The sequence below is a fragment of the Streptomyces viridifaciens genome (assembly GCF_001888885.2).
In the GTDB taxonomy this organism is placed as follows: Bacteria; Actinomycetota; Actinomycetes; order Streptomycetales; family Streptomycetaceae; genus Kitasatospora; species Kitasatospora aureofaciens.
Genome location: NZ_CP090841.1, coordinates 681,035 through 736,383 on the forward strand (window position 1 = coordinate 681,035; position 55,349 = coordinate 736,383).

The 55,349-nt window shown below is 73.8% G+C and carries 53 protein-coding genes and 1 pseudogene (2 of these 54 running past the window's edge); 31 read left to right on the forward strand and 23 right to left on the reverse strand.

The window, feature by feature from the left end:
• Together BOQ63_RS10450 and BOQ63_RS10455 are read right to left on the reverse strand one after the other, a co-directional pair.
• Positions 1–129, reverse strand: the beginning of a protein-coding gene (locus BOQ63_RS10450) for an IS256 family transposase (protein WP_072654127.1). It extends 1,143 nt beyond the left edge of the window; 129 of the gene's 1,272 nt are visible here — the first part of the coding sequence; the start codon lies at positions 127–129; its stop codon lies beyond the left edge, outside the window.
• Positions 130–208: 79 nt separating this feature from the next.
• Positions 209–1,723, reverse strand: coding sequence for a purine-cytosine permease family protein (locus BOQ63_RS10455; protein ID WP_150475800.1), 1,515 nt, complete (start codon positions 1,721–1,723; stop codon positions 209–211).
• A 71-nt stretch (positions 1,724–1,794) separates the two neighbouring features.
• Here BOQ63_RS10455 and BOQ63_RS10460 point away from each other — a divergent pair, with 71 nt between their 5' ends.
• The 3 genes from BOQ63_RS10460 to BOQ63_RS10470 all read left to right on the forward strand — a co-directional run bounded on the left by BOQ63_RS10460 (position 1,795) and on the right by BOQ63_RS10470 (position 5,854).
• On the forward strand, positions 1,795–2,427 hold the full coding sequence (locus tag BOQ63_RS10460; protein WP_072654129.1) for a TetR/AcrR family transcriptional regulator: 633 nt from the start codon (positions 1,795–1,797) through the stop codon (positions 2,425–2,427).
• A 73-nt stretch (positions 2,428–2,500) separates the two neighbouring features.
• Positions 2,501–4,150 (forward strand): amidohydrolase, encoded by a 1,650-nt coding sequence (locus BOQ63_RS10465; RefSeq protein WP_150475801.1) that lies wholly within the window; start codon positions 2,501–2,503, stop codon positions 4,148–4,150.
• A gap of 279 nt (positions 4,151–4,429) precedes the next feature.
• Positions 4,430–5,854 (forward strand): erythromycin esterase family protein, encoded by a 1,425-nt coding sequence (locus BOQ63_RS10470; RefSeq protein ID WP_078939041.1) that lies wholly within the window; start codon positions 4,430–4,432, stop codon positions 5,852–5,854.
• Positions 5,855–5,971: 117 nt separating this feature from the next.
• Here BOQ63_RS10470 and fabV read toward each other — a convergent pair.
• Positions 5,972–7,179: pseudogene (gene fabV / locus BOQ63_RS10475) on the reverse strand (enoyl-[acyl-carrier-protein] reductase FabV).
• Positions 7,180–7,458: 279 nt separating this feature from the next.
• On the opposite strand from fabV, the gene BOQ63_RS10480 reads away from it, so the two are divergent.
• Both BOQ63_RS10480 and BOQ63_RS10485 read left to right on the forward strand, forming a co-directional pair.
• The gene (locus BOQ63_RS10480) at positions 7,459–7,794 is read left to right on the forward strand and encodes a hypothetical protein (protein ID WP_167395724.1); all 336 of its coding nucleotides are present in this window, start codon (positions 7,459–7,461) and stop codon (positions 7,792–7,794) included.
• Between the two features lie 74 nt (positions 7,795–7,868).
• On the forward strand, positions 7,869–8,993 hold the full coding sequence (locus BOQ63_RS10485; RefSeq protein ID WP_046386602.1) for an MFS transporter: 1,125 nt from the start codon (positions 7,869–7,871) through the stop codon (positions 8,991–8,993).
• Positions 8,994–9,022: 29 nt separating this feature from the next.
• Here the strand turns inward: BOQ63_RS10485 and BOQ63_RS10490 are convergent, their stop codons facing one another.
• Positions 9,023–9,973: an alpha/beta hydrolase gene (locus tag BOQ63_RS10490; protein WP_030283252.1), complete on the reverse strand. Its 951-nt coding sequence runs from the start codon at positions 9,971–9,973 to the stop codon at positions 9,023–9,025.
• Positions 9,974–10,016: 43 nt separating this feature from the next.
• Between BOQ63_RS10490 and BOQ63_RS10495 the strand changes: the two genes are divergently transcribed.
• Positions 10,017–10,511 (forward strand): MarR family winged helix-turn-helix transcriptional regulator, encoded by a 495-nt coding sequence (locus tag BOQ63_RS10495; RefSeq protein WP_046386601.1) that lies wholly within the window; start codon positions 10,017–10,019, stop codon positions 10,509–10,511.
• 103 nt (positions 10,512–10,614) lie between these two features.
• The gene (locus BOQ63_RS10500; protein ID WP_030283247.1) at positions 10,615–11,073 is read left to right on the forward strand and encodes a MarR family winged helix-turn-helix transcriptional regulator; all 459 of its coding nucleotides are present in this window, start codon (positions 10,615–10,617) and stop codon (positions 11,071–11,073) included.
• Between the two features lie 143 nt (positions 11,074–11,216).
• On the opposite strand, the gene BOQ63_RS10505 is transcribed toward BOQ63_RS10500, so the two are convergent.
• Positions 11,217–11,939 carry a maleylpyruvate isomerase family mycothiol-dependent enzyme gene (locus BOQ63_RS10505; protein ID WP_150475802.1) on the reverse strand — a complete coding sequence of 241 codons (723 nt, stop codon included), beginning with the start codon at positions 11,937–11,939 and terminating at the stop codon, positions 11,217–11,219.
• A 7-nt stretch (positions 11,940–11,946) separates the two neighbouring features.
• Positions 11,947–12,477, reverse strand: a complete 531-nt coding sequence (locus BOQ63_RS10510) for an SRPBCC family protein (RefSeq protein ID WP_072654132.1) — start codon at positions 12,475–12,477, stop codon at positions 11,947–11,949.
• 246 nt (positions 12,478–12,723) lie between these two features.
• Between BOQ63_RS10510 and BOQ63_RS10515 the strand changes: the two genes are divergently transcribed.
• Entirely contained in the window at positions 12,724–13,647 is a 924-nt protein-coding gene (locus tag BOQ63_RS10515; protein ID WP_030283241.1) for a LysR family transcriptional regulator, read from the forward strand.
• A gap of 153 nt (positions 13,648–13,800) precedes the next feature.
• On the opposite strand, the gene BOQ63_RS10520 is transcribed toward BOQ63_RS10515, so the two are convergent.
• Positions 13,801–14,571, reverse strand: a complete 771-nt coding sequence (locus tag BOQ63_RS10520) for a GNAT family N-acetyltransferase (protein ID WP_030283238.1) — start codon at positions 14,569–14,571, stop codon at positions 13,801–13,803.
• 274 nt (positions 14,572–14,845) lie between these two features.
• Positions 14,846–15,817 (reverse strand): helix-turn-helix transcriptional regulator, encoded by a 972-nt coding sequence (locus BOQ63_RS10525; protein WP_030283236.1) that lies wholly within the window; start codon positions 15,815–15,817, stop codon positions 14,846–14,848.
• 99 nt (positions 15,818–15,916) lie between these two features.
• Here BOQ63_RS10525 and BOQ63_RS10530 point away from each other — a divergent pair, with 99 nt between their 5' ends.
• Positions 15,917–16,471, forward strand: coding sequence for a DinB family protein (locus BOQ63_RS10530; protein ID WP_030283234.1), 555 nt, complete (start codon positions 15,917–15,919; stop codon positions 16,469–16,471).
• Between the two features lie 56 nt (positions 16,472–16,527).
• Here BOQ63_RS10530 and BOQ63_RS10535 read toward each other — a convergent pair whose 3' ends face one another.
• Positions 16,528–16,743 (reverse strand): heavy-metal-associated domain-containing protein, encoded by a 216-nt coding sequence (locus BOQ63_RS10535; RefSeq protein WP_030283232.1) that lies wholly within the window; start codon positions 16,741–16,743, stop codon positions 16,528–16,530.
• A gap of 409 nt (positions 16,744–17,152) precedes the next feature.
• Here BOQ63_RS10535 and BOQ63_RS10540 point away from each other — a divergent pair, with 409 nt between their 5' ends.
• A complete protein-coding gene (locus BOQ63_RS10540; RefSeq protein WP_072654134.1) occupies positions 17,153–17,830 on the forward strand; it encodes a DUF3152 domain-containing protein in 678 nt (225 codons plus the stop codon).
• Between the two features lie 156 nt (positions 17,831–17,986).
• On the forward strand, positions 17,987–18,907 hold the full coding sequence (locus BOQ63_RS10545; RefSeq protein ID WP_030283228.1) for a glutaminase: 921 nt from the start codon (positions 17,987–17,989) through the stop codon (positions 18,905–18,907).
• 63 nt (positions 18,908–18,970) lie between these two features.
• On the opposite strand, the gene glmS is transcribed toward BOQ63_RS10545, so the two are convergent.
• Entirely contained in the window at positions 18,971–20,797 is a 1,827-nt protein-coding gene (glmS, locus tag BOQ63_RS10550; protein WP_030283226.1) for a glutamine--fructose-6-phosphate transaminase (isomerizing), read from the reverse strand.
• A gap of 109 nt (positions 20,798–20,906) precedes the next feature.
• The gene (locus tag BOQ63_RS10555) at positions 20,907–21,182 is read right to left on the reverse strand and encodes a hypothetical protein (RefSeq protein ID WP_030283224.1); all 276 of its coding nucleotides are present in this window, start codon (positions 21,180–21,182) and stop codon (positions 20,907–20,909) included.
• Between the two features lie 192 nt (positions 21,183–21,374).
• Between BOQ63_RS10555 and asnB the strand changes: the two genes are divergently transcribed.
• The 4 genes from asnB (at position 21,375) to BOQ63_RS10575 (ending at position 26,726) form a co-directional block, all read left to right on the forward strand.
• The gene (gene asnB / locus BOQ63_RS10560) at positions 21,375–23,225 is read left to right on the forward strand and encodes an asparagine synthase (glutamine-hydrolyzing) (protein ID WP_072654135.1); all 1,851 of its coding nucleotides are present in this window, start codon (positions 21,375–21,377) and stop codon (positions 23,223–23,225) included.
• Positions 23,226–23,495: 270 nt separating this feature from the next.
• On the forward strand, positions 23,496–24,611 hold the full coding sequence (locus BOQ63_RS10565) for a hypothetical protein (protein WP_030283219.1): 1,116 nt from the start codon (positions 23,496–23,498) through the stop codon (positions 24,609–24,611).
• 187 nt (positions 24,612–24,798) lie between these two features.
• Positions 24,799–26,223, forward strand: coding sequence for a pyridoxal phosphate-dependent decarboxylase family protein (locus tag BOQ63_RS10570; protein ID WP_150475803.1), 1,425 nt, complete (start codon positions 24,799–24,801; stop codon positions 26,221–26,223).
• A 77-nt stretch (positions 26,224–26,300) separates the two neighbouring features.
• Complete coding sequence (locus BOQ63_RS10575; RefSeq protein ID WP_030554464.1) at positions 26,301–26,726, forward strand: hypothetical protein; 426 nt, start codon at positions 26,301–26,303, stop codon at positions 26,724–26,726.
• A 12-nt stretch (positions 26,727–26,738) separates the two neighbouring features.
• Here the strand turns inward: BOQ63_RS10575 and BOQ63_RS10580 are convergent, their stop codons facing one another.
• The 3 genes from BOQ63_RS10580 to BOQ63_RS10590 all read right to left on the reverse strand — a co-directional run bounded on the left by BOQ63_RS10580 (position 26,739) and on the right by BOQ63_RS10590 (position 28,153).
• Positions 26,739–27,416 (reverse strand): hypothetical protein, encoded by a 678-nt coding sequence (locus BOQ63_RS10580; RefSeq protein WP_143174693.1) that lies wholly within the window; start codon positions 27,414–27,416, stop codon positions 26,739–26,741.
• 149 nt (positions 27,417–27,565) lie between these two features.
• Positions 27,566–27,811 carry a hypothetical protein gene (locus tag BOQ63_RS10585; protein ID WP_030283213.1) on the reverse strand — a complete coding sequence of 82 codons (246 nt, stop codon included), beginning with the start codon at positions 27,809–27,811 and terminating at the stop codon, positions 27,566–27,568.
• Positions 27,812–27,940: 129 nt separating this feature from the next.
• The gene (locus BOQ63_RS10590) at positions 27,941–28,153 is read right to left on the reverse strand and encodes a hypothetical protein (RefSeq protein WP_030283211.1); all 213 of its coding nucleotides are present in this window, start codon (positions 28,151–28,153) and stop codon (positions 27,941–27,943) included.
• Positions 28,154–28,302: 149 nt separating this feature from the next.
• On the opposite strand from BOQ63_RS10590, the gene BOQ63_RS10595 reads away from it, so the two are divergent.
• The 7 genes from BOQ63_RS10595 to BOQ63_RS10625 all read left to right on the forward strand — a co-directional run bounded on the left by BOQ63_RS10595 (position 28,303) and on the right by BOQ63_RS10625 (position 35,330).
• A complete protein-coding gene (locus BOQ63_RS10595; protein WP_030283210.1) occupies positions 28,303–28,998 on the forward strand; it encodes a GNAT family N-acetyltransferase in 696 nt (231 codons plus the stop codon).
• Positions 28,999–29,260: 262 nt separating this feature from the next.
• Positions 29,261–30,523, forward strand: a complete 1,263-nt coding sequence (locus BOQ63_RS10600) for a MurT ligase domain-containing protein (RefSeq protein ID WP_030283208.1) — start codon at positions 29,261–29,263, stop codon at positions 30,521–30,523.
• 46 nt (positions 30,524–30,569) lie between these two features.
• Positions 30,570–31,298 carry a type 1 glutamine amidotransferase gene (locus BOQ63_RS10605; RefSeq protein WP_030283205.1) on the forward strand — a complete coding sequence of 243 codons (729 nt, stop codon included), beginning with the start codon at positions 30,570–30,572 and terminating at the stop codon, positions 31,296–31,298.
• 397 nt (positions 31,299–31,695) lie between these two features.
• Positions 31,696–32,721: a 6-phosphofructokinase gene (locus tag BOQ63_RS10610; protein ID WP_030283203.1), complete on the forward strand. Its 1,026-nt coding sequence runs from the start codon at positions 31,696–31,698 to the stop codon at positions 32,719–32,721.
• A gap of 148 nt (positions 32,722–32,869) precedes the next feature.
• Positions 32,870–33,064 (forward strand): hypothetical protein, encoded by a 195-nt coding sequence (locus BOQ63_RS10615; protein WP_030283201.1) that lies wholly within the window; start codon positions 32,870–32,872, stop codon positions 33,062–33,064.
• 97 nt (positions 33,065–33,161) lie between these two features.
• Positions 33,162–34,925, forward strand: a complete 1,764-nt coding sequence (locus tag BOQ63_RS10620) for a YcaO-like family protein (protein WP_150475804.1) — start codon at positions 33,162–33,164, stop codon at positions 34,923–34,925.
• A gap of 198 nt (positions 34,926–35,123) precedes the next feature.
• A complete protein-coding gene (locus BOQ63_RS10625; RefSeq protein ID WP_030283197.1) occupies positions 35,124–35,330 on the forward strand; it encodes a hypothetical protein in 207 nt (68 codons plus the stop codon).
• 82 nt (positions 35,331–35,412) lie between these two features.
• Here BOQ63_RS10625 and BOQ63_RS10630 read toward each other — a convergent pair whose 3' ends face one another.
• Entirely contained in the window at positions 35,413–38,373 is a 2,961-nt protein-coding gene (locus BOQ63_RS10630; protein ID WP_223885894.1) for an AfsR/SARP family transcriptional regulator, read from the reverse strand.
• Positions 38,374–38,529: 156 nt separating this feature from the next.
• On the opposite strand from BOQ63_RS10630, the gene BOQ63_RS10635 reads away from it, so the two are divergent.
• A complete protein-coding gene (locus tag BOQ63_RS10635; RefSeq protein ID WP_030554476.1) occupies positions 38,530–39,033 on the forward strand; it encodes a DinB family protein in 504 nt (167 codons plus the stop codon).
• A 9-nt stretch (positions 39,034–39,042) separates the two neighbouring features.
• Here BOQ63_RS10635 and BOQ63_RS10640 read toward each other — a convergent pair whose 3' ends face one another.
• The 3 genes from BOQ63_RS10640 to BOQ63_RS10650 form a co-directional block, all read right to left on the reverse strand.
• On the reverse strand, positions 39,043–39,945 hold the full coding sequence (locus BOQ63_RS10640) for a UTP--glucose-1-phosphate uridylyltransferase (RefSeq protein ID WP_030554479.1): 903 nt from the start codon (positions 39,943–39,945) through the stop codon (positions 39,043–39,045).
• A gap of 138 nt (positions 39,946–40,083) precedes the next feature.
• Positions 40,084–40,827 carry a 3-oxoacyl-ACP reductase family protein gene (locus BOQ63_RS10645; protein ID WP_030283188.1) on the reverse strand — a complete coding sequence of 248 codons (744 nt, stop codon included), beginning with the start codon at positions 40,825–40,827 and terminating at the stop codon, positions 40,084–40,086.
• 70 nt (positions 40,828–40,897) lie between these two features.
• Positions 40,898–42,436, reverse strand: a complete 1,539-nt coding sequence (locus BOQ63_RS10650; protein ID WP_046386992.1) for an MFS transporter — start codon at positions 42,434–42,436, stop codon at positions 40,898–40,900.
• Between the two features lie 210 nt (positions 42,437–42,646).
• Between BOQ63_RS10650 and BOQ63_RS10655 the strand changes: the two genes are divergently transcribed.
• Both BOQ63_RS10655 and BOQ63_RS10660 read left to right on the forward strand, forming a co-directional pair.
• Entirely contained in the window at positions 42,647–43,018 is a 372-nt protein-coding gene (locus tag BOQ63_RS10655; RefSeq protein WP_030283185.1) for a YciI family protein, read from the forward strand.
• Positions 43,015–44,232, forward strand: coding sequence for an RNA polymerase sigma factor (locus tag BOQ63_RS10660; RefSeq protein WP_030554483.1), 1,218 nt, complete (start codon positions 43,015–43,017; stop codon positions 44,230–44,232). Before BOQ63_RS10655 ends, BOQ63_RS10660 begins: the two co-directional genes overlap by 4 nt.
• Positions 44,233–44,332: 100 nt before the next feature.
• Here BOQ63_RS10660 and BOQ63_RS10665 read toward each other — a convergent pair whose 3' ends face one another.
• Positions 44,333–45,139 (reverse strand): NAD-dependent epimerase/dehydratase family protein, encoded by an 807-nt coding sequence (locus BOQ63_RS10665; RefSeq protein ID WP_223885895.1) that lies wholly within the window; start codon positions 45,137–45,139, stop codon positions 44,333–44,335.
• A gap of 177 nt (positions 45,140–45,316) precedes the next feature.
• On the opposite strand from BOQ63_RS10665, the gene BOQ63_RS10670 reads away from it, so the two are divergent.
• Together BOQ63_RS10670 and BOQ63_RS10675 are read left to right on the forward strand one after the other, a co-directional pair.
• A complete protein-coding gene (locus tag BOQ63_RS10670) occupies positions 45,317–46,333 on the forward strand; it encodes a cytochrome c oxidase assembly protein (protein ID WP_078958700.1) in 1,017 nt (338 codons plus the stop codon).
• A gap of 148 nt (positions 46,334–46,481) precedes the next feature.
• Positions 46,482–47,120 (forward strand): YdcF family protein, encoded by a 639-nt coding sequence (locus tag BOQ63_RS10675; protein WP_050366399.1) that lies wholly within the window; start codon positions 46,482–46,484, stop codon positions 47,118–47,120.
• A gap of 126 nt (positions 47,121–47,246) precedes the next feature.
• Here the strand turns inward: BOQ63_RS10675 and BOQ63_RS10680 are convergent, their stop codons facing one another.
• Entirely contained in the window at positions 47,247–49,466 is a 2,220-nt protein-coding gene (locus BOQ63_RS10680) for an NADP-dependent isocitrate dehydrogenase (protein WP_030283175.1), read from the reverse strand.
• A 403-nt stretch (positions 49,467–49,869) separates the two neighbouring features.
• Here BOQ63_RS10680 and BOQ63_RS10685 point away from each other — a divergent pair, with 403 nt between their 5' ends.
• On the forward strand, positions 49,870–50,187 hold the full coding sequence (locus tag BOQ63_RS10685) for an SAV_915 family protein (protein ID WP_050366400.1): 318 nt from the start codon (positions 49,870–49,872) through the stop codon (positions 50,185–50,187).
• Positions 50,184–50,513: a hypothetical protein gene (locus BOQ63_RS10690; RefSeq protein ID WP_030287671.1), complete on the forward strand. Its 330-nt coding sequence runs from the start codon at positions 50,184–50,186 to the stop codon at positions 50,511–50,513. Before BOQ63_RS10685 ends, BOQ63_RS10690 begins: the two co-directional genes overlap by 4 nt.
• A gap of 131 nt (positions 50,514–50,644) precedes the next feature.
• Here the strand turns inward: BOQ63_RS10690 and BOQ63_RS10695 are convergent, their stop codons facing one another.
• On the reverse strand, positions 50,645–50,896 hold the full coding sequence (locus BOQ63_RS10695; protein ID WP_030287673.1) for a hypothetical protein: 252 nt from the start codon (positions 50,894–50,896) through the stop codon (positions 50,645–50,647).
• A gap of 281 nt (positions 50,897–51,177) precedes the next feature.
• Positions 51,178–52,035 carry a DMT family transporter gene (locus BOQ63_RS10700; protein WP_030287675.1) on the reverse strand — a complete coding sequence of 286 codons (858 nt, stop codon included), beginning with the start codon at positions 52,033–52,035 and terminating at the stop codon, positions 51,178–51,180.
• Between the two features lie 253 nt (positions 52,036–52,288).
• On the opposite strand from BOQ63_RS10700, the gene BOQ63_RS10705 reads away from it, so the two are divergent.
• A complete protein-coding gene (locus BOQ63_RS10705; protein WP_030287677.1) occupies positions 52,289–53,209 on the forward strand; it encodes a serine/threonine dehydratase in 921 nt (306 codons plus the stop codon).
• Between the two features lie 322 nt (positions 53,210–53,531).
• Positions 53,532–55,190, forward strand: a complete 1,659-nt coding sequence (locus BOQ63_RS10710) for an APC family permease (RefSeq protein WP_030287679.1) — start codon at positions 53,532–53,534, stop codon at positions 55,188–55,190.
• Positions 55,191–55,290: 100 nt separating this feature from the next.
• Here BOQ63_RS10710 and BOQ63_RS10715 read toward each other — a convergent pair whose 3' ends face one another.
• Positions 55,291–55,349 carry the 3' portion of an FAD-dependent oxidoreductase gene (locus BOQ63_RS10715; RefSeq protein WP_030287681.1) on the reverse strand. Its footprint extends 1,567 nt past the window's final position, so 59 of the gene's 1,626 nt are visible here — the last part of the coding sequence; its start codon lies off the right edge, out of view; it ends in the stop codon at positions 55,291–55,293.

Below are 55,349 nucleotides of genomic sequence, written 5' to 3' on the forward strand. Positions count from 1 at the left end.
GGTCAGCAGCCCGCCCTCGCCCAGCAGGGCCGCACCCGAGGCGTCGGCACGGTCCATCAACCGCTCGACGACCTCGTCCACCAACCGCTCATCGACCGGCTCGACGACCGGCCCTTCCTTCTCGCCCATGTCCTGTCCGTTCCGGCCGGCCCGAGCCCTCAGCCGGGCCCAGACCAGCCTCCCAGATCACGGACTTGCACGAACTTTCTCACGCACCCGTCCGCCGCATCAGCAGGGCGTACACCGCTGCCGCCACCACGATCCCCACCGGTAGGGCCAGGTCCACGCCGGTCAGGGCGGCTACCGGGCCGGTGTAGAGGGTGTCGACGCAGAGGGCGGAGGTGACTACGCCTGCGGCCAGGGCGAGGGCGCCGGCCGGGTTGATGCCAGAGCGGTACCAGAAAGGGCTGCTGCCCGGGGTTTCGTCGGTGAGGGCCCGGCCGTCGTAGTGGTTGCGGCGGAGCAGGATGTCGGTGGCGTAGATGGCGGTGCTGGGGCCGAGGAGGACGACGGTCAGCTGGAGCACGTTGCTGACGGTGTCGAGGAAGTTGGAGACCAGCAGGGCGTAGAGGGTCAGCGCGACGGCGACCGTGCCGTCCACGAGGACGCTGAGCGTGCGGCGGATGCGGATGCCGACGGCCTGCAGGGCGAGGCCCGCGCTGTAGGCGGTGAGGGCGTTGACGGCGATGGTTCCGATGACCAGGGAGAGCAGGAACACCGGGTTGAACCAGCCGGGCAGGATCTTCTGGAGCGCGGCCTGCGGGTCGGCCATGTCGACGGCGCTGGCCCCGAGCACGCCGAGGCCACCGACCACGACGCTGGGCAGGAACCCGCCGAGGGCGGTCCATCCGAGGACGGCGCGCGGGGAGGTGGTGGCCGGCAGGTAGCGGGAGAAGTCGGCGCTGGTGGTGTACGAGAGCGGACCGGAGGCGATCAGAGTGATGCCCGCCAGGACGGCTGCCCACAGCCCGCCGCCGGTGAGCGGCTCGGGCTGGCTCCAGCCGAAGTCGGCGTGCCGCAGGATCGCGTACCCGACGACGGCGAAGGCGGCGGCGAGGGCCAGGGTGATCGGGAGGTAGAGCCGCACGATCATGGCGTGTCCGTAGACGCTGATGGTGAGGGTGACCACCACGATCGCGATGACGATCACGATCTTGATCGGGGTGTTCGGCGTGATCCCGACCTGCTCGGCGAGGGAGAACGCCGCCACGGCCGCCGCCGCGAGGTTCAGCGCGAAGTAGCAGACGGAGATCATCCACCCGGTGACGGCGTTGTTCACCCGGTTGCCCCGGACGCCGTACATGGCGCGGGTGATCACCTCGCTGGGCGCCCCGGCGGCCGGGCCGGATACGGCGAGCAGCCCGGTGCTCAGCCAGAACAGGTTGCCGGCCACGACCACCGCGAAGGCCTGCCAGAGGCTGAGCCCGGTCAGGACGAGGGCGCCGCCGACGACGAGGTTCAGGTAGTTGACGTTGGCCGCTGCCCAGACCGAGAAGAGTTCGCGGGCGCGGCCTCGCCGTTCGCCCTCCGGGATGTGGTCGATGCCGTGGACCTCGACCCGGCCGCTCCGATCCTGCTCCGACGGGGAAACCGAGGACGGCGAGGACGGCGAGGACGGCGAGGACGGCGAGGACGGCGAGAACGGCGGGGCCTGCTGGGCCTGCTGGGCCGGTGGTCCGGCGGGGGAGTCGGACTGGGGATGGTCCGGGAGTGTGGACGCCATTGGGGGCCCTCCGTGGGGGTGTCGTGCCCACCTGCTTGCTTATTGGTCGCACACTCAATAGCATCCGGCACATGACGTCAAGCGTTCAGCGCAAACGGATCCGGAAGTCCCCCGACGACCGCCGGGCGGAGATCGTCGAGGCCGCCGCCACCGTCGCACTCACCGAGGGCCTGGAGTGCATCACGCTGCGCCGGATCGCCGAGCAGCTGGACGTCAGACCCGGCCTGATCAGCCACTACTTCCCGGCCGTGGAGGACCTGGTCGCCGAGGCCTTCGGCAGCGCCGCCACCGCCGAACTGGAGACGCTGCTGCCCGCCGACCCGCCGGACGGGTCCCCGCTGAACCACCTCGCCCGGTTCTTCGCCCGCACCACCGGCCCGGCCTACGACGACATGAGCCGGCTCTGGCTCAACGCCCGCCACCTCAGCCGCTACCGCCCGGTCCTGCGCGAGCGGGTCCTCGGCCAGGAGTCGCTGTGGCGGGGCCGCCTCACCGCCGTCGTGCAGGCGGGCGTCGACCAGGGCCAGTTCCGCACCGAGGACGCGCAGCTGGCGGCCGTCCTGATCCTGGTCGTGATCGACGGCCTCGCCTCCCACGCCAACACCGGTCTGGGCAACCACCCGCCGTCCGTCACCCGGCTGGCCGCCGCCACCGCCGAACGCGAACTCGGCCTGCCGGACGGCGCCCTCGCCCCAACCTCCTGACCCGCTCCCAGCCCCACCTCCCCAGCCCCCACCTCCCGGCCCCCACCTCCCCCGCACCACCGCTGGAGCCGAAGTGCGCACCTCCCTCGTCCTCCTCTCCGCCCGCCTGCTCGACCCCGCGTCCGGCGGCTTCCTCCCCCAGACGGCACTCGCCGTGGTGGACGGCCGGATCGCCGCCCTCGGCGACGACCGAGCGATCCGCGAACTCGCCGGCGCCGCAACGACGGTGATCGACCTCAAGGGCGCCGTGGTCACCCCGGGCCTGGTCGACGGTCATCTGCACCCGGTCACCGGCGCCGAGCTCACCCATGGTCTGGACCTCTCCGGATGCACCGACCTGCCGTCCGTCCGCGACGCCCTCGCCGCAGAGGTCGGCACCCTCGCCCGGGGCGCCTGGCTGCACGCCTGGGGCCTGGACCCGAACGTCTTCGGCGACCGCCCGGTCGAGGCCGCCGCCCTCTCCCCCGTGCTGGACGGCGTCCCGGCGCTGCTCCAGCTCTTCGACGCCCACTCCATGCTCGCCAGCCCGCGCGCCCTGGAACTGGCCGGCGTCGACGGCCCACGCGCCTTCGCCCAGGCCGCCGAGGTGGTCTGCGACGCCGACGGCCGCCCGACCGGCCTGCTGCTGGAGGACGCGGCCTGCGAGCTGGTGGAACGCGCCGCCCCGCAGCCCACCCGCGCCGAGCGCCGCGAGCGCCTGGCCGCCGCCCTGCGCGCGATGGCCGCGAGCGGCCTCACCGGCGGCCACGCGATGGACGCGGGCGGCGACAGCCTCGACGTCTACACCGAGCTCGACCGGGCCGGCGAACTGCCGCTGCGGCTGCGGGTCGCCCCCTGGTGCCAGCCCGGCGCGGACCGGGACGGGCTGCGCGAACTGGTCGAACTGCAGGGCCGAGGCGGCGAGTTGTGGCGGGTGGACGGTGTCAAGCTGTTCATGGACGGCACGATCGACAACGGCACCGCCTGGCTGGAGCGGCCGGACTGCCACGGCGAGTCCACCCACGCCTTCTGGCCCGACCCGGCGCACTACACCCAGGTGATCGAGGAGCTGCACCGGGCCGGGGTGCCGACCGCCACCCACGCGATCGGCGACGCGGCCGTCCGCCACGCCCTGGACGCCATCGCCAAGGCGACCGCGAACGGGGCCGCCAACGAGACGAACAGCACGCCAAGCCCCGTCCGCCACCGGATCGAGCACATCGAGACCGTCCCGGACGACGTGGTGCGCCGCTTCGCCGGGCTGGGCGTGATCGCCTCCATGCAGCCGACCCACTGCTGCGACTTCACCCGCGCCGACCACACCGACAACTGGTCCCGCCGCCTGGGCGAGGAGCGCGCCGACCGCGCCTGGCGCTGCCGTGACCTGTGGGACGCGGGTGCCACCGTCGTCCTCGGTTCCGACTGGCCGATCGCCCCCTACCCCCCGCTGGGCGTCATGGCGGGTGCCCGCCACCGCCGCCCCACCCGCGACCTCTCCCAGCCCCCGCACAACCCCGGCCAGGCGCTCACCGCCCTGGAGGCGCTGCGCGCGATGACCGTCAACGCGGCCTTCGCGGCGGGCGAGGAGCAGCTGGCGGGCCGGATCGCCGTCGGTCACCACGCCGACCTCACCGTCCTCGCGGCCGACCCGCTCTCCACTCCCGCCACCGAACTCGCCGAGGTCCCGGTCCTGCTCACCGTCCTGGACGGCCGCCCCACCCACCGCGCCGACCGGCTCTCCTGACGCGGAACACCGGGAACACCGGGAACACCGGGAACACCGGGAACACCGGCCCCCGGAGCACCCGGACAACGCGCGGCCCGGTACCAGCATTTCGCCCAACCGTCCAGGTGGCCCCAGGGGAACCGCCCCGGTGCCCCCAGGGGCCCGGGGCGAGTGGGGAAGCCCCCCGGGAAACCGGGCGGCCCGCCCCAGCGCGCGCCACCCCCTCCTCGGCAGAGGATTCTCTCACCGGCCCACTCAGCCGGACGAGTTGAACCGACGAGCCGAGGAGTACCCGTCATGGCCGTGACCCGGAAGCCCACCCACCGGCGGACCCTGCTGGTCGCCACCGCCGGCAGCGCCGTCGCCGCGACCGCCGCCCTGCTCACCCCGGCCACCACGGCGGCGGCCGCCGGCGCCACACCGGGCCGGCAGGTCGCACCGGGCCCGCAGACCGTACCCGGCCCCCGGACGGTCCCACCGACCGTCACGGTGACCGAGGAACTGGACCGGATCGCCCACTCCCTGCGGTCCACCGAGCCCGACGCCCCGGCCGGCGGCCTGCGGGCGCTGGGCGCGATGATCGGCGACGCCCGGGTGGTCGGACTCGGCGAGGCCACCCACGGGTCGCACGAGTTCTTCACCATGAAGCAGCGGGTGTTCCGTTACCTGGTCGAGGAGAAGGGTTTCACCACCTTCGCCCTGGAGGCCAGTTGGTCGGCCGGCCTGCTGATCGACGCGTACGTCCAGGGCGAGGCCGAGGGCGACGGCGACGCCCGTCGGCTGGTCCGCCGCACCCTGGCCGGATCGCCCTGGCAGCGGCGGGAGTTCGCCGATCTCATCGAGTGGATGCGCGCCTACAACCGGAGCCACCCGCAGCGCCCGGTCCATTTCGTGGGCACCGACCTCGGCTTCCCCGGGATCGGCGAGCAGCCCTTCGCCGAGGTCACCGCCTACGTGCGGAAGGCCGCGCCCGCCTCGCTGTCGAGCGTCGAGCAGCTGTACGCCGGCCTGCGGCCGTTCGACGACGCCATCGGCTACCTGACCCGGGTCCCGCTGCCCCAGCGGCAGCGCAACGCGGACCTCGCACAGCAGGCGCTGGACCTGGTCACCGCCGCCGGGAAGGACGGCGACGCGCAGTACGAGTGGGCCGTCCAGCACGCCCGGAACATCGCCCGGACCTTCGCCTTCTCCACCATGCGGGCCGACGACGCCCCCTCCGTCACCGCCGCGCAGCTGCTCCGCGACCGGGCGATGGCCGACAACACCCTGTGGTGGCAGCGCCGCCTCGGCGGCAAGGTCCTGCTCTCCGCGCACAACGGCCACATCGGCTACCGGTCGAGCGCCCCGGCGCTGTACCCCACCACCCAGGGTTCCCACCTGCGCGACGCGCTCGGCGACGGCTACGTCTCCATCGGCTTCACCTTCGGCGGCGGCTCCTTCCTCACCGGGACCGACCCGTTCGCCGGCAACTGGCAGAGCACCACGGTGCCCCCGGCCACCCTCGGCATGAACGAGTACCTCCTGGACCGGGTCCGCCCCCGCGACTACTACCTCGACCTGCGCCAGGCTCCGCCCGCCGCCCGCACCTGGCTGGACACTGCCCACCCGACCTACGACGCCGGGACCACCTTCAGTCGCGACCCGCTGCCCACCCTCGCCCTGGGCGCCGGCTACGACGTGCTCATCCACCTCCACCGGGTCCGGGCAGCCGAGAAGCTCTGACGAGTGCCGCTCCCGCCACCCGCCACCCGCCACCCGCCACCCGCCACCCGCCAGAGCTACGCCCTGCGCGGCTTCGGCTTCACTGTTGCACGGACCCCTGACGTCTCACCGCCGCGATCAACGACCGGGCCAGGGAACGTCGGTCGCCACCGCGGCGGAGTAGTCGACCCCCGGCACGGAGAACCCGTACAGCCGCCGCACCTCCGCACGGAACCAGTCGAGGTCGGCGAGACCGGCGACGGTCCCGGTCGTGGCGGCCTCCCAGCGCTCGGCGACGGCCGCCTGGACGTCATCGGCGAGTTCCCAGCCGTCCAGCCGGATCCGACTCTCCTCGTCCGGGACGAGCGGGGCAGGCCGGTGAGCTGGTCCCACAGGGAGGCGAACTGACGCACCGGTGGGACCATGTCCTCGCCCAGGACGCCGCGCAGCAGCCCGGTGTACAGCGCGATCCCGGGGACGGCGGTGGAGGACTGGGTGACGGCCGCGCCGTTGACGGAGGTCACGGCCCGCCCGCCCACCGTCCTGCCCAGCCGCTCGTTCAGCGTTCGGGCGGTGGCCTCCAGGTGGAGCTTGGCCGCACCGATGGTGCCCTGCCGGTAGATCGCCGCGGTCAGCGGCGAACCGATGTACGACAGCGCGGCGGTGGCGAAGCCCTCGCCGAGCAGTCCCCGTCCGGCCAGGTGGTCGATCCAGCGCTCCCAGTCCGCACCGCCCATCACGGCCACGGTCTGCTCGACGTCGTCGCCCTCCGCCGGCCCGGTCTCCACCTCCCGCACCTCGGGAACGCCCTGTTCGTCGAAGACCAGCGTCCTGGTGCGGTTCGCCCGGCCGATCGGCTTGAGGACGGAGGCGTACGTGGTGCCGGTGTCCGGATCGGTGCGCCGGGGCGCGGCCACCGAGTGGATCAGGTAGTCCAGCCGGCCGCCGAACCGCTGCTCGATGAGTTCGGCGACCTGGTCCTTCATCAGGTCGGAGAACGCGTCACCGTTGAGGAAGACCAGGTCACGACCGGCGGCACGGGCGAGGTCCGCGGTGGCCGCGGTGCGGTACCAGCCGGCCGTCGCGGTGCGCCGCCCGGAAGGGGCCTTCTCGTAGGAGACCGCTATGCCGCGGATTCCGGCCCGCTTGAGCCCGGCCACGGTGGCCGCCAGCCCGTACCCGGCCGAGGAGCCGATGATCAGGGCCACCGGCCCCTCCCCCTCCGGGAGTTCGGCGGCGCCGGGGCACGCCTGCCACATGTCCGCCACCAGCCGCGCGCAGCCAGCCGGGTGGGAGTCGAGGAAGAGGAAGCCCCGGTGACGGGAGGTGAGAACGCGCTCGCTCACGATGGCAGTCCTTGGATCTGGAACTGGATCTGGGTCCGGGCCGAAGTCGCGGCCGACGCACGGGCCGCGCCACTCTGGAAGTCTGTGCCAGGACGGCCGCGGCCCGTGGCCCCCGCAAGGGACAACGATCAAGAGCCGATCTTGGCGCGTTCCACCACTTCCACCGCGACGGGCAGGCGGCTACGTCCGGCGGCGGACGCAGACCGGCGGCGGACACACGCCCAGCCCGACCGGCGGCGGGCGCGCACTCAGCCCGACCGTCGGCTCCGGTGGCCGACCGTGACGTGCCCGGTCAGCCGCTCCCAGTTGCCGGACCCGACGGCCGTCTTCCCCGCCTCCGTGAAGGGCGCGTTCTCCAGGAACAACCGGGCGACGCCGCCGCTGGTGTCCAGGCACGGGAAGTCGCCGTGCCGGCTCTACGCCCTGATGTACGGCGAGCCCCACCGCTGCACCGACTCGGCCGCCTTCCACGCGGGCATGCGGGACGGCGGCGGTGACGGCCGCGGTGACGGCGACCGGGCTGCCGGCCGCGCCGACCCTGGTACGGCCGGTCGGCGCAGCGCTCGCCCGCGTGCCGCGGTGCGGCCGGACGGCGCACCTATCGTGGGCTGGTGACCGATCATCGGACTACTCAGCCCGCCCTCGCCCGAACGGGCTACCTCCTCGCCGCCTTCACCTTCGCCGTCTGCATGGCCGGCACCACCCTGCCCACCCCGCTGTACGGGCTGTACCGGGAGCGGATCGGCTTCTCCGAGCTGACGGTGACGGTCGTGTTCGCCGTCTACGCCTTCGCCGTCATCGGCGTCCTGCTGCTGGTCGGGAACATCTCCGACGCGGTCGGACGCCGTCCCGTCCTGCTCGGCGGGCTGGTCTGCGCGGCCTGCAGCGCCGTGGTCTTCCTGGCTGCGGACAGCGTGCCGCTGCTCTGCCTCGGCCGGCTGCTGTCCGGCCTGTCGGCGGGCCTGTTCACCGGCACCGCGACCGCGTACGTCCTGGAGCTCGCCCCACGGGACAAGCGCGGGCGCGCCAGCTTCGCCGCGACCGCCGCCAACATGGGCGGCCTCGGTTGCGGACCGCTGCTGTCCGGCCTGCTCTCCCAGTACGCGCCATATCCCCTGCTGCTGCCGTTCGCGGCCCATCTGGTGCTGCTCGCCGTGTCGTTCGGGCTGCTCCTACTGCTGCCGGAGACGGTCGCCGAGGCCCGTCCGCTGCGCACCGCCCGCCCCGACCGGCCCGAACTGCCGCCGGAGGTGCGCCAGGTGTTCCTGCCGGCCGGGATCGCCGCCTTCGCCGGGTTCTCCCTGCTGGGCCTGTTCACCTCGGTCAGCCCGGCCTTCCTCGCCGAGGGCCTGGACGTCCACAACCGCGCGGTCGTCGGCCTCGTCGTGTTCACGACCTTCTTCGCCTCCACCATCGGCCAGCTGCTCGTCCCCCGGCTGGGCAGCGCCCGGGCGATCCCGCTGGGCTGCCTGGTGCTGATCGCCGGACTGGCGCTGCTGGCGGGCTCGCTCGCCTGGGCCGTTCTGGCGCTCCTGGTGCTCGCCGCGCTGGTGGGCGGTGCCGGTCAGGGCATGGGGCTGCGCGGCGCGGTGGGCGAGGTCGCCGACGCGAGCCCGGCGGAGCATCGCGGCGGCGTCCTCTCGGCGCTGTTCGTGGTCGCCTACTTCGGCATCTCGATCCCCGTCATCGGCGTCGGTCTGCTCACCGGCCCGCTCGGCCTGGCCCACGCCGGCCTGGTCTTCGCCGCTTGCATGGCCCTGCTCGCCGCCGCCTCCGGCGCCTACCTGCTGCGCCGGACGAGCACCGAGTCCTGAACCCCGCGGCGGACGCGGCCTCGTCCCCCCTATGCGGCCGACGCCCGCGCGGCACCCCCGGCCCGGATCCGCTGACGCAGAAACAGGGCGGCCCGGTCCAGTGCCTCGTCCGCCTCGTCGAGGACGCCGGCGAAGGCCTGGAACACGTGCGGCACATCGGCGGTGACGTCCAGGATGACGTCCACGCCCGCGGCCCTCGCCCGCGCGGCCAGGCGGGTGGAGTCGTCCAGCAGCATCTCGTTGGCACCGACCTGGATCAGCATCGGGGGGAAGCCGGTGAGGTCGGCGTGGACGGCCGGGCTGAGCAGCGGCTGGCGCGGGTCGGCTCCGGCGAGGTACATGGCCCCGGTGTGTTCGAGGGCCGCGCGGGTGAAGATCGGGTCGACGCCCTCCTTGGTCCTCATGCTCTCGCCGGTCCTGGTCGCGTCGAGCCCCGGGGAGAAGGCCAGGACGGCGGCGGGCATCGGAAGGCCCGCGTCCCGGGCGGCGAGGCAGAGGGTGACGGCCAGGCCGCCGCCTGCCGAGTCCCCCGCGAGGACGACGGCGGAGGGGTCCTCACCGCTGTCGAGCAGGTCACGGTAGGCGCTCAGGCTGTCCTCGATCGCGGCCGGGAAGGGGTGCTCGGGGGCCAGCCGGTAGTCCACCGAGTAGGCGCCGAGGCCGGTCCTGGCCACCAGGTTGCCGGTCAGCGAGAGGGCGGTCCAGGGTGAGCCGAAGACCCAGCCGCCACCGTGGAAGTAGAGGATCGTCCCGGCACCCGAGCCGCTCTCGACGCCTTCGGCGGGTCCGGACTTCGGCTCGACGCGCAGGGCGGGCCGGCCGCCGAGGGTCGTGGAGGCGGTCCGGATACGACCGTGGGGCACGATCATCCCGGCCATCAGCTCCCGGAATCCGGCCCGGATCTCCTCGACCGTCCTGGGTCCGTCCGGTTCCGGCCTGCGTAGCATTCCGTCGATCCGGATGCGCTGCTCCCTGCTCATAGGCACACTCCTGCCACAAGTAGCTTCCCGTACACTATATGCCATGGAAGATACATTGGACGGGGGCCGTCCCGCAGCCGGGCCCACCGGCCTGTTCAGCGAGCTGTTCGCCGACCTGGTCAGGTGCGAGACCCGGCTGTACAACGCCCTCAACGACCGCCTCCGCGAACGGCACGGGATCGTCACCTCGCAGTACGAGTTCCTCGACTACCTGCGCCGCCACCCCGGGTGCCGGGTCGCGGACATCGCCGCCGAGTTCGCCATCGGCGTCGGGGCGACCAGCAAGGGCATCGACCGCCTGGAGAAGCAGGGGTGGGCCGCCCGCCGGCCGAACCCCGCGGACCGCCGGTCCTCGCTGCTGGCCCTGACCACCGCCGGGACCCGGCTCGTCGAGGAGGCGCAGCGGACCTTCACCGACACCCTGGCCGAACTCCTCACGGGCACCCTCGACGCCGCCTCGCTCTCGGCGGCCGCCCGGACCTTCGCGACCCTGCGCGCAGCCCTCGAACGCGACCGGATCGGCACACCCACCGGCTGAGCCGCACCCCGCCCGGACTCGATGGCCGAGCTTGACCTCAAGTGGACTTCAACTTCTAGGGTCGGTGGCACCGAAGTGATCGACGGGGAGGGGCGGGTCGGCCGTGGAGTACTCGCACAGTGATGACGAACTGGTCAAGCAGCCGATCGGCTACTGGAGTTGGGCCGCCTACAAGGCCGTCGTCAGCCGCACCCGGGGCGCGCTGGCCGAGCTCGGCACCACCCAGCCGCAGTGGTGGGTACTCGCCCAGCTCGCCCGGGCCGAGGCGCCGAGGACCCGCGACGACGTCTGCGCCGTGCTGCGCGACTACCTCGACACCGGGCAGGACACCGTGGAGACCGAGATCGACGCGACCGTCGAGCGCGGCTGGGTCACCGAGTCCGCCGGCGGCCGGCTCCAACTGACCGCCGGGGGCCGGACGTTCTTCGACAAGGTGGCCGCCGTCCAGGGCGAGCTGTGGGCCGAACGCCACGCGGGCATCTCGGACGAGGAGTACCTGACCACGCTGAAGGTCCTGCAGCGGTTCGTCCACAACACCGGAGGCACGGCCTGGCACCACTGACCGCCGGTCCGGCCGCCGCCCCGCCCGCACTGCCGGGCAGCCCCCAGGCCGACGGCGCCCTTACGGCCACCCCGGCACCGGCCGTACGACCGACCGGCGCGCCCTTACGACCACCGCCCGCCGGCCCGTACCGACCGGCGCCCTTACGACCAGCCCGGCACCGGCGGCAGCGGCCAGCCCGGCAGCAACGGCAGCGGCCCGTCCGCGCGCAGGCCCGCCACCGGGCCGCGCCCGGCGAACCAGGCGAGCAGCTCGTGCCCGGGACCGCTCACCACCGGTCCCGACCCGCCGACCGCCCAGCCCTGGCCGAGGTCCTCCGCCTCGACCCGGGCCACCGGCACCCCGCGCGCCGCCAGCGCCGCGGCCGTCTCCGCGAGGGCCGTCCGCACGAAGCCGTCCGGCCAACCGGCCGAGTCGCGACCGGTTTTCAGGTCGACGTGGTGCACCTCCAGCTCCCGCCAGGCCCGCCACAGCAGGTACCAGGCCGGGTGCCGCCAGCCCGCCAGCGCCGGGACCAGCACCGTCCTGCGCTCGACGGGCAGCTCCGCCGCGTCCCGCAGCAGCCCGTCCAGGCTCCCCCGCAGGTCCGCGGCCAGCGCGGCGGCGCTCCGCCCCGCGCCCTCGCCCAACTGCCGCTCCAGCTCGGCCGCGTCGGCCCGCGGCCCCGGTGCGGTGCCGGTACGGGCCAGGGCGAGCATCCACCGGTACGCGTCGGTGCTGCGGGCGAGATGGGTCAGCACATGGCCCCGGCTCCAGCCGGGGAGCCGGGACGGCTCGCGGGCCTGCCGGTCGATCAGCGAGTCCGCATCCGCCCCGAGGCGCGCCGCCGACGCCCGAACCTCCCGGAACAGCTCGTCGAACTCCACCGGACGATCAACCCCCGGACTCGGCGAGCGACTTGATGCCCTCCAGGGTCGCCGCCATTCCGGTCCGCAGCTCCCCCAGCCGAAAGGCGACGATCTTCTCCTCGGCCTCCGGCCGGGACTCGATCGCCAGTACCACACCGCTGCGACCCGGTCCGATGACCGCCGAGTGGCGTACGCGGGTGCCGCCTCCCTCGGGGACCAGGTCGAAGCGCCACCGCGCCAGCGCGCCGGCCACCTCCGAAACCGGGTCGCCGAACCGGCCGTCGGCGTCCATGACGGCCCAGGCGAAGACGCGGTGCTCGGCCAGTTCCACCACCTCGGAGACCGTCCGCCAGTCGCGCATGCTCGGCCGGCTGTTGTGCCCCTCGAACCGCGCGCCGACGGCGGGGCCGGCCGCGCCGTCCAGCCAGGCGACCCGCTGGAGTTCCGGACTGAGCCGGGCGGGCAGCTCGATGTCGGTCACCAGCGCCCAGACCCGCTCCACCGGCGCCTGGACGAACACCTCGCACTGCGCGCCCGGACCATCGGCGTACCGCATACCGCTCCCCCTCCACTGCCTGACGTACTCGCCCTCACGGGTCGACACCCGCCGTACCCCCGCCTGAGCGTCCGGAACGCGCGAAGGCAGCGGGCGGGTTGCCGCCCTTCTCTCGGGCCCTGCCACCGATGATCGATCCTGGCGAAGTTCCAAGTCAATCCACTGATTTCCTGGGAAACCCCCAAGCTCGGCCTTGGGTCTTTCCCCCCGACCGCGGGCCCGGGCCCGGCGGTACCCTGGGCGCTCGTGACCCTTGACGACCTCCGCGTCTTCGCCGCCGTCTGCCGGGCCGGCTCGCTCAGCGCCGTCGCCCGCGAACTGGCCTGCAGCCAGTCCGCCGTCAGCCAGCACGTGAAACGGCTGGAACGCGAGCTGGGGCTCGCCCTGATCGAGCGCCATCCGCGCGGCGTGGTGCCCACCAACGCCGGACGCCATCTGCAGACCGCCGTGGCCAACGGCCTGGGCGGCATCGACCACGCCCTGCGGACCATCGCCGAACTCGCCCGGGGCGAGGGCGGGTCGGTGCGGATCACCACCGGCGCCACCAGCATCCGGCATTTCATGTCCGCGGCCGTGGTGGACTTCCGCGAGCGCTACCCGCAGGTCAACCTGGAGTTCCAGACCGGTGTCTCCAGCCGCAACTGCCTGGAGGCGCTCACCGCCGGCCAGGTCGACCTGGCCTGGATCACCCTCGGCACCCCGGTCCGCGGCATCGAACAGCGGCCGGTCGCCGACCTGCCCTGGGTCCTCGCCGTGGCGGCCGGCGACCCGCTCGCCGCCCGGGCCCGCATCGAACCCGCCGACCTGCAGGACGCCCGGCTCATCGGGCTGCCGCAGAACTCGGTATCCCGATCCCAACTCGACGACTGGCTGGGCAAGTCGGGCATCCGGCCGGTCTTCGACACCAGCGTCACGGACTGGGACACCGCGATCCTGCTCGCCGAACTCGGCCTCGGCCACGCCGTCGTACCCGCACTCCCCGAGTGGCAGGGCCCCGGGCATCCCCGCCTGCGGCTGGTCCCGCTGCCCGACCTGCCCGGCCTCACCGTCGGCTGGGCCGCCCGGGAATGGGAGACCCTCGGCCCGCTCGCCCGCGCCTTCGCGGACACCGTCGCCACCCACTGCGCGACGCCGCTCCCCGTCGGCCCCGCGCCCGCCGCCACCTCCTGACCGGGGTCACCCCGCCCAACGCCGGCGGGTCCCTGCCGCGAAGTCCGCCGACGGGACGACCAGCAGGCCCGGCACCCGCCCGCCTCGGAGCCGCCAGGACGGTTGCCGTGCGAGCGGGCAGCGCGTTCGCCCGTACCCGCGCCGGGTCCCCGGTCAGTTCGTGTGGAAGGAGTGGCTGCGCCCGATCCCGGTGAAGCCCCGGCGCGCGTACCACTCGCGCGGCCAGCCGTCCGCGTCCGCGAGGAGGAAGAGCTGCGGGATCCCGGCAGCTGCCGCCAGCGCCAGGCCGCTGCCGAGCAGGGTGTCTCCGTGGCCCGCGCGGCGGTGCGGAGCGGCGGTGACCAGGTCCTCCACCTGGGCCAGCCCGGCAGCCGGTTCGAGGTAGAGATCGACCCAGGCCGCGACCCCGCCGTCCGCCGACCGGGCGGCCAGGAAGTGTACCTGCTCGGCGCCTCGGAGCCGGGTCGGCCGGCGATCGGTGAGCTGCCGGATCAGCTCCTCGCCCTCGTACCACTCCGACTGCTGCCGCAGCACGGCCTCCCGCAGATCGGCGAACTCCGTGGGCAGAGCGGCCGGTTCGGGCAACTCACAGCCCGCCGTGTCCCGGACCATGACCACAGCGGTGCCCCGCTCGTACCCGGCCTCCGCCAGCACCGGCGTGACCCGCTCCCCCCACTCCTCGTCCAGCACGGTGATCGCGTACTGCCTGCGCTGCCCGAGCCAGCGGGCCGCCAGACCGGGCAGCGCCGCCGGATCGGTGCCCGGCCCGGTGACGATCAGCTGGTTGTGCTCATGGGAGAGGACGTAGTCCGCATTCCGGACCGCGAAGACCCCGGGGTACTCGGGCAGTTCGACGATCTCTCCCGCGTCGCGGCGGGCGAAGGAGGCACGGAAGGCGCTCACGCGCTCAAGCAGGTCGGGCATCCTGCCATGGTCGCCCGACCTCCCCCTCCCGCCAAGCGAATTTCAGGCGGAGACCAACGGACCCGGGCGGCCCCGGGGCACGGGCGGTGGGACCGCGAGACCCTCGTCGATCGGCAGGTTGATCACCCGGGCGACGGCCCGCACGTTCTCCGGCCCCTTCCGCATCGACCGCGCCCGGTACGGCGACACCCACAGGCCCCCGATGCCATGACCACCACCAACGACGAACCGGCCCCGCGACGGCGCCGCGCGGAAAGTCGGCCGGGCCGACTTCCTACTCCGCCGGCCGCTCGACCGCGCGGGCGAAGCGGGTTGACCAGTCGGCGATGAGGGTGCGGAGTTCGGGTGGGTGGATGATCTGGAAGTCGGCGGCCAGGGAGCCGAGGGCCATGGCGGGCCAGTCCAGGGAGTCGGCGGTCATTCGGAGGCGGCAGCGGGTGGCGTCGACCTCCTCGACCTCGCCCCAGCGGCCGACGTGGGCGCGGACGTGGTCGGCCGGGGCTTCGACCAGGGCCTCGACGCGGTTCGACCGGGGCGTGGCGTTGAGGCCCGCGCGGACGTACTCGGCGGCGTCGGCGGCCGGGAGGGTGCGCGGGGCGAAGCGGGCGCCGGTTCCCTCGGCGGCGGTGAGGCGGTCGAGGCGGAAGGTGCGCCAGTCGCCGCGGTCGAGGTCGTACGCGACCAGGTACCAGCGCCGACCGAGGCAGACCAGCCGGTGCGGTTCGACGTGCCGGTCGCTGCGGTTCGCCGTGGCGGCGGTGTACGAGAAGCGGAGCCGTTCGCTGTCGCGGCAGGCGAGGGCGACGGCCGTGAGGGCGTCGGCGTCGACGCCGGAGCCGGCGGAGGCGCCCCAGTCGACGGGGACGGTGACCGCGCGCAGCGCCTCGACCCGGCGGCGCAGCCGGGCGGGCATCACCTGCACGACCTTCGCCAGTACCCGTACCGAGGCCTCGGCGACGCCCTCGACCGGGCTTTCGGCGGCCGCCTGGAGCCCCACCGCGAGGGCGACCGCCTCCTCGTCGTCGATGACCAGCGGCGGCAGTGCGGCCCCCGCCGCCAGCTGGTAGCCGCCGTCGACCCCGCGCTGGGCCTCGACGGGGTAGCCGAGTTCGCGCAGCCGGTCGACGTCGCGACGCAGGGTCCGGACGGAGACGCCGAGCCGGTCGGCGAGTTCCTCGCCGGGCCAGTAGCGGTGGGTCTGGAGCAGGGAGAGCAGTCGCAGCGTTCGGGTGCTGGTGTTCGCCATGTCCCGATTCTGTCCTGAATTCAGGACAGGAAGTGGCCGCAATGGTCCGTAACGTTGTTCTTGTCCGAGGGAGCAGGAACCGAACGGAAGGCCAGAGCCATGACCACCACCCCCGCAACCCCCACCACCCCCGCCGCCACCCCTGTCACCGGCGAGCGGGCCGACCTCCTGGTGGCGCTGGAGAAGCAGCGGCACTTCCTTCGTTTCACCACCCGCGACCTCACCGACGAGCAGGCGGGCCTGCGGACCACCGCGAGCGAGCTGTGTCTGGGCGGCCTGGTCAAGCACGTGAGCTCGGTCGAGCGGTTGTGGGCGGACTTCATCGTGGAGGGCGCGTCCGCGATGCCCGACTTCTCCGCCATGACGGAGGTTGACTTCGCCCGCCGGGCCGACGAGTTCCGGATGCTGCCCGGCGAGACGCTGGCCGGTGTCCTCGCCGAGTACGCCGAGGTCGCCCGCCGCACCGACGAGCTGGTGGCCACGCTGCCCGACCTGAACGCGACCCAGGCGCTGCCGAAGGCCCCCTGGTTCGAGGCGGACGCCGAGTGGTCGGCCCGCCGGGTGCTGCTGCACATCGTCGCCGAGACGGCCCAGCACGCGGGCCACGCCGACATCATCCGCGAGGCCCTGGACGGCGCGAAGAGCATGGGCTGAGCCGAGCGGGGGCTGCCTGCCGCGCCCGGCCGGGCAGCCCCCACCACGATCCGGGTTCAGGCCTCGCCGACGAGGGTGAACCCGGCCCCGTCCACCGCGCTGCGCACCGCCGCCGTCTCCAGCGGCCCGGCGGAGGCGACAGTGACCCGGCCGCTCGGCGCATCCGCGACGACGTCGATGACGCCGGGGATGGCGGCCAGCCCGGCGCTGACGGTGCGCTCGCAGTGGCCGCAGCTCATGCCGTCGACGGCGAGGACGGTGGTGATGGACATGGCGGTGCCTCCAATGGCGTGTCAGGGATGATCGGCCTGTCAGGGACGATCGGCCCGTCAGGAACGATCGGCCCGTCAGGGATGATCGGCAGGGCCCGGACGACCGGCGCGCCGGGGTGGTCTGCGGGCCGACCTGCACCACCACAGCGGAATCCGGCCGCCGCGCCCAGGGACACGCCGCCGGAAGGGCACCATCGAGTGGTTCCGGGAACCAGCCGGGCCGCGCGCCCGACGGAGGCCGTCGGGGGCTGCCGAACCGGGGCAGGGCCGGTCCGAGGTGCACGGGGTTGTCCGCCCGCACTCGCCACCGCACCAGCCACCGCACTCACCCCGCCTGAACCGCCCCCGCCCACCTGCCCGTTCCTCCTGACGAACCCTTTCGCCCCATCGCAGGAGCTGTTCTCCCACCATGAAGCGTTGGAAGCCCTGGCACGGCGCCCTCGCCCTGGCGCTGGTCGCGACGGTGACCGCCGGACTGCTCTGGTGGCAGCCCTGGCACGACGAACCCGCGCCGCTGGCCTTCACCACCGCGCCCGGCGGTTCCGCCCGCTTCGGCACCGGGGAGCACCTCTACCGCTACAAGGTGCGGGTGGAGGACGGCATCCGGGAGAGCCCCGAGCAGTTCGCCGCCGAGGTGGACGCGATCCTCGGCGACACCCGGCGCGGCTGGGCGGCGGGGAACACCGCGTCCTTCCAGCGGATGCCCGCCGACCCGGTGGACTTCACGGTCTACCTGGCGACCCCCTCGTCCACCGACCGGATCTGCGGCCAGTACGGGCTGGACACCGGTGGCTGGGTCAACTGCGGCGTCCAGCACCAGGTGGTGATCAACCTCGAGCGGTGGACGGAGCTGTCCGAGTTCTACCAGGGCAGGCCCGAGCTGTACCACGCGCTCGCGGTCAACCACGAGGTCGGCCACATCCTCGGCAACGGCCACGTCGACTGCCCGGGCCCGGGCGCGCCGGCGCCGGTGATGATGCAGCAGATCAAAGGCCTGCACGGCTGCGTTCCCAACGGCTGGCCCTACTCGGACGCCGGCACCCTGCTCACCGGCCCGCCCGTCCAGGCACCGAGCAACGCACCGTAGGCCGGGCCGGTGCGGGCGCCCGGGCGGGAGCACTTCTCCGGAGCACGGATAATCACTGGTCGGACCGGGTGTCGCCGAACGACGGCCCCCGTCCCGATCGTGTCCGTACCCGTCCGTCCGCGCGTGGAGTGAAGAACCTTGAACGAGGTGGAGAACCTGGACTACCCGGTCCTGCTGGAGGCCGCCGAGGCTGCCGCCCGGGCGACCACGGGCCGGGGCCACGTCGCCGACTACATCCCGGCCCTCGCCGAAGCCGACCCGGAGGCCTTCGGCATGGCCGTGGCCACCGTCGACGGCGAGCTGTACGGCGTCGGGGACTGGGAGCAGCCGTTCTCCGTCCAGAGCGTCTCCAAGCTCTTCTCGCTCGCCCTCGCCCTGGCCTACAGCAGCGACGGCGGCGAGGAGCTCTGGCGGGGCGTGGGCCGCGAGCCCTCCGGCAACCCCTTCAACTCGCTGGTGCAGTTGGAGACCGAGCACGGCATCCCCCGCAACCCCTTCATCAACGCGGGCGCCCTGGTGGTCACCGACCGCCTCCAGTCGCTGACCGGCGACGCCTCCGGCGCGGTACGGGAGTTCCTGCGCCGCGAGTCCGGCAACCCGCTGCTGGACACCGACCCGGTGGTCGCCGCCTCCGAGGCGGCACACGGCCACCGCAACGCCGCGCTGGCCCACTTCATCGCCAGCCACGGCAACCTGCAGAACCCGGTCGAGACCGTGCTGGAGCACTACTACGCCCACTGCGCCATCGCCACCAGCTGCCGCGACCTCGTGCTGGCCGGTGCCTTCCTCGCCCGCTACGGCGTGCGGACCGACGGCACCCGCCTGATGACCCGCAGCGAGGCCAAGCGGATCAACGCCGTCCTGCTCACCTGCGGCACCTACGACGCCGCCGGCGAGTTCGCCTTCCGGGTCGGCCTGCCCGGCAAGAGCGGCGTCGGCGGCGGCGTCCTGGCCATACTCCCCGGCCGCGCCGCAATCTGCGCCTGGGGCCCCCGCCTCGACCAGGCCGGCAACTCCGTCGCCGCCGTGACCGCCCTGGACACCCTCACCACCCTCTCGGGCTGCTCGGTCTTCTGACAGCCGGAAGGCCCGGTCGAGAACGTCGCGACCGGGCCGAAACGGCCTTGCAAAGAAACGGACTTACTCCACCGTCACGCTCTTCGCCAGGTTCCGCGGCTTGTCCACGTCCCGGCCGAGGGCGACCGCGGCGTGGTAGGCGAGCAGCTGGAGCGGGATGTTGAGGAGCAGCGGGTCGAGTTCGGGCTCGCTCTTGGGCACCAGGATGCAGTCGTCGACGAGCTTGTCCTCCGGACGCCGGTGGGCGACGGCGATGACGCGGCCGGAGCGGGCCTTGATCTCGCCGAGGGTGGTGAGGTTCTTGTCGAGCAGCTCGTCGTCCGGGACCAGGGCCACGGTAGGCAGTTCGGGGCTGATCAGGGCCAGCGGGCCGTGCTTGAGCTCGCTCGCCGGGTAGGCCTCGGCGTGGACGTAGGAGATCTCCTTGAGCTTCTGCGCGCCCTCCCGGGCCACCGGGTAGCCGCGGACCCGGCCGATGAACATCATGCCGGTGGAGTCGGCGTACTCGGCGGCCAGCTTCGCGATCGCCTCGCTCTGGTCGAGCACCTCGCGGATCTGGTCGGGCAGCGCCTGGAGGGCGGCGACGATCCGGCGGCCGTCGGCGGGCGAGAGGTCGTGGATGCGGCCGAAGTGCAGGGCGAGCAGGGCGAAGGCGACCACGGTGGAGGTGAACGCCTTGGTGGAGGCGACGGAGACCTCGGGCCCGGCGTGCAGGTAGATACCGCCGTCGCACTCCCGGGCGATCGCGCTGCCCACGGTGTTGACGACGCCGAGCACCCGGCCGCCCTTGCGCTTGATCTCCTGGACGGCGGCGAGCGTGTCGTAGGTCTCGCCGGACTGGCTGACCGCGACGTACAGGGTGTCGGCCTCGATCACCGGGTTGCGGTAGCGGAACTCCGAGGCGGGCTCGCTGTGCGCGGGGATCCGGGCCAGCTCCTCGATCAGCTGGGCGCCCATCTCGCCCGCGTAGTAGGCGGATCCGCAGCCGAGGATCTTCACCCGGCGGATCTCGCGCAGTTCCCGGGCGTCCAGGTTGAGGCCGCCGAGGTGGGCGGTGCTGAAGCGCTCGTCGAGCCGGCCGCTGAGGGTGCGCTCGACCGAGCCGGGCTGCTCGTGGATCTCCTTGAGCAGGTAGTGCTCGTAGCCGCCGGTGTCGAAGGAGTCGATCTCCCAGTCGACGGTGGACGGCTGGCGGTGGGTGGTGCGGGCGTCGGCGGTGAAGGTGCGGAAGCCGTCGGCCCGGACGGTGGCGAGCTCGCCGTCCTCCAGGTGCACGACCTGGCGGGTGTAGCGGACCAGCGCGGAGACGTCGGAGGCGGCGAACATCTCCTTCTCGCCGATGCCGAGGACGATCGGGCTGCCGTTGCGGGCGACCACGATCCGGTCCGGCTGCTCGGAGTCCAGCACTGCGATGCCGTAGGTGCCGACGACCCGGCCGAGTGCGGCGCGCACCGCGTCCTCCAGCTCGACGCCCTCGGCGGCGTGGGCGGCGATCAGGTGGGAGAGCACCTCGGTGTCGGTCTCGGAGCGGAACACGGCGCCGTCGGCGGTCAGCTTGACGCGCAGCTCGTCGGCGTTCTCGATGATGCCGTTGTGGACGACGGCGATCCGCTCGGCGTTGTCCAGGTGCGGGTGGGCGTTGGCGTCGCTGGGGACGCCGTGGGTGGCCCAGCGGGTGTGGCCGATGCCGGTGCCGCCCTTGAAGCGGGCCGGTACGGCGGCGGCGAGGTCGGCGACCCGGCCCTTGACCTTGCGGAGCTTCAGCCCGCCGGTGCGCCCGGCGACGGCGACGCCGGCCGAGTCGTAGCCGCGGTACTCCAGCCGGGCCAGCCCCTCCAGCAGGAAGGGGGTCGCGTCCTTGGGGCCGATGTAGGCCACGATTCCGCACATACGTGGACTCCTCCAGAGATAGGGGATGGACCGGGCTCAGCCGCGACCGGGCCGGCTGCCGGGCCCGGCTGTCGCGCTCAGCCCTCACTGCACTCAGCCGAAACCGGGCTCAGCCGTACACGATCCGGCGCAGCTGGCGGGCCGAGAGTTCCGGCGCCGCGACGCGGCGGGCGGGCAGTTCCTCGGCGAGCCGGGCGAAGATCCGTTCGTTGGTGAGGCCTCGTGCCTGCAGCTCGCCGTGGCGGCGACGGACGTACTCCTCGGTGGTCTCGGAGAAGTACGCCAGCACCTCCGCCACGACCCTCGCCGCCTCCCGGGGCCCGAGCGGGCTGGTCCGGGCGAGGTGGGCGAGGAGGTCTTCGTGAGGGTGGGGTGAGCTCGGCACGAGTGAAGACTCTAGGCCGCGTCACTCCTCGAAGCCAAAGATCCTGCCCGGAATCGGGCAGACTTCGCGACTTTCGGTCCAGGTAACCCCTCGGACCCCCTCCTGCCACCTTCCCGGCGGTCTCTTGATGCCGCGCCGACTCCGCCCTTAGCGTGATCTCCGGCACACCGCCGAAGACCGGAGGGCTTGCTGATGTGCGGGATCACCGGATGGATCGCCTACGACCGCGACCTGACCGCCGAACGGAACGTCCTCGACGCCATGACGGCCACCCAGGTCTGCCGCGGCCCCGACGCCGGCGGCGTCCACCTGGAGCCGCACGCCGCGCTCGGCCACCGCCGCCTCGCGGTGATCGACATCGAGGGCGGCGTCCAGCCGATGACCGTCGACCACGACGGCCGCCCGCTGGCCGTGCTCAGCTACAGCGGCGAGGTGTACAACCACCGCGAGCTGCGTGCGGAACTGGAGGCGGCCGGGCACCGGTTCCGCACCCGCAGCGACACCGAGGTCGTGCTGCGCGCCTACCTGGAGTGGGGCGAGCGCCTGGCCGAACGGCTGAACGGCATGTTCGCCCTCGCGGTCTGGGACTCCCGGCGCGAGGAGCTGCTGCTGGTCCGCGACCGGATGGGCGTCAAGCCGCTCTACTACCACCCCACCCCCGACGGCGTGGTGTTCGGCTCAGAGATGAAGGCGGTCCTGGCCCACCCCTGGGTCCGCGCCGTGGTCGACCTGGACGGGCTGCGCGAGCTGCTCGCCCACACCCGCACCCCCGGCCTCACCCCGTACCGGGACGTCCTGGAGGTCCGGCCCGGGCACGTGGTGCGGGTGCGCCGCGGCGGCGTCTCGGTGCGCCGCTACTGGGCCCTGGAGGCGCGTGAGCACGCCGACAGCCTGGAGGCGACGATCGCCACCGTCCGGGCGCTGCTGGACGACATCGTCCACCGCCAGCTGGAGTCGGACGTGCCGCTCTGCTCGCTGCTCTCCGGCGGCCTGGACTCCAGCGCCGTCACCGCCCTCGCCGCCAGGACGCTGGCCGCCGCCGGCGCCGGCCCGGTGCGCTCCTTCGCGGTGGACTTCGCGGGGCGACCGCAGGACTTCCACGCCGACCCGGTCCGGCAGTCCCAGGACGGCCCGTTCGCCCGGCTGCTCGCCGACCACGTCGGCGCCGACCACAGCGTGATCGAGCTGGACGCCGCCGAGCTCGCCGACCCGGCCCTGCGCTCCGCGGCCGTGCGCGCCCGCGACCTGCCGAACGGCGTCGGCGACATGGACGTCTCGCTGCTGCTGCTCTTCCGGGACGTGCGCCGCCACTCCACCGTCGCGCTGTCCGGCGAGTCCGCGGACGAACTCTTCGGCGGCTACCGCTGGTTCCACGACCCGGAGGCCGTGGCCACCGACGACTTCCCGTGGGCCGCCAGCGTCGCCGCCATCGCCGGCACCGGCTCCGCCCCGCGCGAGCGGCTGCTCGACGCCGACCTGCTCCGCAAGCTCGACCTGGAGGGCTACCGCCGGGCCCGCTACCGCGAGGCGCTCGCCGAGGTCCCGCACCTGGACGGCGCCGACCCGCTCGAGCGGCGGATGCGCGAGATCTCGTACCTCAACCTGACCCGCTTCGTCTGCATCCTGCTCGACCGCAAGGACCGGATGAGCATGGCCAACGGCCTGGAGGTGCGGGTGCCGTTCTGCGACCACCGGCTGGTCCAGTACGTCTTCAACACGCCGTGGGCGATGAAATCCTTCGACGGCCGGGAGAAGAGCCTGCTGCGCGCCGCCGTCCGGGACGTGCTGCCGGCCGAGGTCGCCGACCGGGCGAAGAGCCCGTACCCGGTGTCGATGGACCCGCGCTACCCGGCGCAACTGCGCACCGAGCTCGCCCGGCTGGCCGCCGGGCGGAAGTCCCCGGCCCTCGACCTGCTCGACCGGCGGCGCCTCGCCGACGCGCTCGCCCCCGACACCGACCCCCAGTCCGTGCGACTGGCCGTCGACCTCGCGCTGGACCTCGACGCCTGGCTGACGGAGTACCCGGTGACCCTGGAGCTCTGACGCCCCGCCCGGACGGTGCGGCGGCCCCCTCGGGCGGGCCGCTGAGCCGTTCGGGTGAGCGGGCGGCACCGTGGCTCCCGGCGGGCGGTTGGTCACCCGTACCGCCGCTGACGCATGATCACCCGGAACGGTCCCTGCGCGTCGGGCTGCACGAGCGATGCGGTAGCGTCGCCGACACCTCCCGAATGGCGGGCGAAAACGCGGACTCCCGCCCCCGTGCCGTCAGGATGGGAGCGAACCGTTCACCTCGATCCGCCGGGGGATCCCGTCATGCAGCCGCGATTCTTCGCGATTCTCACCGCCCTGCTCCTGGGCGTCCTGGGCCTGGGCTCGGTGGCCGTGACCGACTGGTCGCCCGCGGCGGCCACGTCCCCGGCCGCCACGACCGCGCCGGGAGGCGGTGCGGGCGCCCGGCCGGCCGCGGTCGGCGGGGCGAGCGCCACCCCGACCGGCGACCCGGCGGTGTGGACCCGCTCGACGCTGCGCAACAAGATGATGGCCGAGATGGACGCCACCGACCCGGGCGTCGCCCTCGCCGACCTCGACAAGATCACCAAGGAGAAGCCGTACACCGTGCGCTTCTGCCACCCGATCGCGCACGAGCTCGGCCACGCGGCGGTCAAGCGCTACCACGAGGACTTCCAGAAGGTCATCTCCTTCCCGCACGAGACCTGCGCGGCCGGCTACCTGCACGGCGCGGTCGAGGAGATGCTCAACGCCTCCACCCAGCCGGAGGTGGACCTGCTCAAGCTGTGCGCCCCCCAGAACACCGGCCCCTGCATCCACGGCGTCGGCCACGGCACGATGTTCGTCGCCAAGCAGGACGTCGCCAAGGCCCGCGACCTGTGCAACAAGTTCACCTCCGACCAGAACCGGATCCGCTGCTCCGAGGGCCTGTTCATGCAGCTCTTCGGTCCGGACGAGGAGGACGAGCAGGCCAAGGCCAACCTGCCCGCCGACAAGCTCGCCCAGGACCCGCTGTACCCGTGCAAGGACCAGCCGTCGCTGTTCCAGTCGGCCTGCTTCTTCTACGCCCCGACCTTCTATCTGTCCTCGCACGACTACCCGAACCACCCCGAGGTCTACGCCGAGGCACTCAAGTGGTGCCTCAACGGCAAGGCCAGCGGCGGAGCCGCGGACTGCAGCCGCGGCGTCGGCTCCCGGACCATGAAGTACAACCTGGACCGCGAGGACTGGGCCGCCCAGCAGTGCGCCACCGCCGCCGACGGCTGGCAGCGCAAGGCCTGCGCGGAGGGGCTGGTCAGCTACTACACGGTCAACTACACCGACGGCGGCGCGGCCGGGCGGCTCTGCGCGAAGATCACCAACAAGGAGATGCAGGGCTACTGCCGTTCGGCGGGCGGACTGTCCCGCTCCCTGGACTGACCGCCGGACTGACCGCCGGACCGGTCGAGGGACCGGTCAGCGAACCGGTCGTCCCCGTCCCACCTGCTGGGCCCGCGCCGCACGGCGCGGGCCCGTTTGCGTAGGATCACCCGACCATCGCCTGATCAGGGTGCGCCGAGGACGCCGCGCCTGGCCCGGTCCCACCACGGCCTCCCTGGAGCACGCCATGACCACCGAGGACTTCCGCAGCGCCGCCCGCGCCACCGCCGACCTGGTCTCCGACTACCTCGCCGAACTGCCCGCGCGCCCGGTCTGGCAGCCGATGGGCGACACCGCCCGGAAGACCCTGCTCGACGCCCCGCTGCCCGCCGAGGGCCGCCCGCTCGGGGAACTGCTGGCCGCCATCGAGCGGGACGTCCTCCCGCACCCCATGGGCAACGGCAGCCCCCGCTTCTTCGGCTGGGTCAACTCCGCCCCCGCCCCCGCCGGGGTGCTCGCCACCCTCGCCGCCGCCGCGATGAACCCCAGCTCGGCCGGTGGCGACCACGCCGACATCCACCTCGAACGCGCCGTCGTCCGCTGGATAGCCGAACTGGTCGACTTCCCGCATCCGCCCGGCGGCGGGCTGCTCACCTCCGGCGCCTCGATGGCGACCATCGTGTGCCTCGCCGCCGCCCGCAACCGCGCCGCCCGCCGGGCCGGGCACGACGTCCGCGAGGAGGGCCTGGCCGGGCTGCCGCCGCTGATCGGCTACGTCACCGGCGAGACCCACTCCTGCGTGCGCAAGGCCGCCGAGCTCCTCGGCCTCGGCAGCAGGCACCTGCGCACCGTCGCCACCGGGCCGGACGGGCGCTTCGACCCCGTCGAGCTCGGGGCGGCCGTCGAGCGCGACCGCGCGGCCGGGCTGCTGCCCTTCCTGGTGGTCGCCTCGGCCGGCACCGTCGGCACCGGCGCGGTGGACGAGTTCGGCCCGATCGCCGACCTCTGCGAGGAGCAGGGCCTGTGGCTGCACGTGGACGGCGCGTACGGCGCCTTCGGCCGCCTCGACCCCGCGATCGCCCACCGCTACGCCGGCCTGGAGCGCGCCGACTCGCTCGCCCTCGACCCGCACAAGTGGCTCGGCGTCCCGGTCGACTGCGGCTGCGCCCTGGTGCGCGACACCGACGAACTGCGCGCCACCTTCAGCCTCGTCCCGTCCTACCTGCGCGACGAGGCGGCCGGGGCGCTCGGCTGGTTCTCCGAGTACGGCACCGAGCAGACCCGCCCGTTCCGCGCCCTCAAGGTCTGGGCCACCATCGCCCACCGCGGCCGCACCGGCCTCGCCCGGGACATCGCCCACTGCACCGCCCTCGCCCGTCGGCTCGGTGAACTGGTCGAGGCGGACGACGAGTTGGAGCTGCTGGCCGAGGTGCAGACCTCCATCGTCGCGTTCCGCCACCGGACCACCGGACTGGACGGGACGGAGCTGAACGCCCTCAACCGCGACCTGCCGGTCGCCGTCCAGCGGCGCGGCCGGGTCTTCGTCACCGGCGCCCGGTTCGGCGGGCAGGAGATGCTCCGCGCCTGCCTGCTGAACGCCGCGACCACCGAGGAGGACCTCCACCTCCTGCTCGCCGAGGTGAAGGCCGCCGCCCGGACGCTGCTGCCGTAACACACCGTCGCAGACCTTTACCACCAGGTCACGGCCGCTTCGCGATCAGGAAACACCGGTCGGGCACGGTGGAGGCCATGGAGCACTCGAAGACTTCCCTGCACCGCGCCCGCCGCTGGCGCCGCGACACCGTCGAGCTCGCCGCCGCCTTCCTCTCCGTCACCGCGGCCGACCTGATCGCGAAGGTCGTCCTCCACGGTTCCGACGGCCCGATCGTCCTCGCCACCTCCGCCCTCGCACTGCTCACCGCGGCCCTGCTGCACGCCTGGTGGTCCCCGCACGCCCCTCCCCCGACCGTCCTGTGGCGGGTGCGCACCACCGCGCTGGCGCACACCCACACCACGCTCGCCGACCACCAGATCACGCTGCTCTCGCTCCACCCCCACCCCACCACCGACGAACTCTTCCTCCGCACCCCGCACACCCTCACCCCCGCCGCCCTGAGCACCCTCCTCACCACGAGCGGCCACACCCTCCAGGACACCCCGACCCGGATCGCCTGACCGGAACGGGCCTCAGACCTCGACCTCGACGGCCGTGCGGATCTCCAGTGCGCGCTTGGCCAGGTCGTCCGGGCGGGTCTCGCCGGTCCCGTCGATGACGGCGCCGACGGTCGTGCCGTCCGCCCAGATGCAGATGGTCCGGGAGGTGGCGGAATCGCCCAGGACGGCGCAGTCGAGCGCGCCGCCGAGCGGGCCGGCCGGGTGGTCCTGGCGCTCCCGGATGGGCTCGTTGTCGGGCCAGCGGGAGACGTCGGAGCCCCAGCCCGCGCCGAACTGCCGGTCCAGTTCCCCGCGGGCGTCCGGGAAGCTCCCCGTCATCCCGGCCACCAGCAGGCTCCTCCGGCCCGAGCCGGCGGGGCCGTAGCCCGCCACGGACACGTCCCGGTAGGGCCTCAACGCGGTCAGGGCCCGGTGGAGGCGGGCGCGTTCGGTCGTGACCACCTCGTCGTCCGGCGTCCGCTCCTGGTCGCCGATCCGGTCCGCCAGGACGATCCGGTGCGAAGGTGGGGCCCCGGCACCGGTCACCGCGGCCACGGTCAGGGCCGCGAACAGGGCGACGACCACCCCGCCCGCGATCCAGGCCTTGCGGGGAACCGTGCGGTACCGGGGCAGCGGGGCCACCGGTTCCAGGGTGTTGGCCCAGATCGCCTGCAGGCCGGTGGGTCTCTCGGACGGCTGCTCGTTCTCCACGCCCGGCATGTCATCCCATTCGTGCAAACAAGCGTTCAACAGATCGCCGGATGACACGTCAGCACGCGAATGGTCCGCGCCGGTATTCAAAGCCGACGGACCGACGGCGGGCGCCCCAGCACCCGCCGCCGGTCCGGTCGGTTTTCCGCTCAACCCTTGGTCGCCGGCTGCACCGTGCACAGCGTGTTGCCCAGCATGGCGCCGAAGCCGCCGAGCAGCGAGTTGACCACGCTCCGGCAGGCGGCCGCCTCCTGCGGGGTCTTGGGGCCGTTGTTGCCGGTGTTGCTGGTGCTGTTGATGCTGGTGTTGGCGGCGGCCGACTGGGCGAGGGCGAGCGGCGCGGCCAATAGCAGGGCGCAACAGGCCGCGGCGAGGGCGGAGTTCTTCACGGGCATCGGGGAGCCCCTTCGGATCGGGATGGGTTCGGTGGGGAAGCCGAGCCATCCCTATCCGAAGGGGCTCCCCGCGGTCACGGATCCTGGGCCATCCGTGAGTGTGTCCGGTCAAAAGTCGTCAATGCCCCGTCAGGTCGCCATCCGCGCCACCGCCCGTACGGCGGCGGCGCGGCCCAGCACCCCGTGCGGCTTCAGCACCCCGTAGTGGTCCCCGGCCAGGCGGCCGGTGCTGCCGAAGGTGTGGAGGACGTGGGCCGTCGAGGCCTCCCCGAAGGTGACGATCGCGGTGCCGGACGGGCCGGCGCGGCCGGCGGGTCGCGCAGGTGCCGGGCACGCCACCACCGTCGGCCGCCCGTTGTCCCGGCCGCATGAGGCACCGGTCCGGACCCGTGCCCGCGGGCGTCCCGGTGGGACACCCGCGCACCTGCGGGCATTCGTGCGTTCACGATCACGTAACCGGACGGAAGCGAGCCGTCGGTAGCGTCGGCCCCATGACGGCATCCCGCACTCGCCTCGAACGGCTCTGGCACCGGCCCTTCCACAGGTCGAAGCACAGGTGCGCGGTCCCCGGCGCCCAGGACACCCGGCTGCCCGGGCTCGCCGCCTCCCCGGCCCGGCCGACCCGTCCGCACCCGGTGCCGGCCGCCCGGGCCGGGGAGGCGGTGTCCCGGCTGTCCCTGCCGGACGGGACCGGGCTGGTGCTGCGCCCCGCCGGACCGGCCGACAAGGCGGCGGCCCTGGCGATGCACGGCCGCTGCTCCCCCGCCGCGCTGCGGCTGCGCTACCACGGGCCGGTCCGGGACGCCGCCCGCTACCTGGACCACCTGCTGGACCCGCGGCACGGCCGCAGCCTGGTCGCGGCCGCCCCGGACGGGCGGATCCTCGCACTCGGGCACCTGATGTGGGACGACGAGGAGGCGGAGCTGGCCGTGCTGGTCGAGGACGCCTGGCAGCGGCGCGGGCTGGGCCTGGCCCTGCTGCGGCGGCTGACCGCGGCCGCCAGGACGGCCGGGATCGGCACGGTGTACGCGGTGACCCAGGCCGCCAACACCGGGCTGATCGCCGCGATGCGCCGGCTGGCGGCGCCGCTGGACTTCCGCGCCGAGGACGGCACCCTGGTGATCACCGCCACCCTGGCCGCCGGAGCCGCTGCCGCCCCGGCGCCCGCACCCGCGCCGGGGCGCTGACCATTTTCTTCACCACATCCTCACCGGATGCCCGGGGAACCCGGGACCGGCGGCGGAGCGTCCCCGGGGAAACGAAGGTCCCTCCGTACACCGCCCTCCTTGACGGGCCGTCAGCGGCCCCCGGGGCCGCGTCGCAGCAGGCGGCGCGGGGTCCGGTTCGTCCGGTCGGGCGACGGAGTCGGTAGGCTGACCCCGTCCCCGCCGCCCGACGGCCCGTTATCCGGCCACCGGGCGGTGCCGCAGCAAGGAGGAACCACTGAGCATGGCAGGCACCGAATCGGAGCCCACAGGCGCACGCGACGCCTCGCTGCCGGCCCGCGCCAAGATCGCGGTCACGGCCGGCAAGGTCGCCGCCGCCGTGTCCCGTAAGGCCGGTCGCGGAAGCGGCTCGGTGATCGGCGGCAAGGTCGCCCTCAGGCTCGACCCCGATCTGCTCGCCACCCTCGCCGACCACCTCGACGTCGTCCTGGTCAGCGCCACCAACGGCAAGACCACCACCACCCGCCTGATCGCCGAGGCGCTGCGCGCCGCCGGCCCGGTGGTCTCCAACGCCCTGGGCGCCAACATGCCGGCCGGCATCACCTCCGCGCTGGCCGGTGGCACGGACGCCCGCTTCGGCGTGATCGAGGTCGACGAGAAGTACCTGGCGACGGTCGCGCGCGACACCCACCCCAAGGCGATCGCCCTGCTCAACCTCTCCCGCGACCAGCTCGACCGCGCCGCCGAGACCCGCATGATGGCGGAGAAGTGGCGCGAGGGCCTGCAGGACACCGAGGCCGTGGTCATCGCCAACGCCGACGACCCGCTGGTGACCTGGGCCGCCTCCTCCTGCAAGAAGGTCGTCTGGGTGGCCGCCGGACAGGCCTGGAAGGAGGACGCCTGGTCCTGCCCCGCCTGCGGCGGTGTGATGCAGCGCCCGGGCGACGACTGGTTCTGCCAGGAGTGCGGCTTCCGGCGCCCCAACCCGCACTGGGCGCTCCAGGGCACCCACGTGATCGACCCGCAGCGCGGCGCCTGGCCGATCCAGCTGCAGCTGCCCGGCCGGGCCAACCTGGCCAACGCCACCAGCTCGGCCGCCGTCGCCGCCGTGTTCGGCGTCTCCCCACAGGTCGCGCTGGAGCGGATGCGCTCGGTGAGCGCGGTGGCCGGCCGCTACGACGTGGTCCAGTACCAGGGCCGGGACATCCGACTGCTGCTCGCGAAGAACCCGGCCGGCTGGCTGGAGACCTTCTCGCTGATCGACGGCCCGCCGGCGCCGGTCCTGCTCTCGGTCAACGCCCTCGACGCCGACGGCACCGACACCTCCTGGCTGTGGGACGTCGACTACGAGCGCCTCGCCGGGCACCCGATCTTCGTGATGGGCCAGCGCAAGCTGGACCTGGCCGTCCGCCTGGAGGTCGCCGGGCTGCAGTTCCACGTGGTGGACACCCTGGAACAGGCCGTCCGGATGGCCCCGCCCGGCCGGATCGAGGCGATCGCCAACTACACCGCCTTCCAGCAGCTGCGGAAGGTCGTGGCCGGCTGATGCCGCGCCCGCACACCAGTCTTTTCGTGACGGAAGGCCTTCGAGGATGAGTGAGAGCAGCCTGCGCGTGGTCTGGGTCTACCCGGACCTGCTCAGCACCTACGGCGACCGGGGCAACGCCCTGGTCGTGGAGCGCCGGGCCCGCCAGCGCCACCTCAACGTGACCCGGATCGACGTCCGGTCCGACCAGGCGATCCCCACCAGCGGGGACATCTACCTGATCGGCGGCGGCGAGGACCGCCCGCAGCGGCTGGCCGCCGAGCGGCTGCGCGCCGACAGCGGCCTGGTGCGCGCCGCCGAGAACGGCGCGATCATCTTCGGCGTCTGCGCCGGTTTCCAGATCATGGGCCACGAGTTCGTCAACGACCTCGGCGAGCGCGAGCAGGGCCTGGGCCTGCTGGACGTCTGGACCACCCGCGGCGAGGGCGCCCGCTGCGTCGGCGACGTGCTGGCCGACATCGACCCGCGACTCGGCCTGCCGCAGCTGACGGGCTTCGAGAACCACCAGGGCGTCACCCACCTCGGCCAGGGCGTCCAGCCGTTCGCGACCGTCACCGTCGGCCGGGGCAACGGCACCGGCGACGGCACCGAGGGCGCCTGGCGGGACACCGTCTTCGGCACCTACATGCACGGCCCGGTGCTGGCCCGCAACCCCGCCGTCGCCGACATGCTGATCCGGCTGGCGCTGGACGTCAACGCCCTGCCGCCGGCCGACACCACCTGGTACGACGCACTGCGCGCCGAGCGCATCGCCGCCACGACGCGCCCCGCGTAGTACCGGGCAGTAGTACTCAGTAGTACCCAACGACGCACCCCACGTCGTACGTCCGGACGCCCGCCCGGGTGCCCGCGATGCGGTCACCCGGCCCGCGGGCGGCCCCGGACGTACGACAATGGGGCTGCCGGCTGCACACCCTCCTCGGCAGCAGGCTGCAATTCCGCGCGGGGGCGCCGACGGCGCCGCTCCCGCGTCGGCTCCTGCCCGGCCGGACCAGGGGCCGTATGCTCGACTTCACGGCCGTTCCCGGACCTCCTGTCCGGACCGGCCGGTCCTTCACCCCGCGGCCACCTCCCCGCCATCCCGGTGCGGGAGCGCCTCGTCACGGTGTCGGCTCGTCGTCCCAGCCTGTAGTCCGGCCGTTCCTCGGTTCTGCTCGGGAGTTGCAAAGCTAATGCGTATCGGAGTGCTGACCAGCGGCGGTGACTGCCCCGGCCTGAACGCGGTGATCCGTTCCGTGGTGCACCGTGGGGTGGTCGACCACGGCGACGAGATCATCGGGTTCGAGGACGGTTGGCGCGGTTTCCTGGAAGGGCACCACCGCCCCCTGACCCTGGACTCGGTGAGCGGCATCCTCGCCCAGGGCGGCACCATCCTCGGTTCCTCCCGGGTGCAGCCGAGCCACCTGCGGGACGGCGTCGAGCGGGCCAGGCAGTACTGCTCGGACCTCGGCCTGGACGCGGTGATCCCGATCGGCGGCGAGGGCACCCTGAAGGCCGCCAAGCTGATGAGCGACGCGGGCCTGCCGATCGTCGGCGTGCCGAAGACCATCGACAACGACATCGCCGCCACCGACGTGACCTTCGGCTTCGACACCGCCGTGTCCGTCGCCACCGAGGCCCTGGACCGGCTGAAGACCACCGCCGAGTCCCACCAGCGGGTGATGGTCGTCGAGGTCATGGGCCGGCACACCGGCTGGATCGCGCTGAACGCGGGCATGGCGGCCGGTGCCCACGCCATCGTCGTCCCGGAGCGCCCGTTCCACATCGAGAAGCTCACCGCCGTCGTCCGCGAGCGCTTCGACCGGCAGAAGAAGTTCGCCATCGTGGTCTGCGCCGAGGGTGCCAAGCCCGAGCCCGGCACCATGCACTGGGAGGAGGGCACCAAGGACATCTACGGCCACGAGCGCTTCACCGGCATCGCCACCCAGCTCTCCCGCGAGCTCGAGCACCGCCTCGGCAAGGAGGCCCGCCCGGTCATCCTCGGCCACACCCAGCGCGGCGGCACCCCGACCGCCTACGACCGGGTGCTCGCCACCCGCTTCGGCTGGCACGCCGTCGAGGCCGTCCACAAGGGCGCCTTCGGGCACATCACCGCGCTGCAGGGCACCAAGATCAACCTGGTGCCGCTGGCCGAGGCGGTCGCCGAGCTGAAGACCGTCCCGCAGGAGCGCTACCAGGAGGCCGAGACGGTCCTCTGACCGCCTCCACACCCGTGCGGGAGCCCCCGGTCGCCCGGCCGGGGGCTCCGGCACACCCGGCGGGCGGTGCCCCGCACCCGCCGGTTAGCGTGGGCCGGGGCGCGTCCGCCCCGCCCCGGGAGCCCACCCACCGGAGGGACGACGGCCCGTGGAGACCCTGGCCTACGGAGTGCAGGCCGACGAACGGCCACTGCTGGAACGGGCCTTCGCGGGCCGGCACGGGCTGCGCTGCCTGGACGTCACCCGCACCGCCGTCGGCCAGATCATCGACGCCACCGCCCGCAACATCGACGACTTCGCCGCCGGCCGGCGCAGCGAGAACACCCTGGGGCCGAAGGACTGAGCGGACCCGGTACCCGGGCTGCGTATATCGGCTGTAGATCAGTGCCTGTGAAGGTCTTCCTGTCGGACCCGACGGACCCAGGAGGACGACCCTCACCATGGACTCCCAGCTGCTCCCGCTCGCCCCGGACCCCCGTGAGGACCTGCCGCACGGCCTCGGCGAGCGCGAACTCCGCCAGTACGCACCGGAGATCGCGCTCGTGCGCCACGCACTGGACTCCCCCGAGCACCGCTTCCAGCGCTACCGCGACACCCGGGTGCGGCTGCTCGCCGACGAACCGCTGCGAGCGGAAGTGCTGCGGGCACTGCTGCGGACGGGCTGCCGGGACATCGAGGTGGTCGCCGAGCCGGCCCGGTTCGGCGAGTTGAGCCGGGCCGCGGAGCAGGAGCGCCGGGACCCGGACCAGTGGGTGCACCTGACGGACGGGGCCGACGCTCCGGACGTCCCGGGAGTGCCGCGCACCGGGGCCGTGCTGGAGGTCCGCACGGTGCGCGGGAACTTCGAGACCGCGCGCCGCGCCCTGATCGCGACCGCGCAGCACTGCGCCGCCGCCGGCCTGACGCCCGCCCAGCTGCTGGTGGGCGACGACGAGGTCTGGTTCGGCCCCACCGCGGCACGGGCCGCCGCCGCCGGCTGGCTCCGGCTGCTGCCGCCCAGCGGCGGGACCCGGCAGACGCCGCTGGACGGCGCCGTCCCCGGCCTGCTCGCCCACCGGCTGGTCCTCAGCCTGTTCCTCGCCCTGACCGGCCTGGACGAGCTGCCGCCCGCGCCCGGGTCCCCCGCCGACCCCGTACTGACCCGTACCGACCTGCGCACCCTCGCCGGATCCCGCCACCCGGCCCTGCCCCACCCGGCGGCCGCCACCGCCGGACTCCGTGCCGCGGGCACGGAGCAGCCGACGCCCCCGACGCCCTCCGACGAATCCGGCGCGGAGCTCCTCGCCCGCACGGCACGCGTCGTGGACGCCCGGACCGGCCTGCTCGGCGCGGTCGACGAGGCCGACTTCAGCCAGTCCCCGCTCCGGGTCTGCCGCGCCGTCCCGCACGGCTACCGGGGCGGACCGCTGGACGCCCCGGCCATCGGCTCGGGCCTGGAACGGGAAGAGGCCCGGCTCGCGGCCGTACTGGCCGGCCTGGCGGCCTACGCGGCGGACGCCGCCGCCTGCCGGACGGCCGACGAGGGCCTGGCCGCCGTCGAGGGCGTGGACCTGGCCGACGGACGGCCCGTCCTGATCCCGGCGTCCGCGGCGTTCCCGGAGCGCGCCCCCGGGACGCGGCTGCGCGGCGCGGCCGGCGGCCGGTCCCCCGAGGAAGCGCACTGGCACGGCCTCGCCGACCAGGTCGAGGCGCTGCTCGCCCTGCCCGCCCACCCGGCCGGGCGGATCACCGCGCTGGACCCGGCGGACTTCACCGCCGACCCCCGCACCGCGCAGCTGCTGCGGCTGCTCGAAGCGGACGGCGAGCCCGCGCTGTACGACCTCACGACGGTGACCGGCGTGCCGGCCTGCGCCACCCGGCTCGGACCCGCCGGGCAGGACCCCCGCGCCGAGACCGTCGCCGCCGCCGGACGCGACCTGGCCGAGGCGGTCGCCCGCGCGGCCGAACGCGCGGTGCTGGCCCGGCAGTGCAGGACGGAGGGCCGGCCCGCGTACCGGCCCGAGACGGTTCCGGGGATCACCGCGCTCGCGCCCGTGGCCGCCGCCGCGCAGCGGTCGGACGCTCCGGGCACCGACCTGGCCGCCCTGGCCGCCGCCCTGCGGGCCACCACCGGCCTGCGGGCCGTCGCCGTCCCGCTGGACCGCGATCCGCTGGCGACCGCGGTCCTGCCCGGCCTCACCCGGGTGGTGCTGCTCCCTGACTGACCTCGGGAGACCCGCACGGCGGACGGGCTGACCGGCCTGGGCGCTCTGCACGTCGGCCCCCAGGCCCGGACCGGTGCCCGGCTTCCGGTGCGGCGGTGAACGCCGGAACCGAAGGCGTTGATCTTTCGTCAATCGGTGACTGAGAAGCTCAGCGAGTCGCACACACCGTGCGCCTCCCGACCGACCAGGAGCCTTCCGATGAACCTCGTTCCGTCCGCCGCCAAGCGCACCGCAGCCCTCCTGCTGGGCCTCGCCGCCGGTGCCGCCCTGCTCACCGCCACGACCGCTGCGGCCGCCCCCGCCCCGGCGACCACCCACCAGGCCGGCGGCCCGCACACCAAGCCGACCCCCGAGGAGTGGAACACCATCGCCTCCGTGGTGGTGCCGCCCCGCCAGCAGGCCTGATCCGGCCGGCCGCAGCGCGAGCGGCGGAGTGACCGGGAATCCCCCGGGCCTGCGCCGCCCGCCCTGACGGCGCCTCCGACGCTCAGTCCCCGGACCGCACCCGGTCACGGAACTCCCGCAGCTCCGCCGCCTCCGGCAGCCCCAGCGAGCTCAGCAGCTCGTACGCCCGGGCCGCGTGCTCCGCGGCCGCCGCCCGGTCGCCGAGCTCGGCCTCGGTCCGGGCCAGCACCTCCAGGGCGTACGCCCGGTCGCGTTCGCCGTCCCGCGCGGTCTCCAGGTGGGCCACCGCCGACCGGGCCTGAGCCAACGCCTCGTCCAGCCGCCCGACCGCACGCAGGGTGTCGGCGCGCCGGTAGCGGGTCATCGCCTCCTGGCGGGGCAGCCGGGCTGTCCGGCACAGTTCCAGGCACTCGCCGTAGGTGGCCAACGCCTCCTCGTGGCGGCCGAGTTCGTGCAGCGCCCGGCCGCGGATCCCGAGCGCGTGGGCTGCCCCGTGGCTGTCCGGGGCGTCCCGCAGGGCGCGCAGCTCCTCGTCGCAGATCGCCACCGCCTCCGCGGCGTCGCCGTTGCGCAGTCGGGCGAGGGCGGCGTTCAGGGCGGTGGCGAGCGCGCCGGAGCGGTGGCCGAGGTGCCGGGCCAGGACGAGGGCCTGGTCGAAGCTGCGCACCGCGTCGGCGTGTCGCTGCTGGAACAGCGCGATCACGCCCAGGTCGTTGCAGGTCTGGCGGAGGATCACGGTGTCGTCGGCACGCCGGCACGCCTCCGCGGCCCGGGTGGTGTGCTCGCGGGCCTCGTCGAGCCGGGTGGCCTGGAGGGCGACGTTGCCGCAGACGAAGCGGGCCCGGCCGGCCGCCCGGTCGTCGCCCGCCAGTTCCGCGGCCTCGGCCACCTCACGGGCGACCGAGGCGAGCCGGGCGGACGGGACGTCCCGTCCGAAGGCGCTGCACGCGACCAGCAGGTCCGCGGCGGCGCCCAGCAGGGCGGGATCGGCGGCGGACCGCAGCGCGACCCCGATGGTGTGGGCGATCCCGTCGAACTCCCGCACCAGCCAGGCCCTGGCCTCGGGCAGGTCGGCGAACCGTGAGGCGTGCTCGACGGCGAAGGTGGTGCCGGCGGGGTCCCCCGGCACCGCCCACTGGAAGGCCGCGACGGCACCGGACAGCAGGAAGCGGAGCAGCCGGGCGGCCACCGGCGGCCGCCCGCGGTCGACCAGCCGCTGCTCGGCGTAGTTGCGCAGCAGTTCGTGGTAGCGGTACCGGCCGGGCCGCGGCGACTCCAGCAGGGCCGCGTCCACCAGGGACTCCAGCACCTCCTCGGCGTCCTCCCGGCCCAGGCCGAGCGCGGCCGCCGCCGCGTCCAGCGCGATCGTGGGCCAGGTGAAGGGCGCGAGGGTGCGGAAGGCGTACGCCTGGACGCCGTTCAACTGCCGGTAGCCGTGCTCGAACACGGTGGTCACGGCCAGGCTGCCGGCCCGCAGCCGGTCGATCCGGTGGCGCTCGTCGGTGAGCGCGGCGACCAGCCGGGCCAGTGCCCAGCGCGGCCGGGCCGCCAGTCGGGCGGCGACGATCCGTACGGCCAGCGGCAGCCCGCCGCAGAGCTCGACCAGCTCCACGGCCGCGGCGGGCTCGTCGGCCACCCTGGCCCCGCCGACGACCTGCCGCAGCAGCTCGAGCGCCTCGTCGGCGGCGAAGACCTCGAGGTCGACGTGGGCGCGGGCGGAAAGTCCGGGCAGCCGGGTGCGGCCGGTGAGGATCACCCCGCAGTCGGCGGAGCCCGGCAGCAGCGGCCGCAGCTGCTCGTGGTCCCGGGCGTCGTCGAGCAGGAGCAGCACCCGGCGGCCGTCGAGCAGACTGCGCAGCAGCCGGGAGCGGTCCTCGACGGCGCGCGGCAGATCGGCGGCGGCGACGCCGAGTGCGCCGAGGAAACTGCCCAGGACGGCGCCGGCGTCGGCCGGTTCCCCGCTGCTGCCGCGCAGGTCGGCGTGGAGCTGGCCGTCGGGGTAGCGGTCCCGGATCCGGTGGGCGACCCGGACGGCCAGCGTGCTCTTGCCGATGCCGCCCATGCCGCTGATCGAGACCACCGCGAGGGCGGACCGGTCGGCCCCGGCCAGGGCCTCGGCCAGTTCCCGGACGGCCTCCGCGCGGCCGCTGAAGTCCGATATGTCCGGCGGCAGTTGGGCCGGCCGGACGCTGCCGTCCGACGCCGTGGACGAAGCGGCGGACAGGGCCGCGGAGGGGCCGGCGGCGACCGGGGCCAGCAGCGCCGGGTCACCCACGAGGATCCGGCCGTGCAGCTCGGACAGCTCCGGGCCGGGGGCCAGCCCCAGCTCCTCGTCCAGCGTCCGCCGTGCGCGGGCGAAGACGGCGAGCGCGTCGGCCTGTCGTCCGGCGGCGTACAGGGCCTGCATCAGGAAGCCGTAGGACCGCTCGCGCAGCGGGTGCTCCCGGACGAACGCGGTGAGGTCGGACACCAGCACGTGGTGCCGGCCGCGCGCGAGGTCGACGGCGAAACGCTGCTCCGCCAGCGTCACCCGCAGCTCGGCGAGGCGGGAGCGCTCGGTCTCGGCGAGCGGCCCGGGCACGCCGGCCAGCGGCTCGCCCTGCCAGAGTGACAGCGCGTCGGCGAGCAGCCCGGCGCACTCCTCCTGCCTCCCCTGCCGCCAGGCCCGGGCGGCGGCGGCACCCAGCCGTTCGGCCCGGTGGGCGTCCACGGACTCGGGCGGCACGGACAACCGGTAGCCGTCGCCGATCGAGGCGAGCAGCTGCACCGCGGGCTCGGTGCCCTCCGGGGCGGGCAGCCGCTGGCGGATCCGCCAGGCGTAGGTGCGCAGGATCGTCACGGCGGACGAGGGCGGCTCCTCGCCCCACAGCGCATCGATGAGTTCGCACAGCGTGACGGCGCGGCCGGCCCGCAGCAACAGCGCGGCCAGCATGGCCTGTTGCTGCGGCGGGCCGGGCGCAACGGCCCGCCCCTCGTTCTCGATGCCGAGCGGCCCGAGGAGGCTGAACCGCAACCGCTGCGCCCCGCACTCCTGCTGTACCACGTCCGCTCCCCTCCGGCCCCCCGGCAAAGTTCGTCCACCCTACACACAGCGGAGCGGTCTGCCAGGAGTGCCACGAGCTGGCCGGACCACGTCCGACCGGCGCGAACGCGGACCACCGGCGGTGTCGGCGGCCCTTCGGTCTGCTAGCGTCCGGACATGGTCAAGATCGTGCCGTTCACCGGCGGTGAGAAGGAAAGCCTGCACGCGGCGCTGGACCGGCACCGCGACGTGGTGCTGTGGAAGCTCCGGGGCCTGGACGACGAGCAGCTGCGCCGACCGATGACGCCCTCGGGGACGAACCTGCTGGGCCTGGTCAAGCACCTCGGCGGCGCCGAACTCGGCTGGTTCCGGGAGACCTTCGGCCTGGAGACCGGCCCGCTGCCGTTCGACGTCGACGCCGACGACAGCTCCGACATGCGGATCGAGCCGCACGAGTCGACCGCAGACGTGCTGGCCTTCTACGCCCGCGCCCGGGCGGCCGCCGACGAGGCGATCGGCCGGCTGGAGCTGGACTCCCTGGGCACCTCCTGGTCGGGCCGGACGGTCTCACTGCGCTGGGTGCTCATCCACATGACCACCGAGACCGCCCGGCACGCCGGGCACATGGACATCCTGCGCGAGCTCACCGACGGCGCGACCGGGGACCACGACCGCGGCTGAGCCGCCGACTCACTCCACCGGCGCGAGCTCGCCCGCCAGTTGGCGCAGCTCGTGCCCGAACTCGGGGTTGGCCAGCGCCGCGGCGAACTGGGCGCGCAGGTAGGCGGCCGGGTTGCCGGTGTCGTACCAGGTGCCGGCGATGACCTGCCCGTAGACGGCGCGGCGGGCCGCGTAGGCGTTGATGGCGTCGGTCAGGTAGACCTCGTCCTCCGGCTTCTCGAGCCAGCGGCGGGTGAGCTCGCGGAGTTCGTCGACGATGCCGGGGGTGATGACGTACCCGCCGATGGCGGCGTACCCGGACGGGGCGTCGGCCGGCTTGGGCTTCTCGACCAGGCCGGTGATCCGCAGAGAGCCGCCGCCGAGGTCCTCCTTCACCACCGGCACGCCGTAGCGGTAGGAGTCCTCGGGGGCCATCGGCATCAGCGCCAGCACCGGCGCGTTGGTCTGCTCGTACGCCCTGATCAGCTGCTGCGCGCGGGGCACCTCGGCGACGAAGACATCGTCCGGCCACAGCACCAGGCAGGGCTCGTCCCCGAAGTGCCGGGCGGCGTTGAGCACGGGGGTGCCGTTGCCGTACGGGCCGTGCTGGTAGAGGTAGCTGATGTGCCCCTTGCGGGACAGCTCCCCGACCTCCTCGACGGCGTCCGCGAACGCCGCCTTGCCGTCCCGGCGCAACTGGTCGACCAGCACCGGGTTGGGGCGGAAGTGCTCCTGGATCAGGCCCTTGTCGCCGTTGACGACGATGGTGATGTCCGTGATGCCGCTCTCGATCAGCTCGCGCACGGTGTGCTCGATCACCGGCTTGTCACCGACCGGCAGCATCTCCTTCGGGGTGGCCTTGGTCAGCGGCAGCAGGCGGGAGCCGAGTCCGGCGGCGGGGATGACGGCTCGGCGGATCGTCCTGGGGGCCATGTGATGTTCTCTCATGTCGACTGCAGTGCGTCGCAGTTGAGCGGCGCCAGGACCGACGCTACCAAGGATGACGGCGTGATCACCCGCCGCACGCGCGGGGCGGCGGCCCCGACCACCGCCCCCGCACCGGCCGTTCGCTCAGGCCGTGTAGCCGCCGTCCACCGCGAGGGCGGTACCGGTGACGTAGCGCCCGCCGGGGCCGGCCAGGAAGGCGACGGCAGCGGCGATGTCCTCGGCCTCGCCGAAGCGGTCCAGCGCGGTCAGCGAGCGCTGGAAGGCGGCGGAGTCACCGTCGGCCGGGTTCATGTCGGTGTCGATCGGGCCCGGGTCGACGACGGTGGCCGTGATCCCGCGCGGGCCGAGCTCCCGGGCCAGGCCCTTGGTCAGCCCGACGAGCGCGGTCTTGGCCGTCGCCTGGAGGACGAAGTTCGCGCCGGGGACCCGCCCGTTGAAGCAGGAGCCGATGCTGATGATCCGCCCGCCCTCGCCCATGTGCCGGGCGGCGGCCTGGGCGGCCAGGAACACCGAGCGGACGTCCACGGCGAGCACCCGGTCCAGTTCCTCGACCGACACCTCGTCGAGCGGGCCGTAGGTGAGGAAGCCCGCGTTGTTCACCAGGACGTCGATCCCGCCCAGTTGCCGGACCGTCTCCTCCACCGCACGCGTCGCGGCCTCCGGTTCGACCAGGTCGGCGCGGATCGCCACCGCCCGGCCGCCCGCCGCCTCGATCTCCTTGACGACCGTCCGGGCCTGTTCCTCGGCCCGGACGTAGGTGAGCGCCACCGCCGCCCCCTCGGCCGCCAGCCGCTTGGCCACCGCCGCGCCGATCCCCCGGCTGCCGCCGGTCACCAGGGCCGCCTTGCCGGTCAGCTCGTTGCTCATCGTTCTTCCCCCTTGAGTGGATGCTGCGTTCGTCGCGCCCCGAAGGTAGGGCCTGACACAGGTGTCAGGTTCAAGCCCGCTCGTACGCGGGCGCCTCCTCCTGCCCCTCCACCGTGTCCGCCGTCGTGTCCGCCATCGGCTCCTCCGTCGGCGCGGGGCCCTTCGCCGGGCGCATCACCAGGGTCAGCGCGGCCAGGGCGGCGAACAGCGCGGCCGCGATCAGCCCGTTGACGTGCAGTGCCGCCGTGAACGCCGAGCGCGCGCCGTGCAGCAGCTCGGCGCCCTGCCCGGCGGGCAGGTGCCGGGCCGCCTCGACCGCGGCCGCCAGCGAGTCGGAGCCGCCGCCGGTACGGCCGCGGTAGACCGCCGCCGCGACGGTACCGAGCAGGGCGAAGCCGAGCGAGCCACCGAAGTAGTTGCCGGTCTCCGACATCGAGGCCGCCGAGCCCGCCCGCTCCGGCGGCACCGAACCGAGGACCAGTCCGGTGCCCAGCGCGAACAGCGGCCCGGTGCCCAGCGCCAGCACCGCGATGCCGGTCATCACCAGCGGCAGCGAGCCCTCGTCCTGGCCCGCGGCGACCAGCAGCAGGGCACCCAGCGCGGACAGCGCCAGCCCGCCCGCGATCGCGGTGGCCCGCTCCACCCGGCCGGTCAGCCGCGGCGCGGCCATGGTGCCGACCGCCACCGCCAGGCCCATCGGGGCGAACAGGACGGCGGAGGCGAACGGCGAGTGGCCCAGCACGCTCTGCAGGTACTGGGTCACCAGCAGGCCGGTGCCCGCCATCGCGGCCCCGGCCAGCACCAGCGAGACCAGTACGGCCGTGAGCGGACGGCTGCGCAGCAGGCGCAGGTCCAACAGCGGCCGCTCCGAGCGCAGTTGCCGCCGAACGAAGACGTACCCGACGCCGGTGCCCGCCAGCAGGGCCGCCACCGGGACCAGCGGCGCGCCCCCGACCGGCAACTGCTTGATGCCGTACAGCACCAGTAGCACCGCCACCAGCGACAGCCCGACCCCGGCCGGGTCCAGCCGCCCGGCCGTCCCGCCGCGGAACTCCGGCAGCACGGCGGGCCCGGCCGCCAGCAGCAGCGCCATGGCCGGGACGGCGGCCAGGAACACCGACCCCCACCAGAAGTGCTGGAGCAGGAGCCCGGCCAGCACCGGCCCCAGCGCCCCGCCCGCGAACTGGCAGGTCGCCCAGACGGCGACGGCCCGGCCGCGCTCGCGCTCGTCCCGGAACATGTTGGTGATCAACGCGAGCGTGGACGGCGCCAGCGTCGCCCCGGCGACGCCCAGCAGGGCCCGCACGACGATCAGCATCAGCGGGTCGACCGCGAAGGCGGCGACCACCGACAGCACCCCGAAGGCCGCCGCGCCGCCGAGCAGGAGGCGCCGGCGGCCGATCCGGTCGCCCAGCGTGCCCATGGTGATGACCAGCCCGGCCACCATCAGCCCGTAGCCGTCGCTGATCCACAGCTGTTGGACGCCGGAGGCGCCCAGGTCGGCGCTCAGCCTCGGGAGGGCGAGCAGCAGCGCCGTCATGTCCATCGCGACCAGCAGGGTCGGCAGCATCAGCAGGGCCAGTCCCAGCCGTGCCCGGTTCACTCTCATCCCGGCGACTCCTCCGCCTCGGAAACGTTCCGCCGGGCGGTCGGAGCGGCCGCCGGATTCTTGACACCGGGTCCTCGGCGGCGGTGAACGGTGCGACGGGAGGGAAGTCGTGGGAGATTTCTCCGGCGGGGATGTCAAGACGTCGGCGCCGGCTCCGACCGTACGGTCGAGGGGCCCGACCGGGGCCCGACCACGGACGAGGAGTACGCCATGAAGTTCCTGATCAGCCTGCACATCAACCCCGCCGTGCTGGACGCGCTGACCGACGACGAGAAGGCGGCGATCGGCGCCGGGCACGGCAAGTTCATCGAGGCGCTGAAGTCCTCCGGCGAACTGATCGTCACCCAGGCGCTGGTCGACCCGTCCCAGGCCGCCGTCGTCACGGTGCGCGACGGCCAGCCGGCGGTCACCGACGGCCCCTTCCTGGAGGCCAAGGAGTTCCTGGGCGGCTTCTACCTGGTCGACTGCGAGGACAAGGAGCGGGCGATCGAGCTCGCCGCGCAGATCCCGGACGCCGCGATCGAGGGGCTGGGCGTCGAGGTGCGCCAGGTGATGTTCTCCGACGGACACTTGGAGGCATGACAGCACCGGACTTCGAGGACCTGCTGCGCGACCTCACGCCGCAGGTCCTCGGCACCTTGGTACGACGGCACGGCCGCTTCGAGGGCTGCGAGGACGCCGTGCAGGAGGCCGTCCTGGCCGCGAGCGTGCAGTGGCCCGAGGAAGGCGTGCCGGACAACCCGCGCGGCTGGCTGGTCACGGTCGCCGCCCGGCGGCTGGTCGACCAGATCCGCAGGGACCACGCCCGCCGCGAGCGCGAGACCGCGACCACGGCCGCCGAGGTGGTGCCCGAGGAGGTGCCGGACACCGACGACACCCTGCTGCTGCTCTTCCTCTGCTGCCATCCGTCGCTCACCGCCGCCTCCCAGACCGCGCTCACCCTGCGCGCGGTCGGCGGGCTGACCACGGCCGAGATCGCCCGGGCCTTCCTGGTGCCGGAGGCCACCATGGCGGCCCGGATCAGCCGGGCCAAACAGCGGATCCGGGCGGCCGGCAGCTCCTTCGCCCTGCCCGAGGGCGCCGAGCGGGAGGAGCGGCTGCGGGTCGTCCTGCACGTGCTCTACCTGATCTTCAACGAGGGCTACACCGCCTCCTCGGGCAGCGAACTGCACCGCGCCGATCTCGCCCAGGAGGCGATCCGGCTGGCCCGGATGGTGCACGCCCAGCTGCCCGAGGACGGCGAGGTGACCGGTCTGCTCTCCCTGATGCTGCTCACCCACGCCCGCCGGGCGGCCCGGACGACGGCAGCGGGCGACCTGGTGCCACTGGCCGAACAGGACCGCAGCACCTGGGAGCGCGACCTGCTCGACGAGGGCACCGCGCTGGCCAAGGCCGCCCTGGCCGGCCCCGAGCTGGGCCCGTACCAGCTCCAGGCCGCCATCGCCGCCACCCACGCCGACGCCGCCACCGCCGAGGAGACCGACTGGGCGCAGGTGCACGCCCTCTACCTGATCCTGGAACGGATCGCCCCCAACCCGATGGTCACCCTCAACCGGGCCGTCGCCCTCGCCGAGCGGGACGGCCCGAAGGCCGGGCTCGCCCTGCTCGCCACCCTGGACGGGGACCAGCGGATGGCCGGCCACCACCGGCTGCTCTCCGTCCGGGCGCACCTGCTGGAACGGTCCGGCGACCGGGCGGGCGCGTACGACCACTACCGCCGTGCGGCGAAGGCCACGGCGAGCCTGGCGGAACAGCGGTTCCTGGAGGCGCGGGCCCGACGACTGCGGGCGCAGTAACCACGGCCGCAGTAACTACGCGCACAGTAACGACAGCTGCAGTAACTACAGGCGTAGTAACGACAGGTGTCGTCACTACAGACGTAGTCGAACCCTCCGCTCATCCCAGTCCGAGGGCCGCCCGGTACCAGGGCGCCGCCCCCGCCAGACGGGCCAGCGGCCCCGGGCCGGGCGGGCAGGCGGCCAGCCGCCAGACGTCGTCGCTGCGGTACCAGTGGTCCCGGGCGATCATCGCCAACTGACGCTCGGAGACCGTCCCCGGCCTCGCCGCGAGCAGTCGGCGGCACTCCTCCCAGGACAGCGCCGGGCCGTCCAGGGCGGGCAGCAGGCCGAGCCCGGCCAGCGCGTCGAGCAGGTCACCGCTGCGGACCGGCTCCGGGTGGGCCGCGTGGTGGACGCCCGCCACCGGCGCCGGCGCGTCCAGGGCGAGCGCGGTGATCAGCCGGGCCAGGTCCGTGCGGTCCACCAGGGAGATCCGTACGTCGCCGCCCGCCCAGCGGCCCGGCACCCGCCGCGCCAGCTCGGCCAGGCCGGGCACCACCCAGCGGTCGCCCGTCCCGGTGACCAGCGCGGGCCGCAGCACCACGGCACCCGCCGCCAGGGCGTGGCCCGCGCCGAGCAGCCGGGTGCGGCTGGCCTCGGACAGCGGCGCGGCGAGCACCTCGTCGACGCCGACGCCCGTGTGCGGGCCCTCGCCGTACACCGCCGTCGTCGACAGGTGGACGATCCGGTCGGCCCCGGCCCGGGCGGCCGCCGCCATCACCGCCGCCGTCCCCCGGTCGTTGACGGCCGCGCACTCCTCGGCGCCACCGCCGACCAGGGAGGCGAGGTGGAGCAGCGCTCCGGCGCCCGAGCAGAGCTCGGTCAGCGCCGACCGTGGCGCCGCACGCCGGGGAGCCGCTCGCACGGAGCCCGCACCGAGTCCGGACGGGGCCGGTACGGGGCCCGTACGGGAGGGGGCGGCGGTACGGCCGAGGTAAGGCCCACCTAGGCTGTATGCCAAGCAAAACGGGCGAACCGGACCCCCAGCGGGGACCACGAGGACGGAAAGCGGGACCCGCCGATGGGCGACGGAATGTCAGGAATGCACCACCACGGCGGGATGACCCGACTAGACCCGTTCAGCCTCTCCCACGCGTGGACCTGGTCCCCGGACTGGGTGTTCCTGCTCGGCGGCCTGGTCGCCCTGGCGCTGTACCTGGTCGGTGTGGTCCGGCTGTACCGGCGCGGCGACCGCTGGCCGGTCGGCCGGGTCGTCGGCTGGGTCGCGGGCGTCGCCAGCATGCTGCTGGTCACCTGCAGCGGCCTGAACGACTACGGCATGGTGCTGTTCAGCGCCCACATGATCCAGCACATGGTGCTGTCCATGCTGACGCCGATCCTGCTGCTGCTCGGCGCCCCGATCACGCTCGCGCTGCGGGCCCTGCGCCCGGCGGGCAAGGGGCGGCCGCGCGGGCCGCGCGAGCTGCTGGTGGCGCTGCTGCACAGCCGGTACGTCCGGGTGGTCTCGCACCCGGCGTTCACCATCCCGCTGTTCATCGCGAGCCTGTACGGGGTCTACTTCACCCCGGTGTTCGACGTCCTGATGCAGTACCGCCTCGGGCACATCTTCATGATGGTCCACTTCCTCATGACCGGTCTGGCCTTCTTCTGGCCGATCATGGGCGTGGACCCGGGCCCGCACCGCCCCGGGCACGTGATGCGGATCATCGAGCTGTTCATGGGGATGCCGTTCCACGCCTTCTTCGGCGTGGCGGTGATGATGGCCAGCCACCCGCTGGTCTCCACCTTCACCGTCCAGAGCGCACCGCCCGGGACGGACCTGCTGGAGGACCAGAAGCTGGCCGGCGGCATCACCTGGGCGTTCGGGGAGATCCCGACCGCGATCGTGCTGATCGCGCTGGTCTACCAGTGGATGGGCTCCGAGCGGCGGCAGGCCCGCCGCCGCGACCGCGCCGAGGAGCGCAGCGGCGACGCCGAGCTGGAGGCGTACAACGCCTACCTGGCCTCGCTTCACAAGGGCGGCGGACGACGCCCGGCGACCCCCGCCGCGCCCACCGCCCCGGCCGCCCCCGCGACCCCGGCGGCCGACGCCGGCTGAGCCCCGCGCCCGAAGCGCCCCGGAACATCCGCCCCCGGAACCCCGGCCCCCGCTGGAGCCCACGTCCTCCCCCCGAGGACGTGGGCTCCGTCATACCGCCCTCCCCCGCGTTCCGGAACGGTGTTCCCACCGGCCGCGTTCGACGGGTATGCCCGCCCTGTTCCCGCCCGCCGTCCTGCTCGGCGGGTACGTCCTGCTCTGGCTGCTCGGCTTCCTCGCCTGCGCGCTGCACCAGAGCCGCCGCCCGGTGGCCGTCGGCGCCGACTACCTGGTGGTCCTGGGCGCCGCGCTGGACGGCTGCGAGCCGGCGCCGATCCTGGCGGCCCGGCTGGACGCCGCGCTGGAGCACCTCGCCGCCGAGGAGGCCGCCGGGCACGCCGCGCTGCTGCTGGTGACCGGCGGCAAGGGCCCGCACGAGGAGTGCACCGAGGCCGGCGCGATGGCCCGCTACCTGATCGCCCGGGGCGTCCCGGCCGAGCGGATCCGGCGCGAGGAGCGGGCCGTGAACACCGCCGAGAACCTGCGCTTCAGCGCCGCCCTGATGGCCGCCGAGCGCCCCGGCTACCGCTGCACCGTCGTCACCAGCGGCTTCCACACCGTCCGCTCCGCCCTGGCCGCCCGCCGGGCCGGCGCCCCCGGCCGGGTGCTCGGCGCGGACGGGCCGCTCGCGCACGGCCCGTACCAGCTGCTGCGCGAGGCGGTCGGCACGGCCCTCGCGGTGCCGCGCGTCAACGGCGCCGCACTCCTGTTGCTGACCGGCACCGGGGTGGTGCTGGGACTGGCCTGAACGGGCCGCTGGATCATGGCGCCCGGTCCATCGGCATGAGGACGGAGACCGGGCGCACACGCGGGGAGGCCCCCGGGTCCGCCGCAGCGGACCCGGGGGCCTCCCGGTGCTTCAACCCGCCCGGTGTCAGGCCAGGTTGGCGATCGCCTCGTTGAAGGTCTTCGACGGGCGCATCACGGCCGCGGCCTTGGCCGGGTCCGGCTGGTAGTAGCCACCGAGGTCGACGGCCGAGCCCTGGACGGCGATCAGCTCGTCCACGATGGTCTTCTCCTGCTCGGTCAGCGCCTTGGCCAGGCCGTCGAAGGCCTGGGCCAGCTCGGCGTCGGCGGTCTGCTTGGCCAGCTCCTGGGCCCAGTACATGGCCAGGTAGAAGTGGCTGCCGCGGTTGTCGATGCCGCCGAGGCGACGGCTCGGCGACTTGTCCTCGTTGAGGAAGGTGCCGGTGGCGCGGTCCAGGGTGTCGGCCAGCACCTTGGCGCGGGCGTTGCCGGTGGTGGTGGCCAGGTGCTCGAAGCTGGCGGCCAGCGCGAAGAACTCGCCCAGGCTGTCCCAGCGCAGGTAGTTCTCCTTGACGAGCTGCTGGACGTGCTTCGGGGCGGAGCCACCGGCGCCGGTCTCGAACAGGCCGCCGCCGGCCATCAGCGGGACGACCGACAGCATCTTGGCGCTGGTGCCCAGCTCCAGGATCGGGAACAGGTCGGTCAGGTAGTCGCGCAGCACGTTACCGGTCACCGAGATGGTGTTCTCGCCGCGACGGATGCGCTCCAGCGAGAACTTGGTGGCCTCGACCGGGGACTTGATCTCGATCTGCAGGCCGGTCGTGTCGTGCTGCGGGAGGTAGGTCTTGACCTTCTCGATCAGCACGGCGTCGTGGGCGCGGTTCTCGTCCAGCCAGAACACCGCCGGGTCGCCGGTGGCGCGGGCGCGGGTGACGGCCAGCTTGACCCAGTCCTGGATCGGCAGGTCCTTGGTCTGGCAGGCGCGGAAGATGTCGCCCGGCTGAACGGCCTGCTCCAGCACCACGTTGCCCTCGGCGTCGACCAGGCGGACGGTGCCGGCCGCCTCGATCTCGAAGGTCTTGTCGTGGGAGCCGTACTCCTCGGCCTTCTGGGCCATCAGGCCGACGTTCGGGACCGAGCCGATGGTGGCCGGATCCAGGGCGCCGTTGGCGCGGCAGTCGTCGATGACGGCCTGGTACACGCCGGAGTAGCTGTGGTCCGGCAGGACGGCGAGGGTGTCGGCCTCCTGGCCGTCCGGGCCCCACATGTGGCCGGAGGTGCGGATCATGGCCGGCATCGAGGCGTCGACGATGACGTCGCTCGGCACGTGCAGGTTGGTGATGCCCTTGTCGGAGTCGACCATGGCCAGCGCCGGGCCCTCGGCCAGCTCGGCGTCGAAGGAAGCCTTGATCTCGGCGCCGTTCGGCAGCTTGTCGAGGCCGGCCAGGATGCCGCCGAGGCCGTTGTTCGGGTTCAGACCGGCGGCGGCCAGCGCCTCGCCGTACGCGGCGAAGGTCTTCGGGAAGAAGGCGCGGACGACGTGGCCGAAGATGATCGGGTCCGAGACCTTCATCATGGTGGCCTTGAGGTGCACCGAGAACAGCACGCCCTCGGCCTTGGCACGGGCGACCTGGGCGGCCAGGAACTCGTTCAGGGCGGCGGCGCGCATCACCGAGGCGTCGACGACCTCGCCGGCCAGCACCGGGACCTTCTCGCGCAGCACGGTGGCGGTGCCGTCCTCGCCGACCAGCTCGATGCGCAGGGCGCCGTCGGCGGCGATCACCGTGGACTTCTCGGTGCTCGCGAAGTCGTTCTCGCCCATGGTGGCGACGTTGGTCTTGGACTCGGCGGTCCAGGCACCCATGCGGTGCGGGTGGGTCTTGGCGTAGTTCTTGACCGACAGCGGGGCGCGGCGGTCCGAGTTGCCCTCGCGCAGGACCGGGTTGACGGCGCTGCCCTTGATCTTGTCGTAGCGGGCGCGGACGTCCTTGTCCTCGTCGGTCCGCGGGTCGTCCGGGTAGTCCGGCAGGGCGTAGCCCTGGCCCTGCAGCTCCGCGATGGCGGCCTTCAGCTGCGGCACGGAGGCCGAGATGTTCGGCAGCTTGATGATGTTGGCGCTCGGGGTCTTGGCGAGCTCACCCAGCTCGGCCAGGGCGTCACCGATCCGCTGGGCCTCGGTCAGACGCTCCGGGAAGCTGGCGATGATCCGCCCGGCCAGGGAGATGTCACGGGTCTCCACCCGCACACCCGCCGTCGAGGCGTACGCCTGGACCACCGGCAGGAACGAGTAGGTCGCCAGGGCCGGAGCCTCGTCGGTGTGCGTATAGATGATGGTCGAGTCAGTCATCGGTACTCCGCTTCACGTCTCCAACGTCTTGACGTCAAGATATCTCGTTCTGGGCCCCTCGCTCCACCTCCCCCCGCCCCGGAGCGTGCGCCGGCCGGATCCGGAGGCGCCGGGAGGGCCGACTCCACCGTGGTCCGCAACCGCCCCGGCGGCAAGCGGAGGGCTCCTGCACCGTCCCGATCAGGCGGCGGTCGGTCGGAGTTCCGGAACCCGTCGGGCAGTGTTCGGGCGGCCGCGAGACAGGCGTAGTCCAATCGAATGAGTCGGGTGTCAGGAGTGCGTCAATGCACCACCCCATTCGGTCAACGCCGCGTCAGGACCGGCGACGCGCGGCCCGACCCGACCTAGCGTCGGGACAGAGCAGCATCCGGCAGCCACCACCACCCCACCCGGGAGCATCCGCATGGCCCGCGTCGTCTGGCACGTTCCGGTCACCACCAACGCCACCGGAAGCACCACCGCCCTCCGCCTCTTCCGCACCCGCGACGGCCGCCGCTGCGCGGTGGGGTTCAGCAGCCCCGAGGCCCTCGCCGCGCTCCTCGGACCGGAGCAGGCCTACACCGAACTCGGCGAGCCCGCCCTGCGCACCCTCACCAGCCCGCTCGGCGTCGACACCCTCGTCCTCGACCCCCGCCTGGTCGCCCCGCCCGTCCCCACCCCCGCCGCGGCACCCGCCGCAGCGCCCGCCCCGACCTCGGCCACCCAGCTCCAGCACCGGTGACCGCCCCCCTCCACCTCGTCCCGGACGGCTTCACCCCCGCCCCGGGACGACCCGAGCAGGCCCGGGCCCTGCACGCCATCGCCCGGATCAGCCACGGACCCGTCCCGCTCGACTTCGACCGCCTCGCGGCGGAGTTCCCCGCCGTACAGAGCGGCCTCGCCCTCGCCGGCGAGGCCGACCTGGAACTCCGCCTCGCCTGCACCGGCCCGGAAGAACTACGGGCCGTCTCCGCCGCCCTGCACCGCGCGGGCGCCACCAAGATCCGCATCGACCTGGTCCTGCGCACCCTGACCCCCACCCCGGTCACCCTGCGACCAGTGCCCTGACCCCCGCCCGGCCCGGCGCCCCGGACGCGCCGGGCCGGGCGGCTCCCACCACACCCCGCTCATCCGGTCCGCGGCTCTCCATCGCCGGACGGCGAGTCCCGGCACCGCCACTGGCCGACTCTCGTTGCGCCTCACTCGAAACCGGGGCGCGGGTTCGGATTGACCGCCTGGCCGTCGATCTCCGCGCCCCAGGCGTCCTTCCCGCTCGCGTCCACGCAGTAGCCGCTGCCCTCTACGTGCCCGCCTGCGGCCCGACAGGTGTCGGCGGTGACATCGCGCCGGCCGCTCGCCGCCGCATGCGCGGCCGGCACCGCGGCGCCCACGGCGAGGAGGACGGCGGTCGCGGTCGTGACGGCCACCCGGGCCGCGCGTGAGGTCTTCATGCCGCCACGACAGCACGGTGGCTCGCATCCGGCGACCTCAGCTCGCCCGCCCGGGTGCTCGCCCCGGCACACCACGCCGGTCCGGCGACGGGAGACCGGGCCCGGTAAGCCGCGACGACGATTGCGGAGAGGTCGGGCCCGGAAGGTCGGAAGGGCCGGACCCCGGGGACCGCCGAGGCCAAGGCCGGAGCCTCGAAGGCCCGCAAGCCCGAGGCCCGGAAGCCGAACGCCCGGAGCCGGGGCACGCCCCTGCGGTGGCGTGCGCCCGGCTCCGGTCGCCGTTAGGCCCGGGTCAGTGCCGCGATCGCGGCGAGCAGCAGTGCGGAGCCCGCTGCCAGTCCCACGGTGAAGGGCTCGCCGAGGAAGAGCACGCCGATCACCGCCGCCGTGGCCGGTTCCAGCAGCACCAGCACGGAGGCGGTGGTGCCCGGTACGGCTGTCAGACCGCTGAAGTACCAGCGGTAGGCGAGCAGCGTCGGCACCGTCCCGAGGAAGAGCAGGGCTGCGCCGGTCAGCGCCGGCTGCCCCGCGGCCGGCAGTACGCCCTGGACCGCCGCGAAGGGGAGCAGGCAGAGCAGTCCGGTCGTGAAGGCGCCCGTACTCGCCCGGGCCGAGCCGCCGCCGCGGGCCCACAGGGTGAGTCCGCTCTGGCCTGCGCCGGCGAGCACCGCGAGGGCGACGCCCAGGGCCGGGCGCGGTCCGGCGGCGGGTGCCGCGACCAGCAGGGCGAGCCCGCCGAGGGCGAGCAGGACGGCGGCCGCCGACCGTCGGGTGAGGTGTTCGCCGAGCAGCAGGTGTGCGCCGAGACTGGTGAGCACCGGTCCGGCGCCGATGGTGATCAGGGTGCCCAGTCCGAGGCCCGCGTAGTGCACGGAGCCGAAGTAGGCGCACTGGCTGACGGCCAGCCCGAGGCCGGTCAGCCCGGTGGAGCCGGGCTTCCCGGAACGGGCCGCCGCCGGGGGCAGCAGCGCCAGGCAGAGCGCCGCGACGCCGAAGCGCCAGCAGGAGACGGCCACCGGGCCGAGTCCGCTGGTGCGCATCAGGAGTGCGGCGACGGCTCCGCCCACCCCCCAGGCGACGGCGGCGGCGGAAATGGACAACAGGCCGTGCCGGAACGGCACGGCGGTGTGCGAGGTCATGCGTCGTACTCCACGATGGTTCGCCGGTTCTGGTCCGCGGGGTACGCGGGCGGCAGACATCGCCCCGGGAACCGAGGGGCTCTCCCGCTCGGCCGGGCCAGGTGGGTACGCCGCCCGCTAGCGGACCGGCGGCGGGAGGATCACGAAACGCACGGGTCCAGGCTACGCCCGCCCGTCGGCGATCTTCTCGGGCCCGTCCCCGCGCACTACCGTCGGTCGGACCGGTCCGCATCACCGCACGAAGGAGCCGACGATGGAACAGCTGACGTACGACGAGGTGGAGGCCGCCGGGCAGCGGATCGCCGGGCGGGTGCGGCCGGTCGCGGTGGCACCGGGGGACGACGGCGGCAGGACGTGGCTGGCGCTGGAGTTCCTGCAGCACACCGGCAGTTTCAAGGCGCGCGGCGCGCAGAACTTCCTGCTCGCCCATGCCGAGGCGGGCACCCTGCCGTCGGCCGGGGTGACCATCGCCTCGGGCGGCAACGCCGGGCTGGCCTGTGCCTGGGCCGCGCGTGAACTGGGCGTCCGGGCCACGGTGTTCCTGCCGGAGACTGCTTCGCCGGTGAAGCTGGACCGGCTGCGTTCGTACGGGGCGCAGGTGCGGTTGGTGGGCCGGGAGTACGCGGAGGCGCTGGCGGCCTGTGAGGAATTCGCCTCGGGCAGTGGGGCGTTGGCCTCGCACGCGTATGACCACCCGTTGATCGCGGCCGGGGCGGGGACGGTCCTGGACGAGATCCGCGCCCGGGTCCCCGGCCTGGACACGGTGGTGGTGTCGGTGGGCGGCGGCGGGCTGTTCGCCGGGGTGGCGGTCGCGGCCCGCGAGCACGGGGTGCGGGTGGTCGCGGTGGAGCCGTCCGGGAGCCGGGCGCTGAACGCGGCGCTGGAGGCCGGCCGACCGGTGGACGTCCCGGTGGCCTCGGTGGCCCAGGACGCGCTGGGCGCCCGCCGGGCCACCGCGCTCGCCGTGCACGCGGCCGGGCACGAGGGGGTGCGCTCGGTCCTGGTGGAGGACGAGGTGATCGTGGCGGCCCGCCGTCGGCTCTGGGAGGAGCGCCGGATCGCCGTGGAGTACGCGGCGTCCACCGCGCTGGCCGCCCTGGACCGGGTGGAGGGTGAGCGCATCGCCGTTCTGCTCTGCGGCGCGAACACCGACCCCTCGGATCTGGCGAATTGACGCGATGTCAGCAGGGGGCCCCGAGCGCCGGCGGCACGACGACGGCATGACTATGCAATGGCCGTCATTCTCATGAATGCCCGGGGTGGTCAATACTGCATGATCGAATCGCGAAGCTCAATTCCCGCTCAAATGGTGAACCTACCAGCGGGTAACGTAACAGACAACTGAACAGAATGCCTCCTACCTGCGCGGATATCAGGCAAAGAAAGTAAACATTCAGTAATGAAATCTGTGCAGAGGTCTCTGAATAGCCCTACTGTGTGGCAACTCTCCGCGCTCCGACCCTTCCCCGGAGCCCCCACACACAGAGAGATCGCCCATGGCTTCCCTCAACCAGATCTCGCCGCCCGACCAGAACTCCGGCACTGCCGGGACCGCCCACCGGTCGCTCAAGCGTCACGTCGGACTCGTCGGCCTCATGTGGGCCTCGGTCGGCTCGATCATCGGCTCCGGCTGGCTCTTCGGCGCGAAGAGCGCCGTCACCGCTGCCGGACCGGCAGCCGTCATCTCCTGGGGCATCGGCGCCGTCGCGATCGTGCTGCTCGCACTCGTGCACGCCGAGCTCGGCGGACTCTTCCCGGTCTCGGGCGGTACGGCGCGCTACCCGCACTACGCCTTCGGCGGCCTGGCCGGCATGTCCTTCGGCTGGTTCTCCTGGCTCCAGGCCGCCACCGTGGCACCGATCGAGGTCGAGGCCATGATCGGCTACGCCAAGGACGCGCCCTGGGCCAGCGGACTGCAGAACGCCAACGGCACCCTCACCACCAGCGGATTCATCGTCGCGACCGCGCTGATGGCGGTATTCGTCGCGGTCAACTTCCTCGGTGTGAAGGCCCTCGCCCGGACCAACAGCGTCGCCACCTGGCTGAAGATCTTCGTTCCTCTGTTCACGATCTTCGTGCTGGCGATCACCAGCTTCCACGGATCCAACTTCACCTCGCACGGCTTCGCCCCGTTCGGCGCCAAGGGCGTGCTCACCGCGATCAGCACCAGCGGCATCATCTTCGCGCTGCTGGGCTTCGAGCAGGCCATCCAGATCGCCGGTGAGAGCCGCAACCCCAAGCGCGACATCCCGCGCGCGGTGCTCGGTTCGGTCGCCATCGGCACCCTGATCTACACCCTGCTGCAGGTCGTCTTCATCGGCGCGCTGCCGGTCACCGCCTTCGCCAACGGCTGGGCGAAGCTCGACTTCCCCGGCATCGACGGCCCCTTCGCCGGTCTGGCCACCCTGGTCGGCCTCGGCTGGCTGTCCTACGTGCTGAAGGCCGACGCGGTGATCTCCCCCGGCGGCACCGGCCTGATCTACACCACCTCCACCTCGCGCATCTCCTACGGCCTGAGCCGCAACGGCTACGCGCCGCAGAAGTTCGAGCAGCTGGACAAGAACGGCGTGCCGTGGTTCGGCCTGATCATCGCCTTCGTGACCGGTGTGATCTGCTTCCTGCCCTTCCCGAGCTGGCAGCAGCTGGTCAGCTTCATCACCTCCGCCAGCGTGCTGATGTACGCCGGCGCGCCGCTGGCCTTCGGCGCTCTGCGCCGCCGGCTGCCCGACCGCGAGCGCTCCTACCGGCTGCCGCTGGGCGGCGTGATCTCCCCGGCCGCCTTCGTGGTCTCCAGCCTGATCATCTACTGGGCCGGCTGGCAGACCCTGTCCCGCCTGGGCATCGCCATCGTGCTCGGCTACGCCCTGCTCGGCAGCTACGCGGTGTACGCGATCAAGAAGCGCCTGCCGAACGCGCCGCGGCTCAACTGGAAGTCCGCCCAGTGGCTGCCGGTCTACCTGGTGGGCCTCGGCCTGATCTCGTGGCAGGGCGGCTTCGGTGACGGCACCGGCCGGATCCCGATGTGGTACGACATGGCGCTCGTCGCGGTGTTCTCGCTGGTCATCTACTACTGGGCGATCCGGGTCGCCCTGCCGGCCGAGGAGATCGAGCGCGAGGTCGCCGACGTCGAGGTGGTCGACGCGGGCGGCCACTGATCACCGGGCCACACCCACACCTGGGCACCTGATCACCGACACCTGACGGGACGGGCCCGCCGGTCGCCGAGTCGACCGGCGGGCCCGTCCGTGTGTGTCCCTACAGATCCAGCACCGCCCGCAACGCCGCCTCCAGCTCGGCCTCCGGGTCGGCGACCG

What these genes read in the sequence shown, in the direction of transcription:
- BOQ63_RS10655 (WP_030283185.1), top strand. Translation starts at nt 42,647, where the DNA reads ATGAAGTTCCTGATCAGCCTGCACATCAACCCCGCCGTGCTGGACGCG.
- BOQ63_RS10680 (WP_030283175.1), bottom strand. Translation starts at nt 49,466, where the DNA reads ATGACTGACTCGACCATCATCTATACGCACACCGACGAGGCTCCGGCC.
- BOQ63_RS10485 (WP_046386602.1), top strand. Translation starts at nt 7,869, where the DNA reads ATGGCCGGCACCACCCTGCCCACCCCGCTGTACGGGCTGTACCGGGAG.
- BOQ63_RS10570 (WP_150475803.1), top strand. Translation starts at nt 24,799, where the DNA reads ATGACCACCGAGGACTTCCGCAGCGCCGCCCGCGCCACCGCCGACCTG.
- BOQ63_RS10625 (WP_030283197.1), top strand. Translation starts at nt 35,124, where the DNA reads ATGAACCTCGTTCCGTCCGCCGCCAAGCGCACCGCAGCCCTCCTGCTG.
- BOQ63_RS10595 (WP_030283210.1), top strand. Translation starts at nt 28,303, where the DNA reads ATGACGGCATCCCGCACTCGCCTCGAACGGCTCTGGCACCGGCCCTTC.
- BOQ63_RS10610 (WP_030283203.1), top strand. Translation starts at nt 31,696, where the DNA reads ATGCGTATCGGAGTGCTGACCAGCGGCGGTGACTGCCCCGGCCTGAAC.
- glmS (WP_030283226.1), bottom strand. Translation starts at nt 20,797, where the DNA reads ATGTGCGGAATCGTGGCCTACATCGGCCCCAAGGACGCGACCCCCTTC.
- BOQ63_RS10705 (WP_030287677.1), top strand. Translation starts at nt 52,289, where the DNA reads ATGGAACAGCTGACGTACGACGAGGTGGAGGCCGCCGGGCAGCGGATC.
- BOQ63_RS10540 (WP_072654134.1), top strand. Translation starts at nt 17,153, where the DNA reads ATGAAGCGTTGGAAGCCCTGGCACGGCGCCCTCGCCCTGGCGCTGGTC.
- BOQ63_RS10635 (WP_030554476.1), top strand. Translation starts at nt 38,530, where the DNA reads ATGGTCAAGATCGTGCCGTTCACCGGCGGTGAGAAGGAAAGCCTGCAC.
- BOQ63_RS10695 (WP_030287673.1), bottom strand. Translation starts at nt 50,896, where the DNA reads ATGAAGACCTCACGCGCGGCCCGGGTGGCCGTCACGACCGCGACCGCC.
- BOQ63_RS10470 (WP_078939041.1), top strand. Translation starts at nt 4,430, where the DNA reads ATGGCCGTGACCCGGAAGCCCACCCACCGGCGGACCCTGCTGGTCGCC.
- BOQ63_RS10510 (WP_072654132.1), bottom strand. Translation starts at nt 12,477, where the DNA reads ATGCGGTACGCCGATGGTCCGGGCGCGCAGTGCGAGGTGTTCGTCCAG.
- BOQ63_RS10640 (WP_030554479.1), bottom strand. Translation starts at nt 39,945, where the DNA reads ATGGCCCCCAGGACGATCCGCCGAGCCGTCATCCCCGCCGCCGGACTC.
- BOQ63_RS10525 (WP_030283236.1), bottom strand. Translation starts at nt 15,817, where the DNA reads ATGGCGAACACCAGCACCCGAACGCTGCGACTGCTCTCCCTGCTCCAG.
- BOQ63_RS10675 (WP_050366399.1), top strand. Translation starts at nt 46,482, where the DNA reads ATGCCCGCCCTGTTCCCGCCCGCCGTCCTGCTCGGCGGGTACGTCCTG.
- BOQ63_RS10585 (WP_030283213.1), bottom strand. Translation starts at nt 27,811, where the DNA reads ATGCCCGTGAAGAACTCCGCCCTCGCCGCGGCCTGTTGCGCCCTGCTA.
- BOQ63_RS10645 (WP_030283188.1), bottom strand. Translation starts at nt 40,827, where the DNA reads ATGAGCAACGAGCTGACCGGCAAGGCGGCCCTGGTGACCGGCGGCAGC.
- BOQ63_RS10670 (WP_078958700.1), top strand. Translation starts at nt 45,317, where the DNA reads ATGCACCACCACGGCGGGATGACCCGACTAGACCCGTTCAGCCTCTCC.
- BOQ63_RS10605 (WP_030283205.1), top strand. Translation starts at nt 30,570, where the DNA reads ATGAGTGAGAGCAGCCTGCGCGTGGTCTGGGTCTACCCGGACCTGCTC.
- BOQ63_RS10460 (WP_072654129.1), top strand. Translation starts at nt 1,795, where the DNA reads ATGACGTCAAGCGTTCAGCGCAAACGGATCCGGAAGTCCCCCGACGAC.
- BOQ63_RS10650 (WP_046386992.1), bottom strand. Translation starts at nt 42,436, where the DNA reads ATGAGAGTGAACCGGGCACGGCTGGGACTGGCCCTGCTGATGCTGCCG.
- BOQ63_RS10565 (WP_030283219.1), top strand. Translation starts at nt 23,496, where the DNA reads ATGCAGCCGCGATTCTTCGCGATTCTCACCGCCCTGCTCCTGGGCGTC.
- BOQ63_RS10490 (WP_030283252.1), bottom strand. Translation starts at nt 9,973, where the DNA reads ATGAGCAGGGAGCAGCGCATCCGGATCGACGGAATGCTACGCAGGCCG.
- BOQ63_RS10495 (WP_046386601.1), top strand. Translation starts at nt 10,017, where the DNA reads ATGGAAGATACATTGGACGGGGGCCGTCCCGCAGCCGGGCCCACCGGC.
- BOQ63_RS10685 (WP_050366400.1), top strand. Translation starts at nt 49,870, where the DNA reads ATGGCCCGCGTCGTCTGGCACGTTCCGGTCACCACCAACGCCACCGGA.
- BOQ63_RS10455 (WP_150475800.1), bottom strand. Translation starts at nt 1,723, where the DNA reads ATGGCGTCCACACTCCCGGACCATCCCCAGTCCGACTCCCCCGCCGGA.
- BOQ63_RS10600 (WP_030283208.1), top strand. Translation starts at nt 29,261, where the DNA reads ATGGCAGGCACCGAATCGGAGCCCACAGGCGCACGCGACGCCTCGCTG.
- BOQ63_RS10520 (WP_030283238.1), bottom strand. Translation starts at nt 14,571, where the DNA reads ATGCCCGACCTGCTTGAGCGCGTGAGCGCCTTCCGTGCCTCCTTCGCC.
- BOQ63_RS10660 (WP_030554483.1), top strand. Translation starts at nt 43,015, where the DNA reads ATGACAGCACCGGACTTCGAGGACCTGCTGCGCGACCTCACGCCGCAG.
- asnB (WP_072654135.1), top strand. Translation starts at nt 21,375, where the DNA reads ATGTGCGGGATCACCGGATGGATCGCCTACGACCGCGACCTGACCGCC.
- BOQ63_RS10620 (WP_150475804.1), top strand. Translation starts at nt 33,162, where the DNA reads ATGGACTCCCAGCTGCTCCCGCTCGCCCCGGACCCCCGTGAGGACCTG.
- BOQ63_RS10700 (WP_030287675.1), bottom strand. Translation starts at nt 52,035, where the DNA reads ATGACCTCGCACACCGCCGTGCCGTTCCGGCACGGCCTGTTGTCCATT.
- BOQ63_RS10535 (WP_030283232.1), bottom strand. Translation starts at nt 16,743, where the DNA reads ATGTCCATCACCACCGTCCTCGCCGTCGACGGCATGAGCTGCGGCCAC.
- BOQ63_RS10575 (WP_030554464.1), top strand. Translation starts at nt 26,301, where the DNA reads ATGGAGCACTCGAAGACTTCCCTGCACCGCGCCCGCCGCTGGCGCCGC.
- BOQ63_RS10710 (WP_030287679.1), top strand. Translation starts at nt 53,532, where the DNA reads ATGGCTTCCCTCAACCAGATCTCGCCGCCCGACCAGAACTCCGGCACT.
- BOQ63_RS10530 (WP_030283234.1), top strand. Translation starts at nt 15,917, where the DNA reads ATGACCACCACCCCCGCAACCCCCACCACCCCCGCCGCCACCCCTGTC.